This window comes from Nonomuraea sp. KM90 (genome assembly GCF_052246675.1).
GTDB lineage: Bacteria > Actinomycetota > Actinomycetes > Streptosporangiales > Streptosporangiaceae > Nonomuraea.
On sequence record NZ_JBQQCB010000032.1, the window covers coordinates 1 to 55,047 of the forward strand.

Annotated in this window: 54 protein-coding genes (1 of these 54 only partly in view); 26 read left to right on the plus strand and 28 right to left on the minus strand. The window is 72.3% G+C overall.

Annotated elements, in window-relative coordinates:
* Positions 1 to 1,287: hypothetical protein (locus ACTWPW_RS28240; protein ID WP_443170420.1), on the plus strand; the 1,287-nt coding region annotated here is incomplete at its 5' end.
* 4 nt (positions 1,288 to 1,291) lie between these two features.
* On the opposite strand, the gene ACTWPW_RS28245 is transcribed toward ACTWPW_RS28240, so the two are convergent.
* From ACTWPW_RS28245 to ACTWPW_RS28275, 7 genes are read right to left on the minus strand one after another with little or no spacing between them, the layout of a single operon-like run.
* Complete coding sequence (locus ACTWPW_RS28245) at positions 1,292 to 2,284, minus strand: Lrp/AsnC family transcriptional regulator (protein WP_364112148.1); 993 nt, start codon at positions 2,282 to 2,284, stop codon at positions 1,292 to 1,294.
* A gap of 19 nt (positions 2,285 to 2,303) precedes the next feature.
* Positions 2,304 to 3,155 (minus strand): alpha/beta fold hydrolase, encoded by an 852-nt coding sequence (locus tag ACTWPW_RS28250; protein ID WP_443170421.1) that lies wholly within the window; start codon positions 3,153 to 3,155, stop codon positions 2,304 to 2,306.
* A 12-nt stretch (positions 3,156 to 3,167) separates the two neighbouring features.
* Positions 3,168 to 4,337 (minus strand): M24 family metallopeptidase, encoded by a 1,170-nt coding sequence (locus ACTWPW_RS28255; protein WP_375116566.1) that lies wholly within the window; start codon positions 4,335 to 4,337, stop codon positions 3,168 to 3,170.
* Entirely contained in the window at positions 4,334 to 5,188 is an 855-nt protein-coding gene (locus ACTWPW_RS28260; protein WP_443170422.1) for an ABC transporter permease, read from the minus strand. The genes ACTWPW_RS28255 and ACTWPW_RS28260 overlap by 4 nt, the downstream gene beginning before the upstream one ends.
* Positions 5,185 to 6,138 (minus strand): ABC transporter permease, encoded by a 954-nt coding sequence (locus ACTWPW_RS28265; RefSeq protein ID WP_375116567.1) that lies wholly within the window; start codon positions 6,136 to 6,138, stop codon positions 5,185 to 5,187. Before ACTWPW_RS28265 ends, ACTWPW_RS28260 begins: the two co-directional genes overlap by 4 nt.
* Before the next feature lie 5 nt (positions 6,139 to 6,143).
* The gene (locus ACTWPW_RS28270; protein ID WP_443170423.1) at positions 6,144 to 7,724 is read right to left on the minus strand and encodes an ABC transporter substrate-binding protein; all 1,581 of its coding nucleotides are present in this window, start codon (positions 7,722 to 7,724) and stop codon (positions 6,144 to 6,146) included.
* Positions 7,724 to 8,932, minus strand: coding sequence for a dipeptidase (locus ACTWPW_RS28275; RefSeq protein ID WP_364112136.1), 1,209 nt, complete (start codon positions 8,930 to 8,932; stop codon positions 7,724 to 7,726). The genes ACTWPW_RS28270 and ACTWPW_RS28275 overlap by 1 nt, the downstream gene beginning before the upstream one ends.
* A 129-nt stretch (positions 8,933 to 9,061) precedes the next feature.
* On the opposite strand from ACTWPW_RS28275, the gene ACTWPW_RS28280 reads away from it, so the two are divergent.
* Together ACTWPW_RS28280 and ACTWPW_RS28285 are read left to right on the plus strand one after the other, a co-directional pair.
* Positions 9,062 to 10,063 (plus strand): ABC transporter ATP-binding protein, encoded by a 1,002-nt coding sequence (locus tag ACTWPW_RS28280; protein ID WP_375116569.1) that lies wholly within the window; start codon positions 9,062 to 9,064, stop codon positions 10,061 to 10,063.
* Complete coding sequence (locus ACTWPW_RS28285; RefSeq protein WP_443170424.1) at positions 10,047 to 11,072, plus strand: ABC transporter ATP-binding protein; 1,026 nt, start codon at positions 10,047 to 10,049, stop codon at positions 11,070 to 11,072. The genes ACTWPW_RS28280 and ACTWPW_RS28285 overlap by 17 nt, the downstream gene beginning before the upstream one ends.
* Before the next feature lie 72 nt (positions 11,073 to 11,144).
* Here ACTWPW_RS28285 and ACTWPW_RS28290 read toward each other — a convergent pair whose 3' ends face one another.
* Positions 11,145 to 12,038, minus strand: coding sequence for an ATP-binding protein (locus ACTWPW_RS28290; protein ID WP_375116571.1), 894 nt, complete (start codon positions 12,036 to 12,038; stop codon positions 11,145 to 11,147).
* A gap of 143 nt (positions 12,039 to 12,181) precedes the next feature.
* Here ACTWPW_RS28290 and ACTWPW_RS28295 point away from each other — a divergent pair, with 143 nt between their 5' ends.
* A complete protein-coding gene (locus tag ACTWPW_RS28295; protein ID WP_443170425.1) occupies positions 12,182 to 12,862 on the plus strand; it encodes a biliverdin-producing heme oxygenase in 681 nt (226 codons plus the stop codon).
* 42 nt (positions 12,863 to 12,904) lie between these two features.
* Here ACTWPW_RS28295 and ACTWPW_RS28300 read toward each other — a convergent pair whose 3' ends face one another.
* The gene (locus ACTWPW_RS28300; protein WP_375116573.1) at positions 12,905 to 13,117 is read right to left on the minus strand and encodes a hypothetical protein; all 213 of its coding nucleotides are present in this window, start codon (positions 13,115 to 13,117) and stop codon (positions 12,905 to 12,907) included.
* A gap of 166 nt (positions 13,118 to 13,283) precedes the next feature.
* Between ACTWPW_RS28300 and ACTWPW_RS28305 the strand changes: the two genes are divergently transcribed.
* Both ACTWPW_RS28305 and ACTWPW_RS28310 read left to right on the plus strand, forming a co-directional pair.
* Positions 13,284 to 13,880: a TetR/AcrR family transcriptional regulator gene (locus tag ACTWPW_RS28305; protein WP_375116574.1), complete on the plus strand. Its 597-nt coding sequence runs from the start codon at positions 13,284 to 13,286 to the stop codon at positions 13,878 to 13,880.
* Positions 13,881 to 13,925: 45 nt separating this feature from the next.
* Positions 13,926 to 15,356 (plus strand): MFS transporter, encoded by a 1,431-nt coding sequence (locus tag ACTWPW_RS28310; protein WP_375116575.1) that lies wholly within the window; start codon positions 13,926 to 13,928, stop codon positions 15,354 to 15,356.
* On the opposite strand, the gene ACTWPW_RS28315 is transcribed toward ACTWPW_RS28310, so the two are convergent.
* Positions 15,353 to 16,582 (minus strand): cytochrome P450, encoded by a 1,230-nt coding sequence (locus tag ACTWPW_RS28315; protein WP_443170426.1) that lies wholly within the window; start codon positions 16,580 to 16,582, stop codon positions 15,353 to 15,355. The genes ACTWPW_RS28310 and ACTWPW_RS28315 overlap by 4 nt on opposite strands.
* A 146-nt stretch (positions 16,583 to 16,728) precedes the next feature.
* Here ACTWPW_RS28315 and ACTWPW_RS28320 point away from each other — a divergent pair, with 146 nt between their 5' ends.
* A complete protein-coding gene (locus ACTWPW_RS28320; RefSeq protein ID WP_443170427.1) occupies positions 16,729 to 18,153 on the plus strand; it encodes an FG-GAP-like repeat-containing protein in 1,425 nt (474 codons plus the stop codon).
* Here ACTWPW_RS28320 and ACTWPW_RS28325 read toward each other — a convergent pair.
* From ACTWPW_RS28325 to ACTWPW_RS28350, 6 genes are read right to left on the minus strand one after another with little or no spacing between them, the layout of a single operon-like run.
* Positions 18,138 to 19,616, minus strand: coding sequence for a sensor histidine kinase (locus tag ACTWPW_RS28325; RefSeq protein ID WP_375109510.1), 1,479 nt, complete (start codon positions 19,614 to 19,616; stop codon positions 18,138 to 18,140). The genes ACTWPW_RS28320 and ACTWPW_RS28325 overlap by 16 nt on opposite strands.
* A complete protein-coding gene (locus ACTWPW_RS28330) occupies positions 19,613 to 20,305 on the minus strand; it encodes a response regulator transcription factor (RefSeq protein ID WP_364112106.1) in 693 nt (230 codons plus the stop codon). Before ACTWPW_RS28330 ends, ACTWPW_RS28325 begins: the two co-directional genes overlap by 4 nt.
* A complete protein-coding gene (locus tag ACTWPW_RS28335; RefSeq protein WP_443170428.1) occupies positions 20,302 to 20,856 on the minus strand; it encodes a hypothetical protein in 555 nt (184 codons plus the stop codon). The genes ACTWPW_RS28330 and ACTWPW_RS28335 overlap by 4 nt, the downstream gene beginning before the upstream one ends.
* A gap of 10 nt (positions 20,857 to 20,866) precedes the next feature.
* Entirely contained in the window at positions 20,867 to 22,132 is a 1,266-nt protein-coding gene (locus tag ACTWPW_RS28340) for an ABC transporter permease (RefSeq protein WP_443170429.1), read from the minus strand.
* Positions 22,129 to 22,935, minus strand: a complete 807-nt coding sequence (locus ACTWPW_RS28345; RefSeq protein ID WP_375109507.1) for an ABC transporter ATP-binding protein — start codon at positions 22,933 to 22,935, stop codon at positions 22,129 to 22,131. The genes ACTWPW_RS28340 and ACTWPW_RS28345 overlap by 4 nt, the downstream gene beginning before the upstream one ends.
* Positions 22,932 to 24,131, minus strand: a complete 1,200-nt coding sequence (locus ACTWPW_RS28350; RefSeq protein WP_375109506.1) for an efflux RND transporter periplasmic adaptor subunit — start codon at positions 24,129 to 24,131, stop codon at positions 22,932 to 22,934. The genes ACTWPW_RS28345 and ACTWPW_RS28350 overlap by 4 nt, the downstream gene beginning before the upstream one ends.
* 146 nt (positions 24,132 to 24,277) lie before the next feature.
* Between ACTWPW_RS28350 and ACTWPW_RS28355 the strand changes: the two genes are divergently transcribed.
* Positions 24,278 to 26,254 carry an efflux RND transporter periplasmic adaptor subunit gene (locus ACTWPW_RS28355; protein ID WP_443170430.1) on the plus strand — a complete coding sequence of 659 codons (1,977 nt, stop codon included), beginning with the start codon at positions 24,278 to 24,280 and terminating at the stop codon, positions 26,252 to 26,254.
* A gap of 403 nt (positions 26,255 to 26,657) precedes the next feature.
* Here ACTWPW_RS28355 and ACTWPW_RS28360 read toward each other — a convergent pair whose 3' ends face one another.
* The 3 genes from ACTWPW_RS28360 to ACTWPW_RS28370 form a co-directional block, all read right to left on the minus strand.
* The gene (locus ACTWPW_RS28360; RefSeq protein ID WP_443170431.1) at positions 26,658 to 28,214 is read right to left on the minus strand and encodes an alkaline phosphatase D family protein; all 1,557 of its coding nucleotides are present in this window, start codon (positions 28,212 to 28,214) and stop codon (positions 26,658 to 26,660) included.
* A gap of 99 nt (positions 28,215 to 28,313) precedes the next feature.
* Positions 28,314 to 28,907, minus strand: a complete 594-nt coding sequence (locus tag ACTWPW_RS28365) for an HAD family hydrolase (RefSeq protein WP_375109503.1) — start codon at positions 28,905 to 28,907, stop codon at positions 28,314 to 28,316.
* The gene (locus tag ACTWPW_RS28370; RefSeq protein ID WP_375109502.1) at positions 28,904 to 29,737 is read right to left on the minus strand and encodes a hypothetical protein; all 834 of its coding nucleotides are present in this window, start codon (positions 29,735 to 29,737) and stop codon (positions 28,904 to 28,906) included. Before ACTWPW_RS28370 ends, ACTWPW_RS28365 begins: the two co-directional genes overlap by 4 nt.
* A gap of 179 nt (positions 29,738 to 29,916) precedes the next feature.
* On the opposite strand from ACTWPW_RS28370, the gene arfB reads away from it, so the two are divergent.
* Together arfB and ACTWPW_RS28380 are read left to right on the plus strand one after the other, a co-directional pair.
* Positions 29,917 to 30,324: an alternative ribosome rescue aminoacyl-tRNA hydrolase ArfB gene (arfB, locus tag ACTWPW_RS28375; protein ID WP_375109535.1), complete on the plus strand. Its 408-nt coding sequence runs from the start codon at positions 29,917 to 29,919 to the stop codon at positions 30,322 to 30,324.
* A gap of 100 nt (positions 30,325 to 30,424) precedes the next feature.
* Positions 30,425 to 31,312 (plus strand): TIGR03620 family F420-dependent LLM class oxidoreductase, encoded by an 888-nt coding sequence (locus tag ACTWPW_RS28380; protein ID WP_443170432.1) that lies wholly within the window; start codon positions 30,425 to 30,427, stop codon positions 31,310 to 31,312.
* A 70-nt stretch (positions 31,313 to 31,382) separates the two neighbouring features.
* Here ACTWPW_RS28380 and ACTWPW_RS28385 read toward each other — a convergent pair whose 3' ends face one another.
* Positions 31,383 to 32,636: a hypothetical protein gene (locus tag ACTWPW_RS28385; protein ID WP_375109500.1), complete on the minus strand. Its 1,254-nt coding sequence runs from the start codon at positions 32,634 to 32,636 to the stop codon at positions 31,383 to 31,385.
* Between the two features lie 131 nt (positions 32,637 to 32,767).
* Here ACTWPW_RS28385 and ACTWPW_RS28390 point away from each other — a divergent pair, with 131 nt between their 5' ends.
* Positions 32,768 to 33,526: a S1 family peptidase gene (locus ACTWPW_RS28390; protein WP_375109499.1), complete on the plus strand. Its 759-nt coding sequence runs from the start codon at positions 32,768 to 32,770 to the stop codon at positions 33,524 to 33,526.
* 59 nt (positions 33,527 to 33,585) lie between these two features.
* On the opposite strand, the gene ACTWPW_RS28395 is transcribed toward ACTWPW_RS28390, so the two are convergent.
* On the minus strand, positions 33,586 to 34,065 hold the full coding sequence (locus ACTWPW_RS28395; RefSeq protein ID WP_375109498.1) for an NUDIX hydrolase: 480 nt from the start codon (positions 34,063 to 34,065) through the stop codon (positions 33,586 to 33,588).
* 77 nt (positions 34,066 to 34,142) lie between these two features.
* Between ACTWPW_RS28395 and ACTWPW_RS28400 the strand changes: the two genes are divergently transcribed.
* A complete protein-coding gene (locus ACTWPW_RS28400; RefSeq protein WP_375109497.1) occupies positions 34,143 to 35,072 on the plus strand; it encodes an acyl-ACP desaturase in 930 nt (309 codons plus the stop codon).
* 239 nt (positions 35,073 to 35,311) lie between these two features.
* Entirely contained in the window at positions 35,312 to 35,845 is a 534-nt protein-coding gene (locus tag ACTWPW_RS28405; protein ID WP_375109496.1) for an NADPH-dependent FMN reductase, read from the plus strand.
* 85 nt (positions 35,846 to 35,930) lie between these two features.
* Here the strand turns inward: ACTWPW_RS28405 and ACTWPW_RS28410 are convergent, their stop codons facing one another.
* From ACTWPW_RS28410 to ACTWPW_RS28420, 3 genes are all read right to left on the minus strand, one after another.
* Positions 35,931 to 36,356 carry a hypothetical protein gene (locus ACTWPW_RS28410; protein ID WP_375109495.1) on the minus strand — a complete coding sequence of 142 codons (426 nt, stop codon included), beginning with the start codon at positions 36,354 to 36,356 and terminating at the stop codon, positions 35,931 to 35,933.
* Positions 36,357 to 36,566: 210 nt separating this feature from the next.
* Positions 36,567 to 37,190: a hypothetical protein gene (locus ACTWPW_RS28415; RefSeq protein WP_443170433.1), complete on the minus strand. Its 624-nt coding sequence runs from the start codon at positions 37,188 to 37,190 to the stop codon at positions 36,567 to 36,569.
* Between the two features lie 43 nt (positions 37,191 to 37,233).
* Complete coding sequence (locus ACTWPW_RS28420) at positions 37,234 to 37,974, minus strand: HAD-IIA family hydrolase (RefSeq protein ID WP_443170458.1); 741 nt, start codon at positions 37,972 to 37,974, stop codon at positions 37,234 to 37,236.
* A 100-nt stretch (positions 37,975 to 38,074) separates the two neighbouring features.
* Between ACTWPW_RS28420 and ACTWPW_RS28425 the strand changes: the two genes are divergently transcribed.
* The 8 genes from ACTWPW_RS28425 to ACTWPW_RS28460 all read left to right on the plus strand — a co-directional run bounded on the left by ACTWPW_RS28425 (position 38,075) and on the right by ACTWPW_RS28460 (position 46,979).
* Entirely contained in the window at positions 38,075 to 39,262 is a 1,188-nt protein-coding gene (locus ACTWPW_RS28425; protein ID WP_375109493.1) for a M20 metallopeptidase family protein, read from the plus strand.
* A 2-nt stretch (positions 39,263 to 39,264) separates the two neighbouring features.
* Positions 39,265 to 40,230, plus strand: a complete 966-nt coding sequence (locus ACTWPW_RS28430; protein ID WP_443170434.1) for a zinc-dependent alcohol dehydrogenase family protein — start codon at positions 39,265 to 39,267, stop codon at positions 40,228 to 40,230.
* A 145-nt stretch (positions 40,231 to 40,375) separates the two neighbouring features.
* On the plus strand, positions 40,376 to 42,208 hold the full coding sequence (locus tag ACTWPW_RS28435) for an ABC transporter substrate-binding protein (RefSeq protein ID WP_375109491.1): 1,833 nt from the start codon (positions 40,376 to 40,378) through the stop codon (positions 42,206 to 42,208).
* 3 nt (positions 42,209 to 42,211) lie between these two features.
* Positions 42,212 to 43,219, plus strand: a complete 1,008-nt coding sequence (locus ACTWPW_RS28440) for an ABC transporter permease (RefSeq protein WP_375109490.1) — start codon at positions 42,212 to 42,214, stop codon at positions 43,217 to 43,219.
* Positions 43,216 to 44,121, plus strand: a complete 906-nt coding sequence (locus ACTWPW_RS28445) for an ABC transporter permease (protein ID WP_375109489.1) — start codon at positions 43,216 to 43,218, stop codon at positions 44,119 to 44,121. Before ACTWPW_RS28440 ends, ACTWPW_RS28445 begins: the two co-directional genes overlap by 4 nt.
* A gap of 4 nt (positions 44,122 to 44,125) precedes the next feature.
* Positions 44,126 to 45,112, plus strand: coding sequence for an ABC transporter ATP-binding protein (locus ACTWPW_RS28450; protein ID WP_443170435.1), 987 nt, complete (start codon positions 44,126 to 44,128; stop codon positions 45,110 to 45,112).
* Positions 45,109 to 46,119 carry an ABC transporter ATP-binding protein gene (locus ACTWPW_RS28455; protein WP_375109487.1) on the plus strand — a complete coding sequence of 337 codons (1,011 nt, stop codon included), beginning with the start codon at positions 45,109 to 45,111 and terminating at the stop codon, positions 46,117 to 46,119. Before ACTWPW_RS28450 ends, ACTWPW_RS28455 begins: the two co-directional genes overlap by 4 nt.
* Positions 46,119 to 46,979: a GNAT family N-acetyltransferase gene (locus tag ACTWPW_RS28460; RefSeq protein ID WP_443170436.1), complete on the plus strand. Its 861-nt coding sequence runs from the start codon at positions 46,119 to 46,121 to the stop codon at positions 46,977 to 46,979. Before ACTWPW_RS28455 ends, ACTWPW_RS28460 begins: the two co-directional genes overlap by 1 nt.
* Before the next feature lie 2 nt (positions 46,980 to 46,981).
* On the opposite strand, the gene ACTWPW_RS28465 is transcribed toward ACTWPW_RS28460, so the two are convergent.
* Complete coding sequence (locus tag ACTWPW_RS28465; protein WP_443170437.1) at positions 46,982 to 48,094, minus strand: exo-beta-N-acetylmuramidase NamZ family protein; 1,113 nt, start codon at positions 48,092 to 48,094, stop codon at positions 46,982 to 46,984.
* 57 nt (positions 48,095 to 48,151) lie between these two features.
* On the opposite strand from ACTWPW_RS28465, the gene murQ reads away from it, so the two are divergent.
* The 3 genes from murQ to ACTWPW_RS28480 are packed head-to-tail and all read left to right on the plus strand — an operon-like array spanning position 48,152 to position 50,545.
* Complete coding sequence (gene murQ / locus ACTWPW_RS28470) at positions 48,152 to 49,051, plus strand: N-acetylmuramic acid 6-phosphate etherase (protein ID WP_375109485.1); 900 nt, start codon at positions 48,152 to 48,154, stop codon at positions 49,049 to 49,051.
* A gap of 33 nt (positions 49,052 to 49,084) precedes the next feature.
* Positions 49,085 to 50,134: a serine hydrolase domain-containing protein gene (locus ACTWPW_RS28475; RefSeq protein WP_443170438.1), complete on the plus strand. Its 1,050-nt coding sequence runs from the start codon at positions 49,085 to 49,087 to the stop codon at positions 50,132 to 50,134.
* A gap of 30 nt (positions 50,135 to 50,164) precedes the next feature.
* On the plus strand, positions 50,165 to 50,545 hold the full coding sequence (locus tag ACTWPW_RS28480) for a VOC family protein (RefSeq protein ID WP_364112052.1): 381 nt from the start codon (positions 50,165 to 50,167) through the stop codon (positions 50,543 to 50,545).
* Positions 50,546 to 50,552: 7 nt separating this feature from the next.
* Here the strand turns inward: ACTWPW_RS28480 and ACTWPW_RS28485 are convergent, their stop codons facing one another.
* On the minus strand, positions 50,553 to 51,440 hold the full coding sequence (locus ACTWPW_RS28485) for a TIGR03619 family F420-dependent LLM class oxidoreductase (protein WP_375109483.1): 888 nt from the start codon (positions 51,438 to 51,440) through the stop codon (positions 50,553 to 50,555).
* Positions 51,441 to 51,458: 18 nt separating this feature from the next.
* Between ACTWPW_RS28485 and ACTWPW_RS28490 the strand changes: the two genes are divergently transcribed.
* Complete coding sequence (locus tag ACTWPW_RS28490; protein ID WP_375109482.1) at positions 51,459 to 52,313, plus strand: phosphotransferase; 855 nt, start codon at positions 51,459 to 51,461, stop codon at positions 52,311 to 52,313.
* A gap of 58 nt (positions 52,314 to 52,371) precedes the next feature.
* Entirely contained in the window at positions 52,372 to 52,626 is a 255-nt protein-coding gene (locus ACTWPW_RS28495) for a TFIIB-type zinc ribbon-containing protein (protein ID WP_364112046.1), read from the plus strand.
* 58 nt (positions 52,627 to 52,684) lie between these two features.
* Here ACTWPW_RS28495 and ACTWPW_RS28500 read toward each other — a convergent pair whose 3' ends face one another.
* Together ACTWPW_RS28500 and ACTWPW_RS28505 are read right to left on the minus strand one after the other, a co-directional pair.
* Positions 52,685 to 53,677 carry a hypothetical protein gene (locus ACTWPW_RS28500; RefSeq protein ID WP_443170439.1) on the minus strand — a complete coding sequence of 331 codons (993 nt, stop codon included), beginning with the start codon at positions 53,675 to 53,677 and terminating at the stop codon, positions 52,685 to 52,687.
* A gap of 37 nt (positions 53,678 to 53,714) precedes the next feature.
* Positions 53,715 to 55,047 carry the 3' portion of an ABC-F family ATP-binding cassette domain-containing protein gene (locus ACTWPW_RS28505; RefSeq protein WP_443170440.1) on the minus strand. 278 nt of this gene lie beyond the right edge of the window, so only the last 1,333 of its 1,611 coding nucleotides appear in the window; its start codon lies off the right edge, out of view — the gene reads right to left on this strand; the stop codon is at positions 53,715 to 53,717.

The window sequence follows — 55,047 nt, forward strand, 5'->3', positions numbered from 1 at the left end:
AACGTCTGGGGACGCGAGGTCACCGCGAACGGACCGCGCTTCTACGTCCGCGACCTGACCCGGACCTGGCCGCGCCCGGCCCGCCCGCCCGTCGCCCCCGCGCACCCGGAGCTGGACGTGGCCGGCGACTGGCGGGTCCTGGGCACCCCGCCCCCGGACGCCCCGCCGGACTGGCAGGGGCCCCGGTCCTGGCCGGAGTTCGGGCACACGTGGCGGCCGGAGGGCGAGATGTTGCCCGAGCACCTCCTGCCCGCCCCCGGACACGACGGGAGCGAGGGCGGAGGCGGACGGGGGCCCACGTTGCGGGAGCTGCTCGACGCGGCCGACCGCGCGCCCCTCAGCACGTACAAGGTGGTGCGCGCGGTGAGCGAGGTCGAGGCGGTCGGCTACTTCGACGGCCTCAACGCCTACGACCGGGCGTTCGTCTCGCTGGGGCCGTGCCACTGGACGGCGGGCCTGGCCGCCGGCCCCGCCCCGGGGGCCGCCGTCGGCGAGGCCGAGCTGCCGGGCCTCCTCGCCTACCTCAAGGCCACCGACCGCGTCGCGTTCGCGGAGGCCGTCGGGCGTTTCGGGATCGACGTCGCCCTCGCCTGGGGCGCGAACGGCGCGGCGCTGTTCGACGAGAACCAGCGCAAGTACACCTCCCGGCCCGCGGTCCCCCAGGAGGGCGGCGGCCGGCGCGCGCTGGCCACGGTCGAGGAGTACGACATGTTCCGCGGCTGGCACTGGTTCTACCGCTTCCAGATGGCCGCGCGTACCGTGGACGGCTTCCGCCGCGCGATGTGGCCCATGGCGCGGCTGCGGATCCGCGACATCGGCGAGACCCCCTGGGACGCGCCCGCCGGTCCGCCCACGTGGACGGTGCCGTCGCCGGACGGGCCCCGCCCGGCCCGCGTCAAGGAGGTGGTCACCTCCGAGCGCGGCATGGCGCTGGTCTACCGCTGGCACATCAGGGCCCCGGCCAACATGGTGTCGGGCGGCCGGGCGGGGCCCGTCCTGCGCGGCGTCCACGAGGCGGCCGTCAAGGAGGACCCGGCGGCGTTCGCCGGCACCCCGGACACGTGGGGCGACGCCGCCGAGCGGGCCCTCGTCGCGGAGCTTAGGAAGCAGGGCGGGGGGTCGATCGAGGAGGTGCACGAGTGGCCCAGCCTGGCGTCCAGGAGGCGCGGCTTCACGCTGCCGGTCGAGCTCCTGCCGGAGGCGTCCGACGGCGGTGACCGCCGGCTCGCCGTGGCCCGGGGCTCGTTCGAGCTGGACACGAGCGGCCTGCCGTTCCCGCCCCTGTGAGCGGTCAACCGGCCAGGGCCGCCGCGATCCGGTCCTCGGCCCAGGGCACCATGAGGAAGCCGCGCTTGACGGTCAGCACCTGCACGCCCGCCGTCCACGACTGGATCCCCGGGACGGAGGCCAGCGTGCGGGAGGTGAAATGGTGCAGGTCGGCCGTGGTCGGCACGATCACCTCGCAGATCAGCGACGCCTGCCCCAGCATGGAGGCGATCATCCGCACGCCGCGCTCGTTCGACAGCCGCTCGGCCACGCTGTCCTGCATGCTGGGCTCGACCGACAGCCAGAAAAGGATCTCCGCCTCGTAGCCGAGCGCGGCGGCCGGGATGAACGTGGTGATCGTGGCGCAGCCGCGCTCCAGCATGGCCTCCAGCCGCCGCCGGGCCGTGCTCTCGCTGATGCCCAGGCGGCGGCCGACGGACTGGAAGCTGGCCCGGCCGTCCTCGCGCATCGCCGCGAGCACCTCCCGGTCGACGTCGTCGAGGTGCCCGCGCTCGCACATGTGCGCGGGCCGCCGCAGCGCGAACGGCGCCGCCCGGTCCCCCAGCACCGGGACGCTCCAGTCGTAGCTGACCTTGTACGTGTGCAGCACCAGGTCGGCGTTGCTCTGCTGGGCCCCGGGCACGGAGTGGACGAAGTCGACCAGCATCGAGTACAGGTCGCGGTGCTTGGGCGCGACCAGCTCGAACACGATGTCGTACCCACCGGTGACGATGGTGACGTACCGGATGTCGGGGTTCCTGGCCAGCAGTCCCGCGACCCTGAGCTGGCTGCCGGGCGCGCAGGTCAGCCGCACCATGAACACGTGGACGGGCCCCTCGTGCTCCAGGTGCGGCAGCACCGCCACCCGGGCCAGGCCCGCGCCGATCAGGTGCTGGGCCCGGCGCGCCACCGTGGTGGTGGAGATGCCGAGCAGCTGGGCGATGTCGGTCCAGCTGGCCCGGCCGTTCACGTGGAGCGCGGCGAGGATCTTGCGGTCCAGTTCGTCGAGATCTTCCATCGGGGGCATCATCGCGCGATCAGGCCCGTACTCGCACCTCGCCCAGCGCGGTGGCGAGGAACTGGCGGACGGTGGCCTCCCACAGCTCGGCCTCCTCGACCTGCGGCGAGTGCCCCGACTTCTCGAAGATCCGCAGCTCGGCTCGGGGGATGAGGCGGGCGATCAGCTCGCTGCACTCGGGAGGCGTGATCCAGTCGTGCCGCCCGACGGTCACCAGGGTGGGGGCTTCGATGCCGGGCAGGAGGTGCTTGATGTCGTAGTTCGGCTGGTTCACGGCGAAGGCGTAGTTGTGCGTCTCGTAGTGGTAGGGGGTGGCGGCCACCCGCCGCTCCACCGCGGCCGGGTCGTAGTCGTGGTCGTAGAGGGGCAGGATCTCGCGCCAGCAGTCGCGCAGGTCGTCGTCGTCGCGCACGGTGCCGGACATGATCCGGTCGAGCTTGTCCCGGTCGATCCGCACCCGCGCGGAGGCCGCGGCGTTGCGCGTGGCCAGCTCCTGGTTGGCGTTGTCGGCCGAGGTGTCGCGCAGCACCACGGCGCTCACCCGGTCCGGGTGGCGGGCGGCGTACTCCATGGCGATGAAGCCTCCGTACGAGCCGCCGGCGATCACCACCCGCTCGGCGCCGAGCCACTCGCGCAGGCCCTCGACGTCGGCCACCCACTGCTCGTGCGTGAACGGGCCGGTCAGGCCGCTGGCCCCGGAGCCCCGGGCGTCGAAGACGACCACCTTGTACGCGTCGGCGAGCCGGCCGAAGCTGCTCCTGGGCTCGGCGAGCGAGCCGAGGCCCGGCGCGCCGTGGTGGGCGATGATCACGTTCTCGCCCTCGCCGAGGATCTCGACGTTGAGTGGGTTGTCGTTGATGTCGACGAGCAAAGCGGGTCCCTTTCAGATGATGACGTCGGTGAGCTCGCGCGGGTACGCCGTCAGCCGGCGCGGCCCCGACCCGGTGACCAGGACGGTGTCGGAGATGCGGTAGCCGGCGTGGCCCGGCACGTACACGCCGGGCTCGCTGGACAGGATCATGCCGGGGGCCAGCTCGGTCGCGTCGCCGTCCGACAGCCAGGGCGGCTCGTGGAAGCCGAGCCCGATGCCGTGGCCCTGCCGGTGGCGGATGTGCTCGGCGAGCCCGGCCTCCTCGATCACCTCCAGGCAGCGGCGGTTGGCCTCCTCGCAGGTGACGCCGGGGATCAGCGCCTCGGTGCCGACCTCCTGCGCCTCCCGGACCGCCTCGTAGTAGCGGGCCTGCCGCGAGCTGGGCTCGCCGATGACGAACGTGCGCTCGCTCTCCACGAACCTGCCGCCGACCGCGCAGCCCAGCGACAGCATGAACGTCTCCCCCGCCCGCAGCCGGTCGCCGCCGGGCAGGCGGTGCGGCTGGGCCGAGTTGGGCCCGCCGTAGACCAGGCCGCCGGTGAGCATGGGGACCACGACGACGTCCTCGTGCCCGGCGTACATGAGGCGGGAGCCGTACGAGATGACGTGCGCGGCCAGCTCCGTCTCGGCGGGCAGCTCGCCGCCCGCCTCGACGGCCGCCCTGACCAGCTCGACGCCGGCCTCGATCATCTGGTCGGCGATGCGGGCGGCCTCCTCGTGCAGCGCGATCTCCTCGGGCTGCTTGCGCAGCCGCACCCGGCCGACCGCGTCGCAGGCGCTCCAGCGGGTCGCGGGGAACGCCTCGGCCAGCGCCCGCGTACGGGCGACGCTGATGGAGGGCGCGTACCCGGCCGTGCCGGGGACGCGTACGTGCCCGGCGAGCACCGCGAACGGCGACCTGATCCCGGGGAACTCCGGGTAGGCCACGATCTCGGCCCGGGCCCGCTGGTCCTGGGCGTACTCCCGCTCCAGGTCGGGCACCAGCAGCACCGGGTCGCCGTCGAGCGGCAGCCAGCAGGCGACCGGCCGCTCGTTCGGGAAGTGGTGGAAGCCGGTGAGGTAGGCGACGTCGAGCGGGTCGTCGAGCAGCAGCGCCGACAGCCCCTCGGCGGCCATGAGAGCCCGGACCCGGTCGAGCGCGCCCGCGTAGAAGGTGTCGGGCAGCCTCTGGGAGAAGGTCATGTGTCGTTCCTGTGGTTGCGAGCGTCGTTGTAGGCCACGGACAGCAGGGTCGTGGACAGGACCAGCAGCAGGATGGCCAGCGACGGGAACAGCGTGGTCCACCAGGCGGAGGCGAGCGCGCCCGACTGCTGCGCCTTGTGCAGGATCGTGCCCCAGGACCAGCTGTTCGGATCGCCCAGGCCGAGGAAGGACAGCCCGGCCTCGGCCAGCACGGCGCGGGAGGTGGTGAGCACCACCGACACGCCGACGACGGGCACCACGCCGGGCAGCAGGTGCTTGCGCACGATCCACAACGACGAGCCGCCGACGACCTTGGCCGCCGACACGAACGGCATGGGCACGATCGACAGCGCCTGCGAGCGGACCACGCGGGCCGCCTTGGGCCAGCTGAACAGCGCGATGACCACGGCCAGCGTGCGCACGCTGGGCCCGGCCAGCGCCGCCACCAGGATCATCAGCGGCAGCACGGGCAGCGACAGCGACAGGTCCACCAGCACGCCGAGCGGCGTGTCCAGGCGCCGGAAGTAGGCGGCGCTGACGCCGATGAGCAGGCCGATCCCGATGGCCAGCACGGAGGCGCTGACGCCGACCGCCATGCTGACCCGGGCACCCCAGATGACCTGGGCGAAGACGTCCTGGCCGATGTCGTCGGTGCCGAACCAGTGCGCGGCCGAGGGCGGCTGCGAGGTGTCGGCGCCGTACCCCTCGGGGAAGGGCGCGATGAGCGGTGCGAAGATCGCGACCAGGGCCAGCAGGATCAGCAGGATCCCGCTGGCCACGCCGAGGGGGTTGCGGCGGAAGGAGGCCCAGGTCCGCCGGCGCGGCGTGAGCTCCACAGCGACTGCCGTCATGAGGTACGCACCCTGGGGTCGAGGATTCCGTAGGCCACGTCGGTGATCAGGTTGGCCACCACGACGGCGGCCGCGAGCAGCACGAACGCGCCCTGGAGGACAGGGAAGTCGAGCTGGCCCACCGCCTCGTAGATGGCGCGGCCGATGCCCGGGTAGGCGTAGATCGTCTCGGTCAGCACCGCGCCGCCCACCAGGGTGCCGAGCTGGAGCCCGGCGATCGTGGTGGTCGGCAGCAGCGCGTTGCGCAGGGCGTGCTTCCACACGACCGCCCCCGGGCGCACGCCCTTCGCCTTGGCCAGCGAGACGTAGTCCTCGCCGAGCGCGTCGATGAGCGTGGTCCGCATCGTCAGCACGTAGCCGCCGAGCTGGATGAGAACCAGCGACAGGCAGGGCAGCACCAGGTGGTGCAGCATGCTGAGCGTCGCGGCGAAGCCGGTGGCGTCGAGATCGACCGCGCCGCCGATGGGGAACCAGCCCAGCCAGACCCCCAGGACGTACATGAGGAAGATCCCGACGCTCGGCACGAACAGCGACTGCGCGGTGACGCCGGTGAGCTGGATGACGCGGTCCACCCACCCCTTGGCCCTGGTGGCGGCGAGCACGCCGAGCGGGATGCCCAGCACGATCGTCACCGCCATGGCCGACATCGTCAGGATCAGCGTCCACGGCAGCCGCTCCATGAGCACGGTCGTCACGGGGATCGACTGGCGGAACGACATGCCGAGGTTGCCGTGCAGGAGCTGGCCGAGGTAGTCGACGTACTGGGCGGCCAGGGGCTTGTCCAGGCCGAAGTCGGCCAGCAGCTTCTGGCGCAGCTCCTCGGTCATGTTCGGGTCGGCCACGGCCAGCACCGGGTCGCCGGGCAGCAGGCGGACCAGGAAGAACGTCACCGTGACCGCGAACCACAGGGTGAGCAGGCCGCGGGCCAGCCGGAGGCCGATGAACCGCATGGCGATCAGCCCGCCGGCTTCGCCGAGGCGAGGGAGAGCGGGTTCAGGACGGACAGCAGCTCGCTCGGCATCGGCTGGAACCCGGTCCACTTCGTGGAGTGCGCGATGTTGAACGTCTCCACGTACAGGACGTTGTCGTAGACCTGGTCATGGATGATCCGAGCGGCCTCCTGGATCGGCGCCTTGGCCTCCTCCATGGTGAGCGCCCGCTGTGCCCGGTCGATCAGCTCGTCCAGCTTGGGGTCGCTGACCTGGGCGTAGTTGATGAACCCGCCGGTCTTGAAGGCCAGCCCCAGGTTGGCGGGCGGGTTGTCCATGACCGCCCACGATCCGGCGTAGATGTCGAAGTCCCGCTTCAGGGTCTTGTCCAGGTACGTGTTGCGCTCCAGGCCCTGCAGCTTGATCGTGATCCCGGCCTTCTTCGCCGCGTCGCGGACCATGGGGGCCCAGCGGGCGATGTTCGGGTCGGCCTGGTCGTAGACCATGCTCAGGCTGAGGTTCGACGCCCCGGCCTCGGCCAGCAGCTTCTTGGACTGCTCGGGATCGAAGACGTACTCCTTCGACGCCGGGTCCGTCCAGGCGGGCAGCGACGGCGTCAGGACGCTGGAGTTGGAGGACTTGGCGAAGCCCTTGAGCGCGATGTTCCTGATGGCCTCGTAGTCCACGGCGTGTGCCAGGGCCTGGCGGACGCGTACGTCGTCCAGCGGCTTGCGCTTGGTGTTGTACTGCAGGTGCGCCCAGCCCAGCGACGGGATCTGCTGCAGCTTGACCTTCGGGTCGTTCTTCAGGTCGGTCGCGGTGGCGGGCGGCAGCACGTTGCCGATCAGGTCGATCTCGCCGTTGCGCAGCGCCAGGACCTCGGTGTTGACGTCGGGGAAGACCCGGAACACGATCTCCTTGACCGCCGGCGTGCCGGGGCCGAAGTCGTCCACCCGCTCCATGATGTAGCGCTGGCCGCGCTCGACCTTGGTCAGCTTGAACGGCCCGGCGCTGACCCAGTCCTTGTCGTTGGCGAACTTCTGCACGCTCGGCGCCTTCTCGAAGACGTGCTTGGGCACGACGGGCAGCCAGAAGCCCACGTTGTCGAGGAACGTCCCGTCGGGGCGGCTCAGCTTGAACCGCACCTCGGTCGGCGAGACGGCCTCGGCCTCGTCCAGCGCCGTGATGAGCCCGGCCACCACGCCGAACTTCTCCTTCTGCACGGCCGTGATCGAGAACACGACGTCGTCGGCGGTCACCGGCTTGCCGTCGGACCACTTCATGTCGTCGCGCAGCTTGACCGTGGCCGTCTTGCCGTCCTCGGCGTACGACCACTCGGTCGCCAGGTACGGGATGCGCTTGCCGGTCCCGTCCATCTGGGTCAGGTGGGGGTACATGAGGTTGGTGACCCACGAGTCCGTCCGGCTGTTGCCGACCAGGGGGTTGTAGTTGACCACGTCGGCGGTCGTGCCGATGGTCAGCCGGTCGGCCGAGGCCGGCGCCTGCGAGCCGTCCTGGGAGCCGGTCGAGCCGGACTGGCCGGGGACGCTGGGGGCGCAGGCCGTAAGCGCGACGGCCAGCGCGGTGAGGAGAGCCGCACGTCTCATCAGATCCAGACCTCTTCCAGTACGCGCATGACGTTGCCGCCCACGACCTTGGTGATCTCGTCGTCGGAGTACCCGTGGGTGACGAGCCAGGCGATGATGTTCCAGAAGCACTCGGCCGGGTTCTCCAGGCCGTCCACGTAGGGCACCTTCTCGTAGCCGACGCCGGCGTGCGCCTCGTTGAGCGACAGGTGCTCGGCGAACGTGTCGTGCAGCCCGACGTGGTCGCCGAACAGCGTGTCCGGGCCGAAGGCCACGTGGTCGATGCCGACCAGGTCCACGCAGTAGGTGAAGTGGTCCATCACCGACTCCAGGCTGTGCCTGGGGTGGTCGGGCGACAGGGTGGTGTGCGGGGCCGCCTCCAGGCCGATCACGCCGCCGCGCTCGGCCGCGGCCTTGATGACCGAGTCCGGCTTCATCCGGTTCGTGGGCCAGACCGAGCGGGCGCCCGCGTGGGTGATGAGGATCGGCCTGGTCGAGTGGCGGATGGTGTCGAGCGAGGTCTGGTCGCCGGAATGGGAGACGTCGATGGCGATGCCCAGCTTGTTCATGCGGCGCACGGCCTTCTCGCCGAACAGGGTCAGCCCGCCGTCGCCGCGCTCCTTCAGGCCGCTGCCCAGCGTGTTGGCCTCGCTGTAGGCGATGCCCATCTGGCGCACGCCGAAGCCGTACAGCATGTCGATCCGGTCGACCTCGTTCTCGATCATCGTGGCCGCCTCCAGGGCGAGCACGAGGCCGATGCGGCCGCTCGCGTGCGCCTGGTGCACGTCGGCCAGGCGCTCGACCTTGATCAGGAAGTCCTGGTGGGCGAGGTCCGACAGGCGCATGCCGATGTCGGCCACCACGTCGTTCCACTTCCAGCCGGCCTGGCTGGTGATGCAGCAGGTGCCGTCCATGAGGTTGTCGAAGACGACCGTCATGCCGGAGCGGGCCAGGCCCTCGTAGCCGGTGTGGTGGCGGGCGGTGCGGTTGTAGTCGACGGTCTCGCTGATGTCGTCGGGGAAGACGGACGGGTGGTCGTGCAGCGAGACGACCAGGCTGTCGGTGAGCAGGCGGCGTACGCGCCCGCTCTGCTCGGAGGTGAGCTCGGGCCCCGCGTACGCCGGGACCCGGCCGAGCTCCGGCGCCAGGTCGAACCGGCGGTAGTCGACACCTGCCTCCAGGTACTCGTAGGAACGGTAGCCCTTGTAGCTCTTCGCAGCTTCCAGCATCTGGTAACCCCTCTTGTTCAATTGCGGGAAGTTTGCCAGGATCGGGCGCGAAAGACAATATTGAAGTTGTTTTCCGGCAGCCAAGCCAATCTCTACGCCAGCTTTCGTCACAATCGAGGAGGGGGTGCGGTGAGCGAACCACCGGTCCTGGAGCTACGCGGCCTGCACGTCACGTTCACCGCCCACGGGCGCGAGATCCCGGCCGTGCGCGGGGTGGACCTGACCATCGAACGCGGCCAGACGCTCGCGCTGCTCGGCGAGTCCGGCTCGGGCAAATCCGTCACCGCCAAGGCCGTCATGGGCCTGCTCGACCAGCCGAACGTCCGGGTGAGCTGCGAGGCTGCCCGGCTCGGCGGGCGCGACCTGCTCGCGATGGGCGCCGAGGAGCGGCGGGCTCTGCGCGGCAGCGAGATGACGCTCGTCTTCCAGGACGCGCTGTCGGCCCTCAACCCGGTGCTCAGCATCGGCGACCAGATCGGCGAGCTGTACCGGGTGCACCTCGGCCTGTCGCGCAAGCAGGCCAGGGCGCGCTCGATCGAGATGCTGGGCCTGGTGGGCATCCCGGCCCCGGCCAAGCGGATCGACGACTACCCGCACCAGTTCTCCGGCGGGATGCGGCAGCGGATCCTGGTGGCCATGGCGGTGGCGCTCGAACCGGACCTGATCATCGCCGACGAGCCGACGACCGCGCTCGACGTGACCGTGCAGGCGCAGATCCTGGAGCTCATCGACCGGCTGCGGCGCGAGCTGGGCACCGCCGTGCTGCTGATCACGCACGATCTCGGGGTGGCGGCCGAGGTCAGCGACCGGGTGGCGGTGATGTACGCGGGGCGGATCGTGGAGAGCGGGGAGGTCGGCGAGCTGTACGACCTGCCCGCGCACCCGTACACCGCCGCCCTGCTGGCCGCCATCCCCGACCTGGACAGCCCGGCCTCGGAGCTGCGCGCCATCCCCGGCGCCCCGCCGAGCCCGGCCGAGACGCCGCCCGGGTGCTCGTTCGCGCCGCGCTGCGACCGGGCCAGCGAGGTGTGCGGCACCACCAGGCCACCGCTGACCGTCCTGCGCACCGGGATCGACCGGTACGCCGCCTGCCACCACTCGGAGGAGATGCTCGATGGCGCCCTCGCCTGACCACGAGCCGGTGTTGACAGCCTCGAACCTGCACAAGAGCTACCGTGGCGGCCTGCTCTCCCGGGGCGGGGCCGTACGCGCGGTGGCCGGCGTGGACCTGGAGCTGTACCCCGGGGAGACGCTCGGCATCGTCGGCGAGTCCGGCTGCGGCAAGTCCACCCTGGCCCGGATGCTCGTCGGCCTCGAACGCCCCGACGAGGGCGAGGTCGCCTTCCGCGGCCGCCCGTTCTTCGGCCGCGGCCTTTCCGGGGGCGGCGTGCCGCGCGACATCCGGCGCCGCGTCCAGATGGTCTTCCAGGACCCGCTCACCTCGCTCAACCCACGCATGACCGTGCACGACATCGTGGCCGAGCCGCTGCGCGTGCACCGGCTGGCCCGGGACGCGCGGGCCATGCGGGACCGGGTCGGGGAGCTGCTGGAGCTGGTGGGGCTGTCGCCGGACCGGATGCACCGGTTCCCGCACGAGTTCTCCGGCGGGCAGCGGCAGCGGGTCGGGATCGCCAGGGCCCTGGCCACGGAGCCCGACGTGATCGTGTGCGACGAGCCGGTGTCGGCGCTGGACATGTCGGTGCAGGCGCAGGTGGTGAACCTTTTCGCGGAGCTGCAGCGGACGCTCGGGGTGGCGCTGGTGTTCATCGCGCACGACCTGGCCGTGGTCCGGCACGTCTCGCACCGGGTGGGGGTGATGTACCTGGGGCGGGTGGCGGAGATGGGGCCGGCGGCCGGGGTTTACGGGGCGCCGGCGCATCCGTACACGATGGCGCTGCTGTCGGCCGCGCCGGTGCCGAAGCCGCGGCTGCGGGGGCGCTCGCGCATCATGCTGGCCGGCGACCCGCCGAGCCCGGTGGCGCCGCCGCCCGGGTGCCGCTTCCACACGCGCTGCTGGAAGGCCACCGACCGGTGCTCCGAGGTGGAGCCGGCGCTGGAGGCGGTCGGCGACCACTACGCCGCCTGCCACTACGCGGAGCGCCCGCCCGAGCGCACGCCGTCGCCTGAACACACCGCCTGAGCGCACCGCCTGAGCCCACGACCTGAGCCCACGACCTGAGCGCCCGCCCGAGCGCATGACCTGGGTGGCCGCTCAGGCGTCGTCCCGGCCCGGCCGTACCGTCACCACGCACACGTCGTCACCCCCGCCGTCCGCCTCGCGCATCAGCGCGGCGGCGATCACCGCCGGGGTGCGGGTGAACAGGCCGGGCAGGGCCGCGGGGTCCCAGCGGCCGGCCAGCCCGCCGGTGTGCAGGACCACGGTGGCATGGGCGGGCAGCGCGTACCCCCGCGCGCCGTCCCCGGGCGTCAGCCCCCGCCGCCGCCCGCCGTGCACGACCCAGCCGGAGACGTCGCCGACCCCGGCGAAGGACACGCGGCCCGGTTCGACGCGGGCGACCGCGATCCCCCCGGCACCGGCCGTCGCGGCGCGCAGCCGCGCCACGACCGCCTGCGGCTCCTGCCCGCCCACCTCGGGAAGCAGGCGCGCGGCCGCGTCGCAGACCAGCACGGTCGTGACCGGGCCGGCCCGGTGGACGGCGAACCCGTCGCCGCCCGCCCGCGTGACGCCGCTGACCCGCAGCGGCGGGCGGGCCGTGCGGCCGGCGGTGAAGTACATCGCCAGCACGGTGCCCTTGCCGGGCAGGGAGTGCACGTCGTAGCCGGAGGCGCTGCGGGAGATGGCGCCCAGGCCGATGCCCAGCGTCCCGGAGGTGGAGTAGCCGTCGCGCAGCGCGCGGGCCACGTCCGCCATGCCCGGCCCGCGGTCCAGGGCGATGAGTTCCACCGTGGCGGGCGCCTCGGGATGCGGCCGCACCAGCGCGGCCCCCTCCCTGGCGTGCTTGACCAGGTTGGACACGGCCTCGCTGACGGCCACCGCCAGCCGGCTGACGAGCAGCTGGTCGAAGCCGGCCGCCTCGGCCAGGGCGACGGCCTTCCTGCGCACCGCGCCGACCGCGCCGGCCTCCTCCGCACGCACCCAGCCCATACGCATACCGTACGGCCGACGCCGGGCGAGCTCGAGAGCTCTTGGCTTCTCCGTTCCTGGGTACGTGAGAGGGAAGGCAAGCTTTGATGACATGGTGTCGTCATCAGCTTGACGCCGGACGCCGACGTTTGTGACACTTCGTCATGAAACGCCAGCACGAGCAAAGGTGGGCCGTGACCACGTCGTTCTCCGAGACCCTGAGGAATGCCACCTGGGCCGACCACGAGTCGGCCGAGTCCGAGGGATATCTCTCAGCGCTGATGGCCGGGCGGTTGAGCGAGCACGAATACGGCGAGATGGTCGCCCAGCACTACTTCGCGTACACCGCCCTCGACGGCGTGTCACGAGAGCTGAGCGACCACCCGGTGGCCGGCCGGTTCGTGTTCCCGGAGCTCTACCGGGAGCCGGCGCTGGAGCGCGACCTCGCCACGGTCTACGGCCCCGGCTGGCGCGACCGGATCGCGCCGTCCAAGTCCACCCGCACCCTGATGGCCCGCATCCACCAGGTGGCCGACTGGCCGGGCGGCTACGTGGCCCACCACTACACCCGCTACCTCGGCGACCTGTCGGGCGGCCAGTTCATCCGCATGGAGCTGCAGAAGATCTACGGTTACGCCAAGGGCGGGGGCGTCGACTTCTACATCTTCGACGAGCTGGGCAGCCTGCCGCGCTTCAAGAACGAATACCGCTCGCGCCTCGACGTGCTCGGCCTGGAGCTGGACGAGCGCGAGCAGCAGCGGATGATCGGCGAGGTCCGGCTGGCCTACCAGCTCAACGCGGAGGTCCTGGCCGAGCTGAGGCACGTGGTCAAGGCCGCCGCCTGACCGTCGCCCGGGGGCGAGAAGCCGGACGGCCGGCCGTGCGACCTACCGGTACGGGTCGCGCAGAGGAACGGTCCGCTCGGCGAAGCCCTCCTTGAGCCGCGCCATCCTGGGCCCCGCCTGGTAATAGCGGCCCTTCGTCTCCCCGTACGGCTGCAACCAGCCCTTGGCGGCGAGATCGCGCAGGTCGCGGGCGGCCTGGCCCTGACTGAGCTCCTCGTCGGCCTGATACCGGCTGCGCCGCAGCCGCCGGTTCACGAACGCCTCGTAGAGCGCGGAGACGCACCGCGTGTGAACCGCACCCGGTCGAGGGTTGCACCGTGCGGGCTCCACTTACGCCAGCCCACGGCGCCGAGGACGTCGTAGTACGGCTCTCATCCGAGTTACGCGGAACGCCGCGCCGAGTCCGGCCTACGATGGGCGTATGCCCCGCATCTCGGCCGCCACCATCGGCGAGCACCGCGCCCAGACGCGCGACCGGATCCTCCAGGCCGTCTCGCGCCTGTCGCGGGTGCAGGGCATCGACGCCATCTCCATGACCGACGTGGCCGGCGAGGCCGGGATCACCCGCACGGTGCTCTACAACTACTTCCCCGACAAGGCGGCGCTGCTGCTGGCCTTCACCGAGCGCGTGACCCAATACTTCATCGACAGCTACGAGCGGGAGCTGCCCGCCGGGGCCTCCCCCGCCGACCGGCTGCGGGTGTTCGTGCGACTGCAGCTCACGGGGCTGCTCGCCCACCCCCATCCGGGCGCCGCCGACCTCAGCGCGGCGCTGGGGCCCGACGCCTACCAGCGGCTGGCCGAGCACGTCGCGCCCATGCAGCGGATCCTGGTGGAGATCCTGGAGAGCGGCATCGACGCCGGCGACTTCCGGGTGCTCGACGTGGCGGCCACGGCGCGGATGGTCCTCGCCGTCATCGGGGCCGAGCGGGTGCCGCTGATCAGTGGCGACGTGACGGTGGAGCGCGCCGGGGAGCTGGTGTCGGAGTTCGTGCTGCGGGCCTTGGGCAACGCGTAGATACCCGGGGGACGTACCACTGATGGCGGGTGGGAGGATCGTTCCATGACATACCACCCGGAAGAGCTCCACGATCATGTCGAGCTCAAGTCGGCACGCGGCCGCTGGATCCTGCTGGCGACCGTGCTCGGCTCCGGGCTGGCGCTGCTCGACAGCACCGTGGTGAACGTGGCGCTGCCGTTCCTCGGGCGGGAGCTCGACGCCCGCATGGACGGCCTGCAGTGGACGATCAACGCCTACACGCTCACCCTGGCCGGGCTGATCCTGCTGGGCGGCTCCCTCGGCGACCGCTACGGCCGCCGCAGACTCTTCCTCATCGGGACCGTCTGGTTCGCGGTGGCCTCGGCGCTGTGCGGGCTGTCGCCGAACATCGAGTTCCTCATCGCGGCGCGCGCCCTGCAGGGGATCGGCGGCGCGCTGCTCACGCCGGGCTCGCTGGCCATCATCCAGGCGTCGTTCGTGCGCCACGACCGCCCCAGGGCCGTCGGGATGTGGTCGGGGCTCGGCGGCGTGGCCAGCGCCATCGGCCCGCTGCTGGGCGGGTGGCTGGTGCAGACGGCGGGGTGGCGGTGGGCGTTCCTGATCAACCTGCCGTTCGCGGCGCTCATCGTGTTCGTCACACTGCGGCACGTGCCGGAGAGCAAGGACGAGCGGGCAGCCGGGCGGTTCGACGTGCTCGGGTCGGTGCTGGCGGCGCTGGCGCTGGCGGGCATCACCTACGGCCTGATCGAGAAGGGCGCCCCGGCGCCGCTGCTGGCCGGGGTGGCGCTGGGGGTCGCGTTCGTGGTGGTCCAGATCCGCAGGTCACCCGACGCGCTGGTGCCGGTGGGGATGTTCCGCGACCACGTGTTCACGGCGGTGAACGTGGTGACGCTGATCATGTACGCGGCCATGGGCGTGGTGTTCTTCCTGCTGGTGGTGCAGCTCCAGGTGGTGTCGGGGTTCTCCCCCATCGCCGCCGGGCTGTCGATGTTGCCGACGACGATCCTGATGATGCTGCTGTCGGCCCGGGCCGGCGACGTGGCCAAGCGGGTGGGCCCGCGCTGGCCCATGACGATCGGGATCCTGGTGGCGGCCGGCGGGTTCCTGCTCATGAGCATGATCGGGTTCGGCTCGTCCTACCTGCTCCTGGTGCTGCCGGCGGTGTTCGTCTTCGGGCTCGGCCTGTCGGCGGCCGTCGCGCCGCTGACCGCGACCGTGCTGGCCACCGCCGACGAGCGCTACGCCGGCACGGCCAGCGGGGTGAACAACGCGGTGGCGCGCACCGGCAGCCTGCTGGCCGTGGCCGCCGTGCCGCCGCTGGTCGGGCTGGTGGGCGACGCGTTCGAGAACCCGCCGGTGTTCGACGCCGGGTTCCGGATGGCCATGCTGATCAGCGCCGGGATGATGGTGGTGGCGGCGCTGATCACGTTCTTCACGATCAGGACGAACGTCCTGGCCGTCGACGACGATGACGACCGGGAGAGCGGCGGCTAGAACGTGAACGCCTGGCTGCGGACGCTGTTGTCGAAGTTCGACAGGAGCAGCTCGGGCTCGCCGACCGAGCGGATGCCGGGCAGCCGGGTCAGCAGCTCGCGGAACATCGTGCGCATCTCCTGCCTGGCCAGGTTGGCGCCCAGGCAGAAGTGCGGCCCGGGGCCGCCGAAGCCGACGTGCGGCTTGGTGTCGCGGGTGATGTCGAACGTGTCGGCGTCGGGGAAGACCGACTCGTCACGGTTGGCGGAGCCGTAGAACAGCACGACCTTGTCGCCCTGCTTCAGCTCCAGGCCGCGCAGCGAGTAGTCCTCGGTGACCGTGCGCCGGAACTGCATGATGGGCGACACGTAGCGGACCATCTCCTCGATCGCGCCGTTGATGTGCGCGTCGAAGTCGCTCATCAGCAGCTCGCGCTGCACCGGGTTCTCGGTGAGCAGCCGGATGCCGTGGGCCATCGTGTTGCGGGCCGTCTCGTTGCCGGCCACCAGCAGCAGGGAGAAGAACGAGCCGAGCTCCTTGTCGGTCAGCTTCTCGCCGTCGGGGTTGGCGTTGACCAGCAGGGAGACCAGGTCGCCCTTGGGGTCGGCGACGCGCTCGTGGCCGAGCTTGATCACCATGCGCTGCAGGGCGAGCAGGGCCAGCATGTTCTGGCCGGCCATCTGGACGCTGCGGGCCAGGCTGGGGCGCACGCCGGTGTAGGCGGTGGAGATGTCGACGTGCTGGTGGACCTTCTCCCGCAGCTCCTGCGGGATGTCGAGCATGTCGCAGATGACGTGGATGGGCAGCCGGGCGGCCACCTGGGTGACGAAGTCGCGCGGCCCCGCCTCGACGACGTCGTCCACGATGCGCGCGCACGCGGCCTCGATGTCGCTCTGCAGGCCGGCCAGCATCTTCGGGCTGAACGAGCGGGTGACGATCCGGCGCAGGCGGGCGTGGCGCGGGTCGTCCATGTTGACCATCGACTCGCCGAACACCTGCTTCACCCAGCCGGGCGGCTCCGGGTTGGTGACGGCCGGCTCGCTGGAGAAGATCTTGGCGTTGCGGCTGGCCTCGACCACGTCCGCGTGTCGTACGAGGGCGTAGAAGCCCTTGCCCGAGCGGAGGAAGGGCACCTTCTTCTCAGGGAAGAACACCGGAAGCTCCAATTGCCGGAGCCGGGCGAACGCCTCATTCCGCTCTTTGAGGGGTTTGCGCCAGAAATCCAGATCCGCGAGGTCGATGTCCACCCATCTATCCTGGCACGTTCCGCCGCGTTCAGCGGCCGCCCGGAGCCCCTGTCCCGCCGAGGGCGAGAGTGATGTGCATCCCGCCCTCCTGGCCCGTTCTCGCGCCGTTCAGACCCGGTTCGACCTGCCTGGTCATTACTTCCGGTATGAAGGTTCTGCTGGCCGCCTGCCTGGTTCTCCCCCTCGCTTCCGGAACGACACCCGCCATCGGCCCCACCACCGGCTCCACCACCGGCTCCACCACCGGCCCAACCACCGGCCGGGCGTGCGGCGGGCACCCCCTCGACTTCGACGCCGACGGCCGTCCCGACCTCGCCGTGGCCGCCCCCTACGACGCCTCCAGGGCCGGTTCCGTGACCGTCATGTACGGCTCCGGCAGGAAGGCCCGGCTCACCCAGGACGGCGCCGAGCCCGGCGACTCGTTCGGCTCGGCGCTCGCCGTCGGCGACTTCAACGGGGACCGGTGCGCCGACCTGGCCGTGGGGGTGTCGGAGGAGTTCGCCGGGAAGCGGGTGCCGGGGGGCGACGGGAACGGGGTCGTGCAGATCTTCGACGGGTCACCGGAAGGGCTGGTCGCCGGGAAGGAGCTGGCGCTGGCCAAGCCGTCCAGCGACCGGTTCGGGGCCTCGCTGGCGGCGGGGGACCTCGACGGGGACGGCCGGGACGAGCTGGCGGTCGGGGCGCCGAGCCACCGGTCGGGCGGTGCGGTGACCGTGTACTGGATGAAGGGCCGCAAGCCGTACCAGATCACGCAGAAGACGCCGTGGGTGCGCCAGGCGGCGAGCGTCACCGACCAGTGGGGCGCCTCGCTGGCGACCGGCGACTTCGACGGGGACGGGCGCGACGAGCTGGCCGTGGGGGCGCCCGCCGACAGCGTGAAGGTGGACGGGCAGGGCTCGGTGACCGTCATCGACGTGCGCGGGAAGCGGGCCCGGCTGCTCACGCAGAGCACTCCGGGGATCCAGGGCGCCTCGGAGAAGTGGGACAACTTCGGGGCCTCGCTGGCCACCGGGGACTTCAACGGCGACGGCCGGTCCGACCTGGCCATCGGCGTGCCCGGCGAGGGGATCAGCAAGAACCAGCGGGCCATGGACTACGGCGACGGCACCGTGGACGTGCTCTACGGCTCGCGGGCCGGCCTGCGCACCGACAGGACCGAGGCCTGGTCGCAGAACTCGCTGGACGGCAGGCCGCGCTACTACGACCGGTTCGGGGCCTCGCTGGCCGCCGGGGACTTCAACGGCGACGGCAACGACGAGCTGGCCGTCGGCGTGCCCGGCGAGAAGGCCGTCCAGGTGCTCCAGGGCCGCTCGTCGGGCGGGCTGACCCGGGTGGGGAACCTGCTGGTGAAGGGGAAGGGCCAGGACTTCGGGGCCTCGGTGACCGCACTGCCGGGCTGGGAGCGCTACCGGTCGCTGGCCAAGCGGCCCCCGGTGTACGGGCTCGTCGTGGCGGCGCCGGATCAGGGACTCGTCATGTACGCGCCCGGCCGGCGGGAGTCCCGCCTCAAGCTGGGCAAGGTCCGCCAGCTCAGCAAGGGCACCGGCCTGTACGGCTACACCTTCGGCTGACCCCCGTCCCCGACGGGCAGGATCACCCGGAACAGGGCGCCCTTGCCGGGCTCGCTCTCCGCCAGGACGATGCCGCCGTGCGCCTCCACCAGCGTGGCCGCGATCGACAGCCCCAGCCCGGACCCGCCCGTGCTGCGCGCCGGATCGGCCCGGTAGAACCGCTCGAACACCCGCTCGGCCACGTCCGCCGGGAATCCGGGCCCCTCGTCGGCCACCTCCACGACGGCCTGGTCGCCGTCGATACCCACCCGCACCTGGAACGGGGTGCCGGCCGGGGTGTGGGTGAGCGCGTTGGTCACGAGGTTGTTGAGCACCTGGCCCAGCCGGGTCTCGTCGCCGGTCACGATCACGTCGCCGTCCCCGCCGAACAGCCGCACCAGCTCGATCCTCCGGTCGGGCGCCAGCGTCTGGGCGTCGATCACCACCGTGGCCGCCAGGCTGAGCAGGTCCACGGGCCGCATCGCCAGCTCGCGCCGCTGGTCGAGCCGGGCCAGCAGCAGCATGTCCTCCACCAGCAGCCCCATCCGGGCGGCCTGCCCCTCGATGCGGCTCAGCAGGCGTACGGCCTCGGCCAGGTCTTTCTCCTCCCCCAGCCGGTACAGCTCCGCGAACCCCCTGATCGAGGTCAGCGGCGTGCGCAGCTCGTGCGAGGCGTCGGCCATGAACCTGCGCATCAGCTCCTCCGACCGCCGGGCGGCCGTGGCGGACTCGCGGGCGGACTCGGCCGCCGCCTCCCGCTCGCGCACCGCCACCTCGATCCGGGCGAGCATGGTGTTGAGCGAGCGGCCCAGCTTGCCGACCTCGGTGGTACCGGCCCAGAGGGGCACGCGGCGCGACAGGTCGCCGTCGGCGATGTCGTTCGCGGTGTGCGCGATCTGGCGCAGCGGGCGCAGGCTCCGGCGTACGAGCCAGTAGCAGGCGAACCCGAGCACCACCAGCGTGCCCCCGCCGCCGACCGCGACGATCAGGCCGAGCTGGGAGACCGTGCCGTCCACGTCACCCAGGCTGATGGCCATCACCCGGCTCTCGCCCAGCCGCCCCGGCACCGCGACGACCCGCCAGCTCGGGCCGCCCGCGCCGCGCGAGTCCACCGTGAAGGGGCGCCCCCTGAGCTCGATGACGTCGGCCAGGGTCAGCCGGGGCAGGTCGGGGCGGTGCTCCTCGGTCGACTCGCTGATGGTCCTGACCAGCGCGCCGCCCGAGTCCAGGATCACGCCGTGGAACAGGCCGAAGAAGCGCTGCGGCCGCGCGTCGGGGCGCGGGTCCGGCGGCGGGGGCGCGTCGCGCCACGGCATGGTGGCCGCGCGCAGCTGCTGGTCGACGCGCTCGACGAGATAGCCGCGCAGCAACCGCACGGCGAACAGGCCGGTCAGCGTGATGGCGAGAGTGACCAGCAGGAGGGTGGCCGAGACCAGCCGCAGCCAGAGCGGCGCCCTGGACAGCTGTTTCCTGAGCTCTCTCATATGCGGGGCGGGCGCAGGATGTAGCCCACCCCGCGCAGCGTGTGCAGGTATTTGCGCTCGCCGGTGTCCACCTTGCGGCGCAGGTAGGAGACGTACGACTCGACGAGCCCGACGTCGGTGCGCCAGTCGCCGTTCCAGACGTGGTCGAGGATCTGCGTCTTCGACAGCACCCGGCCCACGTTGAGCATGAAGTACCGCAGCAGCCGGAACTCCGTCGGCGACAGCCGTACGGGGACGCCGTCGCGCCAGACCTCGTGGCTCTCCTCGTCCAGCTCCAGGTCGGCCACCTGCAGCCGGTTCGGCGGGGGCGCGCCGCGCCGGGTCCTGCGCAGCACGGCCCGGATCCGGGCGATGACCTCCTCCAGGCTGAACGGCTTGGTCACGTAGTCCTCGCCGAGTCCCAGCCCGGCGAGCCGGTCCTCCGGCGTGTCCTTGGCGGTCACGAACAGCACCGGGACCCGGCGGCCGCGGGACCGCAGCCTTCCCGCGACCGCCAGGCCGTCGAGGTCGGGCAGCATCACGTCGAGCATCACCAGGTCCGGCGTGCTCTCCTCGGCCACCCGCAGGGCCTCCTTGCCGTCGGCCGCGGTCAGCACCTCGAACCCGGCCATGCGCAGGCTGGCCGAGAACAGCTCCCTGATGTTGGGTTCGTCGTCGACCACCAGCAGCCTGGCCTCGGGTTCGCTCATCGCGGGCCGCCTCCCTGGAATCCCTGGCCGCCCTGGGTGATCGAGGCGGCGGTGACCGCGCCGTCGGCGCCCGGCCGGCCGCGCACCACGATCGTGCTGCCGGCCTCGAGGTCGGCGATCTTGCCCGCCTTGGAGATCTGCACGGAGGTCTGGTCGGTGACGTTGACCGTGACGGTTACGCCGTCGGTGGTCTTGACGTAGACCTTGCCGCCCTCGACCTTCTCGACCGTGCCGACGGTTCCGCCGCCCATCCGCTGCCCGCCGCCAGGCTGCTGTCCACCGCCGGGCTGCTGTCCACCCCCGGGCAGTTGTCCACCGCCGGGCAACTGGCCGTACCCGCCGCCCAGGGCGCGCTGCGCGCCCGCGGCGGCCTGCGGGGGCGCGTCGCCGGCGCCGAACATGCTCTGCGCCTGCATGCCGAGGAGGATCCCGGCCACCAGCACGACCCCGGCGCCCAGCGCCAGCGTGACCTTCGAGGTGCCCTTGACGGGCTGGACGGCGAGCTCCTCCCGCAGGTCGTCGGGGAACGGCGAGGAGTCCAGCTTGTCCATGTCCTTCTCCTTACTCGTGGCGCAAGGCCTGGATCGGCCTGAGCTTGGCCGCCCTGTTGGCGGGATAACTGCCGAAGAACAGCCCGATCCCCAGCGAGACGCCCAGCGCCAGCACGACCGACGACGGCACGAGGACCGGCTCGATGCCGGCGACGGTGAACCTGGTCCCCACGAACGCCACCAGCACCCCGGACAGCCCCCCGACCAGGCTCAGCAACGTGGCCTCCATCAGGAACTGGCCCAGGATCGCTCCCCTGGGCGCGCCGATGGCCTTGCGGATGCCGATCTCGCGGGTGCGCTCGGTGACCGTCACCAGCATGATGTTCGTGATGCCGATGCCGCCCACCAGCAGCGAGATCGCGGCGACGGCGCCCAGCAGCACGGTGAAGGTGCCGGTGGCCGCACTGACGGTCTCCTGCAACGTGGCCTGGTTGAGTATGCGGTAGTCGGGGTTGTTGTTCGTGATGCCGTGTCGTTGGTTGAGGATAGCCGTGACCTCGGCCTGGGCCGCCGTGGTGGCCTCGGCCCCGGTCGCCTGCACGACGATCTGGCCGAGCGAGCCGAACCCGCTCAGGCTCTGCTGCACGGCCGGCAGCGGCGCGACGGCCACGTCGTCGGCGTCCTGCATGCCGGTGGACCCGGCCTCCTTCAGCACGCCGACCACCGTGAACGGCACCCCGGACACGCTGATCTGCTTGCCGATCGGATCGACGGTGCCGAACAGCTCCTCCACCACGGTCCGGCCGAGCACCACGACCTTCCTGGCGGCCAGCACGTCGTCGTTGAAGAAGTACGTGCCCTGGGCGACGGGCTTGTTGACGGCCTCGAAATAGCTCGGGTACGTGCCGACGAACTGCGAGATCGCGTGGCTGGCGGCGCCGTACGCGGCCGTGGCGGAGGAGGCGTTCACGACCGGCGAGACGCTCTTGACCGACGGCGCGAGCGTCCGGTCGGTCAGCGCCTTGGCGTCGGCCAGGCTGAGGTCCCTGGCCTGGGTACGCGGCCCGGTGTTGCCGCCACCGCCGCCACCACCGCCGCCGACCGGCACGCGCATGCCGCCGCCGCCGGCGCCCGAGAAGGACGGCGAGATCGTGAGCGTGTTGGCGCCGAGCCGCTGGATGTTCTGCTGGATGCTCTGCGAGGAGCCCTCGCCGACGGCCACCAGCATGATGACCGCGGCCACGCCGATGAGGATGCCGAGCGTGGTCAGCGCGCTGCGCATCTTGTTGGCCAGCAGGCCGCGCAGGGCGAAGCGGAGGATCTCGATCTGGTTCACCGGGTGGCCGCGCCGTCTCTCTCGGGGTCCTTCTCGGGGTCCTTCTCGGGGTCCTTCTCGGGCGTGCGCGGCGGCGGGCCGTCCACCGGCGCCTGGCGGCGGTCCTCGACGATCTCGCCGTCCACCAGCCTGATCACCCGCTTGGCATGCGCGGCCACGTCGTCCTCGTGCGTGATCAGCACGATCGTGCGGCCGGACGCGCTGAGCCGGTCCATGATCTCCAGGACGTCGCCGGTGGAGGCGGTGTCGAGGTTGCCGGTCGGCTCGTCGGCCAGCAGCAGGGCGGGCGCGGTGACCAGCGCCCGAGCCACGGCCACGCGCTGCTGCTGGCCGCCGGAGAGCTGGTTCGGCTCGTGGTGCACCCGGTCGGTCAGCCCGACCTGCTCCAGCGCGGCCAGCGCCCGCTCGCGCCGCTCGGCTAGGCCGACGCCGCCGTACACGAGCGGCAGTTCGACGTTGGCCAGCGCGCTCATGCGCGGGATCAGGTTGAACGACTGGAAGACGAAGCCGACCCTGCGGTTGCGCAGGATGGCGAGCTGGTGCTCGTTCAGCCGGCCCACGTCGGCGCCGTCGATGAGGTACGTGCCGGAGGTCGGGACGTCGAGGCAGCCCAGGATGTTCATGAGCGTGGACTTGCCGGAGCCGGAGGCGCCCATGATGGCCACGTAGTCCCCCCGCTCGACGTCCAGGCTGATGCCGCGCAGGGCGCGTACCTTGGCGTCGCCCTCGCCGTACTCCTTGACGAGGTCCCGCACGCGCAGGACGGGCACGGGCCGCACGGCCCGCGGTTCCGCGGTCGTCATCGCGCGCCCCCGCCCGGCATGCCGCCCCCGGGGAACCCGCCCCCGCCGAACTGCCGCTGGCCGCCGCCGTTGCCCGTGGTGCCGGTCGTGGTGGTGGACGGGGGCACGATCTGGTCGCCCTCGGCCACGCCCGACCTGATCTCCGTGAGCGTGGTGCCCTGCACGCCGACCTCGATCGGGGTCCTGGTCGGGCGGCCGTCCTTGAGCACGGTGACCGTGGTCTGGCCGCCGCTGGTGGAGACCGCCGTGGAGGGGACGGTGACGACGTTCTCGGCCTGGCCCACCACGACCTCGACGGTGGCGGTCTGGCCCAGCCTGACCTCGCTCGGGACCTTCGTGAAGGTGACCGTGACCGGGTACTGCACGACGTTGTTGCTGGTGGAGGCGACCGGCTCGATCTGGGTGACCTCACCCGTGGCCGTCACGCCCGGCAGCGCGTCGAACGTGACCGTGGCCTCCTGGCCCTGCTCGAGCTTGCCGACGTCGGACTCGGTGAAGGTGCCGACGAGCTGGAGCCTGGTGGTGTCGGCGAGCTCGACGAAGCCGCCGGAGCCGGAGCTCGCGGTGGAGCCCGTGCCGCCCGTCGACCCCGTGCCCCCAGTCGACCCCGTGCCCCCTGTCGATCCCGTGCCCCCTGTGGAGCCCGTGGTCCCGGTGGAGCCCTGCCCGCCGCTGGACCCCGAACCCGAGGCGGGTCCGCCGACCGAGCCGTTCACGGCCGTGATCGTGCCCTTGAACGGCGCCTTCAGCACGGTGGCCGCGACCGTGCGCTGCGCCTCGCGGTAGGCGTTGCGGGCCTTGATGTAGGCGGCGTAGAGCTGGGCCGTGTCCGTGCCGTCGTCGAGGGCGCTCTCGTACGTGGCCTTGGCCGCCGACAGGCTCTCCTGGGCGGCGTCGTCGTCCAGCCGGGCAAGGAGATCGCCCTTGGCGACCTTGTCCCCGGCCTTGACGTAGATCTTCTCCACGGTCCCGCTCGTCCCGAACGACAGCGCCCTGGACCGGGAGCTCTCGACCGCGCCCGAGGCGGACACCGCGGCGGTCACGGAGCCGCGGCCCGCGGTCACCGTGCGCACGGCGGTCTCTCCCGCGGCCTGTCCCGTGCCGAGCTGCGCGTAGGCGAGCCCGGCGCCGCCCAGCAGGAGCACCGTGAGCGTCCCGTTGGTTATCAGCGCTCTGCGCCTGATCGACACCTTCACGAGCGGTGACCCTTGCACACCAGGCTGCGCCGCAGCCGCGAGCAAGCTGAACGTTCGCTGACAACCCGGCCGGCCGGGCGGGCACTCAGGTAACTCTGAGGGTCCTCGCAGCCTGCCGCGATCCTGCTCGGCCAGGATGGGCCGCCATGAGACCGACTTTCGCGCTGGGCGGGCTCGCCCTGGCCGTGCTCGTGGCCGGGTCCGGCCTGGCACTGGCGCTGCGCGACGACGCCCCGCCCACCGTCCAGGTACGGCTGGCCGCCGCCCAGCGCGGGCAGGTCACGGCCTCGGTCAGCGCGGCGGGCAACACCGTGGACGGCTCGCGCAGGGACCTGGCCTTCGGCTCCTCCGGGACGCTGACGAAGGTGTACGTGAAGGTCGGGGCCAAGGTGAAGCGGGGCCAGGTCCTGGCCAAAATCGACGGGCGGGCGGCGCGGGAGGCGTACGCGGCGGCCAAGGCCGACCTGGCGGCCGCCGAGGAGGCGCTGGAGGAGGCGTCCTCGGGTTCGACGGCTTCGGCGGACACCGGGGGTGGGAACCCCTCGTCGTGCGTACCGGGCGGCGCGACGCCCGGCGCCTCGACCCCGGCGACCGGCACCACCCCGGCCCCATCCGGCCGGGCCACCCCCGCTCCCTCCAGCAGTCCGACCGGCCAGTCCCCCGCTCCCTCCAGGGGACCGACCGCCGCGACACCGGCCCCGTCAGGGAAGGCGACCGGCGGCGTCGTCCCCGGCACCACGACCGCTACAGGCGCCATGGCCGCTTCAGGCACCACGACCGCTTCAGGCGCCACGGCGGCTCCAGGCGGCACGACCGCGCCCGGCGTCGCGGTGACCGGCGTCCCGGCCGGCTCCGGGACCGGCGCTTCCGCGCGCACGGGCACCGGTGCTCCGGCCGCTCGGGCGACGGGCGGTGCGGACGGCGGCGGCGCCTTCGGCCCGGCCGGCCCTGCTGACGGGAAGCCGGACACGAGCCCGACACCCGGCCCCACCCCGCACCCGACCACCACGCCGACGCCCGGCCCCACCGACCCCCAGCCGCAGCCCCAGACCACGGTGACGGTCACCGCGACCGCCACGGTGACGGCCACCGTGACGGCCACCGTGACGGCCACCGTGACGGCCAGGGTCACCACGACCGTCACCGCGACCCCGACGGGCGGAACGGGCGGAACCGGCGGGAACGAGCAGTCCGGCGGCCACCCCTCCGCCCCCACCTCCCCGTATCCCACCGGCACACCATCCACCACCGGCAAACCCTCGACCACCGCCAAACCGTCCGCCACCGGCAAGCCGTCCGGCACCGCGAAACCGTCGGCGAGCGGCAGGCCCACGGGCGGTGGCAAGCCCTCGACCGGGCCCAGCACCGGCGGCGACCGCACCTCCCAGGGTTCCTGCGCCCGGAGCGGAAGCACCGGCACCGGGCAACCGGCAGGGACGGGGCAACCGGCAGGGACGGGGGCCAAGGGCGGGGTCAGCGAGGAGCAGGCCGCCGCGAACGTGGACCGCGCCGAGGCCGCCGTCGAGGAGGCCGCCGACGCCGTACGGGCCACCCGGATCGTGGCCCCGGCGGCGGGCACGGTCCTGTCGGTCGGCGGCGGGACCGGTGACACGGCGGGCACCGGCACGTTCATCAGCCTCGGCGACCTGAACGAGCTGCAGGTCCAGGCCATGGTCACCGAGTCCGACGTGAACCGGCTCAAGCTCGGCCAGAAGGCGCAGATCACCCTGGTCACCCGGAGCGGCGAGCGGTACGAGGGCACGGTGACGGCGATCGCGCCGACCGCGACGGTGGACGGCCGGCTCGTCCGCTATTCGGTCTCCCTCGCCTTCGACGAGCCGCCCGCCGGGCTGATGCTCGGCCAGACCGCCTCGGTGACGGTCACCACGGACGAGGCCAGGGACGCGCTGTACGTGCCCGCCGCGGCGGTGCGCAGCCGGTCGGACGGCACCCAGGTGGTCACCGTACGCTCCGGCGGCCGGGACTCGGCGAAGGTGGTGCGGACCGGGGTGCGCGGCGACCAGTACGTGGAGGTCACCTCGGGCCTGGGCGAGAGCGACCAGGTGGTCATGTCGGGCGGCACGTCGGGCGAGTTCCCGGACGGGGCCTGGCCCGGCGCATGAGCTGACCGGTCCGGACGGAAACCACCCGCCCGCCCGGGCCGGTCACTCCCGGCCGGACTCCGGCGAACCTGCCACTCCGGAGTCCGGCCGGGTCTTCCCGTCGCGAGTGGAATGGCCGGGCGGGATGGCCCGGCGGGATGGCGGGTGAAATGGCCGCTGACCGGTTGAGCGGATCCTCAGCCGGCTCCCAGCCAACGTTCAGCGAACAGCCGCCCGCCGCGGAGCCGCCCGCCCAGCCCGCGCCAGGCCCCACCGACGCCGGGACGGCCGCCCAGCACGCGCCGAGCCCGACGCCCGGACGGCTGTGCCCGCGCCGGCCCCGGGCGCGGACGGCTGTGCCCACGCCGGACCCAGGCGCCCGGACGGTCATGCCGCGCCGGGCCCCGGGCGTCCGGACGGTCGTTCAGCCGGCGCGGGGGGCCGCGGCCCGGCCGGCGGCCGCCGCCCCCGTGACGGCCGGGATCGTGAGGCTGTGGGCGGTCCTGGCGCGGGCGCCCTTGCGGGAGATGTAGTCCAGCGTCCGGAAGTCCACCGCCAGCTCGTCCCGGGTCAGCCGCGCCACCAGGTAGCCGCGCCGCTGGTCGATGTAGGAGATGTGCGGGTTCTCCTGCAGCGCCTCGGAGATCCACGTCCGGTCGCGGTACCCGTCGCCGTCGCTCGCGATCGACGAGGCCACCAGTTCCCTGGCCACCACCGGGGAGTCCGGGTCGTCGAAGTCGGTCTTGAGCTCGGCCAGGTGGTGCATGTGCGCGTCGCCGGTCAGCACCACGGGGTTCGGCGTACGGGCCAGGGAGCCGAGCAGGCGCGTGCGCTCGGCCGCGTAGCCGTCCCACGAGTCCAGGTTCACCTCGCGCCCCGGTCCGACCTTGTAGTCGCGGTGCGCCATCATGATCTGCTGCCCGAGCAGGTTCCAGCGGGTGGTGGAGCCGTTCAGGCCGCTCTCCAGCCAGCGCCACTGGTCGGCCCCGAGCAGCGTGCGCTTGTCCGCCAGCCGGTCGTCGCACCCGGCCCGCACCCCGTCCAGGCACGCCTGGTCGTCGCGGAACTGCCGCGTGTCCAGCAGGTGGAAGCGGGCCAGCGTGCCCCAGGAGACGCGCCGGTTCACCCGGAGCACCGCACCCTGGAGGCTGGCGCGGCGCAGCGGCATGTTCTCGTAGTACGCCCTGAACGCCTCGGCCCGCCGCCGCTCGAACCCCGCCGCCCCGGTGCTGGAGACGGGCCCGGCCCAGTTGTTCTCCACCTCGTGGTCGTCGAAGGCCACCAGCCACGGCGCCACCGCGTGCGCGGCCTGCAGGTCGGGGTCGCTCTTGTACTGGGCGTGCCGCAGGCGGTAGTCGGCGAGGGTCTGGCACTTGCCGGGCGTGTGGGTGCGTACGCGGCCGGCCAGCGCGGTGTAGCCGCTGGGGCCGTACTCGTACATGTAGTCACCGAGGAACACCACCAGGTCCGGCTCCTGCTCGGCCAGGCGGCGGTAGGCGGTGTAGTAGCCGTGCTCGTAGTGCGCGCACGCGGCGACCGCGAAGTTGAGCGGCGTCTCCCCCGTCGGCGTCGTCCTGGTCCGGCCGGCCGGTGACAGGCGGCCCTGGCTCCTGAACCGGTAGAAGTAGTCGCGCCCCGGCTCCAGGCCCTTCAGCTCGACGTGCACGCTGTGGGCGTCGCGCGCCCGGGCGGTGGCGGTGCCGGACTTGACGACCTTGGCGAAGCGCTCGTCCGTGGCGACCTGCCAGTCCACCTCCACGTCCCGGGAGGGCATGCCGCCGCGGCCGTCGCCGCCGAGCGGTTCGACGGCCAGCCTGGTCCACAGGACGAAGCCGTCGGCGGAGGGGTCGCCGGAGGCCACGCCCAGCGTGAAGGGGTCGGATCTGAGGGTTCTGGACGGGGAGGCGGCCGCCGCCGGGGCGGCGGGCTGCGGGAGGAGGAGGCCGGCTGTCGCCGCTGTCAGGAAGGCTCTGCGGTCCACGTTCACAGGTATGTCCACCTGCGCTGACTCAGCCGTGACAGTGGAGTCAAGCGCGGGTGAACAACATCGGTCGTCCTGCGACTTCGGGCCCCCTGCGGATCAGCGGGCGGCCGCCCCCGGCAGTTCCGCGCGGAGCGTGACCGCGTCGGTGAAGCGTACGCCGGTCATGCCCGCGCGCCGGGCGCCCTCCACGTTCTCCTGGCGGTCGTCGATGAAGACGATCTCGGACGGGTCGGTGCCGAGCGCGCGCGCCATCTCGTCGTAGATCTCCCTGTCGGGTTTGACCAGCCCCATCCTGCCGCTGTAGAAGCGGTGCCCGATCGCGGCGATCCAGGGGAGCTCGTCGAGGCCGTCGCCGACGCAGACGGGCGCGTTGGACAGCAGCGCCACGTGGCGGCCGCCCTCGATCAGCTCACCGAGCAGCGCGACCGTGTCCTCGTTGGGGTGGGCCCAGCTCGCGACGTCCATGGCGACCAGCCGCGCGACCTCGGAGTGGGTGACGGCCCGGCCCAGCACCGCCGACCAGTACGTGAACGGCGTAAGACCGCCCCCGTCGAACTCCAGCCGGTGCTCCCAGTAGCCCCGCTTGAACTCCTCGGGCTCGGCGCCCACGGCCAGCGCCATGGCGTCGGCGTCGGACTCGGGCTGGGGCAGGGAGAGGACACCGCCGTAGTCGAAAACAATCCACGTCATGCCAGGAATGGTCGCAGATGCGGGTCGAGCGCCGGGCAGCCCAGGTATTTCTCGACGGTGTGGAAGTCGATCCAGTCGATGTTGACCAGCTCTTCGACGTCGACCCCGGTGAAGCTGGCGGCCAGGGCGGGCGGGATGGCGGCGATGTCGTCCTTGTCGGCGATGTTCACCCAGCGTCCGACGCCGCGGGGCCGCTCGCCGCGGCCGTTGACGGGGGCGGGCAGGAGGCGCTCGAAGACGACGTTGCGCATGCCCAGGGGGCTGCCGAGGGTGATCAGCAGGTCGACCTGGAGGTCGGGGTTCGCCCACAGGGCCTCGTACGCGACCACGCTGCCCAGCGAGTGGGCGATGACGACCTGCGGCCGGTGCCTCCTGATTACCTCCGCCACGGCCTGCCGGGACTTCTCGCGCCTGGCCTGGTCGGTGAGGTAGGCGGCCACCTCGGGCGCGAAGAGCTTGGCGAACGCCGCCGAGCGGCTGTCGAGCCGGTTCAGCAGCCAGCCGGTGAACGACTTGAGCGCTCCCGTGACGTGCTCGCCCACGCCCAGGTTCCGGGCCCAGCCGATGAGGACCTGCTGAGCCTGGAGCTCCAGGGCGGCGGAGGCCTTCGTCCGTCCTGTGCCGGGCCCGTCGTCGTCCTCCCCGTCGTGCAGGAGGTGGGAGAAGTAGGCGATCTCGGCGAAGTAGGCCCGCGCCTCGCCCCCGAGCGACGCGTGCAGGTAGCGGTCCCATTTGCGCCGCATGGCCTCCGCCGCCCCGGCCGCGGACCGGCCGGCCTGGAGGTAGTAGTTGTACTTGCCGATCCCGTGCACGCCGACGATGACGGCCACCGCGCCTCCCCAACCCCGTGATCCTCTCGCGCGATATTGGCATACGCCGCTTGCAACCGGCCGTCAAGCGGCAGGATCGGCCGTCCGGTGCGGGGAAAATGCCATTGCGGGCGGTACGGGGCAGCCGGATACGGTAACAGGTGTAAAGGAACGCACGTTTGAGAACGGGAGCCCCGCGCATGCCCGGCCCGCTGGTCGTCAACGACTCGGTCGTCATCCCCGACGCCGAGCTCGTCTGGCGTTTCTCCCGTTCGTCCGGCCCGGGCGGCCAGGGCGTCAACACCACGGACAGCCGCGTGGAGCTGACCTTCGACGTCGCCGCGAGCACCGCGCTGCCGCCCCCGCTCAAGGAGCGCGCCCTGGAGCGCCTCGGCTCCGAGACGATCACGATCGCCGCCTCCGAATACCGCTCCCAGCTGCGCAACCGGGAGGCCGCCCGGCACCGCCTGGCGCAGCGCCTGCGCGAGGCCATGGCCCCGCCGCCGAAGCACCGCCGCAAGACCAAGCCCAGCCGCGGCGCCGTCGAGCGCCGCATCGCCACCAAGAAGCAGCGCTCCGACCTCAAGCGCCTGCGCCGCAATCCCTAGTCCGGCCGGACGGCCCGCCGACCCGTCCGGCCGGGCATTCATATCGACATTATGCGATATATTGATGCGACTTCTGGGCCTGACGTGTAAGGGGAACCCGATGGGTGGCATTGACGGCATGGATCTCGGGACGTTCGGGATCTACACCTTCGACTTCGAGCACCGGCCGGCCACGCGGATGCGCGAGTCCGTCCAGGAGCTGGAGGAGCTGGGCTGGCGGGCGTTCTGGATGCCCGAGCTCCTCGGCCGCGAGGCGCTCACGCACGCCGGCTTTCTCCTGTCCTGCACCGAGCGCATCAACGTCGTCAACGGCATCGCGCAGATCTGGTCGCGGGGGGCCCGGTGGACGTACGGCGCCGCGCTCCTGCTGGCCGACGCCTACCCCGGCCGGCACGTGCTCGGGCTGGGATTCGGCGGGGAGCGGCGGCCGGGGACCAGGCCCCTGGCGGCCATGACCGCCTACCTGGACGAGCTCGACTCGGTCGAGACGGTGAACCCCGCCCCAAGGGCGCCGATGCGCCGCATCCTGGCCGCGTACGGGCCCAGGATGCTCGAGCTGGCCCGCGACCGCGCCGCCGGCGCCCAGACCTACCACGTCAACGTGGCGCACACCGCGCAGGCGCGGGAGATCCTGGGGCCGGACGCGTTCCTGGGCGTCGAGCACGCGGTGCTGTTCGAGGCCGACCCCGGCAGGGCGCGGGCGGCGGCGCGCGAGCACCTGGCGCCCTACCTGGGGAGCCCGTACAACGTGGCGAAGTTCCGCCGGCTGGGCTACTCGGAGGAGGAGATCGCGGGCGGCGGCGCCGACCGGCTGGTCGACGACTTCGTGTTCTGGGGCGACCCGGAGACCATCGTCGGGAAGCTGCGCACCCACGTCGCCGCCGGCGCCGACCACGTCGCGGTGCAGGTGATCGGAATCGAGCCGGGCCGCTCCGCGATGCCCTACTGGCGCCTGCTCGCCGACGCCCTCCTCCCCCGCCCCGCCTGACCACCCCACCCGAGCACGCCACCTGAGCACGCCGCCCGACCGCGCCCGAGCGCTGCCTGACCGCGCCGCCTCAGGCGCCGAGCAGGAGCCGGCGCACCGCCTCCTCGCCTTCCGCGGCGACGGCCGCGGCCCGCCCCAGGGACCCGTCGACGGTCTCGGCGAAGGCCGCGGGGCCGCCGACGGCGGCGACGGTCTCGGCGGGCAGGAACTTGATCAGCAGGGCGGAGGTGCCCGGCGGCATGCCGGCGAAGTGCACGGTGAGCAGGCCGTGGTCGCGCAGCAGCACCATCGCGAGCAGGGCGGTGGCGTCGATGGCCGCCAGGTCCGGCGTGCCGGGACCGCCCCGGCGGGCGAGCTCGGCGGCGACGGCCTCGCCGGGCAGGCGGGTGATGAACGGCGTCTCCTGCACCAGATCGGCTCCGAGCCGGGCCCGCAGCGCCTCCCCGACCAGGCGGGTCGAGGCGATCAGGTCGCGGACGCGTTCCGGCCGGTACGCCTCCAGGGTCCGGACGACGGCCGGGTAGAGCACCGGACGGCATTCGCTGCCCAGCTCGAAGGTCCTGGCCCGGACGCGGGCGACCAGGTCCGCCCGGCCGCCGAGCAGGCCCACCCGGGGCCCGCCGACCCCGTACTTGTCCAGGCCGGTCGCGCCGAGGTCGGCGCCGAACTCCAGCGTGCGGGGCTGGCCGAGCACGGCGGGCCCGACGCGGGCGCCACCGGCGTCGTCGACCACGACCGTCGCGCCGCGCTCGTGCGCCAGGGCGACCACGCGCCGCAGATCCTCCTCGGCGAGCGCCTCGTAGCTGACGGCGAGCCGGGTCAGCGCCACCACCGAGACGTCGGGGTGCTGGGCCAGCGCCCGCTCGAAGGCGTCCACCCCGATGGTGTCCACGAAGAGGCCGCCCGCGTCCCGCACGCCCCGCACGACCGCGGGATGGCTGTACGTGGCCGAGACGCCCACCACGGTCGACCCTGGGCGCACCGCCACCTGGAAGGCCGCGAACAGGGCGGCCGTCAACCGGTTGGCGACCGCGATGTCGTGCGTGCCCGCGTCGCCGCCCAGATGGGCCAGCCCGAGCTCCCGGACGCGCTCGGAGTACAGCGCGCCGGCCCATTCGTCGTCCAGGAGCCACCGGTCCACCTCGGGGAGCGGCAGCCCGCGCTCCAGCCCGCTCACGTTGTGCAGGGGGAGGCCGGCCGACTCCCGGTGGCGGATGTGCTCCCAGGCCACGGCCAGTTTGCGCAGGTGGGCCTCCGTGCCGGAGAGGACGGCCCCGGGCGCGTACGGCAGTCCGCCGGTGTGGGGCTTCGCGTCGGTCGTCATGATGCCTCCGATTTCGCCAGATTGGACGGGTCGGTAGATCTTTTGCCGAGAATTACCCCTTTTGACCTGGGAGAACATAACCTTTTCCAATGCGTTTTGTCGCCTTTGTCGTGATTATCGCCGGATGGGCGGTGGCTGCTACCACCCCCGCGTCCGCCATCACCAACGGCTCCGCCGATGCGAACGCACACCCCGAGGTAGGCGCGCTCATCGACGAGCGTCCCAACCCGGACGGCACCTGGAGCTACTGCACCGGCACGCTGATCTCGCCCACGGTCTTCCTCACCGCCGCCCACTGCGGGGAGCCGGGCCAGAAGCGCGCCCACGTGTCCTTCGACGCCAGCTACGAACCGGGAGACACGCTCTACACCGGACGCTACGTACCGGACCCGCGCTACAAGGACTCCTCGGAGCTGCACGACATGGCCGTCGTGGTCTTCGACACGCCCGTCAAGGGCATCGCGCCCGCGCAGCTGCCCGAGCCCGGCCTGCTCGACCGGATGGAGGCCGCCGGCAAGATGAAGGCGACGCGGTTCACCTCGGTCGGGTACGGCTCGGTCTCCTCGACCAGGAACTCGACCAAGAAGAGCGCGCACCAGTACAGCTACCGCTACACCGACACCCGTCACCAGGCGCCGATCTCCTTCGACGACCTGTCAGGCAAGTGGCTGGACCTGATGCCGAAGGCCAAGGACGACGGCAGCACCTGCTTCGGCGACTCCGGCGGCCCGAACTTCCTGGGCGGCCCCACCTCGCACCTCCTGGTCGCCACGTCGGTCAGCGGCGCCGACGACGCCTGCAAGCAGGTCAACTACGACTACCGCCTGGACACGCCGACGGCCCGCCGCTTCCTGGGCAAGTACGTCACGCTGCCGGCGGCCACCCGCTGACGGCCACGCCCACCGCTCCCACCGGCCCCGCTCCTCGCACGGTCCGCCCCCCGAGGCGGTCACGCGAGGCGCGGGGCCGGCTCCGTCGCGGGCGGGTCATGGCGGATGAGCTGGGGCAGGGCGGTGATGTTGGCCGACAGGAAGCCCGCCACCGCCTCCGGGACGAGGTTCCTGGAGGAGATCTCCGACCGCTCCAGCGGGACGCGCTCCACCTCGTACAGCCCCCGCGCCGGGTCCTCGAACTCCGGCCCGTGGCGCAGCTCCGGGTCCATCGACACCAGCCGGCAGCCGAAGACGTGCTGTGTCTTGATCTCGCCCCGCCATGGGTACGACACGGTCGCCAGCGGCGTCACCGCGAAGACCGTCGCACCGAGCTCCTCGAGCAGCTCCCGGTGCAGGGTGTCCTCCAGCGTGCCGTCCTCCGGCTCCACGTGCCCGCCCGGCACGCTCCAGTAGAGCTCGCGCCCCGGCACCGTACGCCGGAACAGGACCAGCCGTTCGTCGTGATCGAGAAGGACACCGCGGACACTGGGTCGCATACATCCACCCTATTTGACCGGTATGTCCTTCGGGTAGCCTAACCTACGGTACCGTAACCTGAAGGAGAAGATCTTTTATGGCGATGACTCAGACGGAGCTGCTGCACGAGCTCGAGCCCGTGGTCGCCGGGGAGCTCGACCGCCACGAGAAGATGGCGAAGGAGTGGTTCCCGCACGAGTACGTCCCGTGGAGCGAGGGCCGCGACTTCGACGGCATCTACGGGGGCGAGGCTTGGCAGGAGAGCGACTCCAAGATCCCCGAAGCGGCCCGGGTGTCGCTCATCGTCAATCTCCTCACCGAGGACAACCTGCCCAGCTATCACCACGAGATCGCCACGACCTTCGGCCGCGACGGCGCCTGGGGCACGTGGGTGCACCGGTGGACCGCCGAGGAGGACCGGCACGGCACCGCCATCCGCGACTACCTCACCGTCACCCGGGCCGTGGACCCGGTGGCGCTCGAGCGGGCCCGCATGGCCCACATGGAGAGCGGCTTCGCCACCGAGTACAACACGATGCTGCAGCAGCTCGCGTACGTCTCCTTCCAGGAGCTGGCCACCCGCATCGCGCACCGCAACACCGGCAGGGCCTCCGGCGACGAGGGCTGCGAGCGGCTGCTGGCCAGGATCGCCGCGGACGAGAACCTGCACATGCTCTTCTACCGCAACCTGCTCAAGGCGGCCTTCGAGCTCGACCCCAACCAGACCATGCGCGCGGTGACCGACGTGGTGACCACCTTCCAGATGCCCGGCCAGGGGATGGACGGGTTCGCCCGCAAGGCCCTGATCATCGCGAACGAGGGCATCTACGACCTCCGCCTCCACCTGGACGACGTGCTCATGCCGGTGCTGCGGCAGTGGTCGGTGTTCGACAAGACCGGGCTGGACTCCGAGGGCGAGAAGGCGCGCGAGGAGCTGTCGGAGTTCCTGGCCAGGACGGACGCCACGGCCGCCCGCTTCGTCGAGCGCCGCGAGGAGCGCCGCGCCCGCGCCGCCGCGCGCGGCTGACGCGCCTCCCGACGGTGACGCGCCGCCCGGCGACCCGCCGGGCGGCACCTCGCCGAGCAGGTCGGCCCGGACCGGATCGGCGCGCCGCCCGCCCGGCGGCCGGTGCCGCCGGTAGGCGGCTCCACCAGTACGTCTCCCCGTCCGGCAAAGACTGTGCGCCTCTTGACCCGGAGATGGTCTTGGACATCCGCGGCATCGGGCAGGTTCCCGGTAACACCGGAACCCCTTGGGAGCAGAGGGTGAAAATCATCGGGATCGCCGCCAGTCTGCACGCGGGGTCATTCATCACCAGATTGCTGGACGCGGCGGGCGGCGAGCTGCCGAGGGGTGTCGGCTTCGAGGTGTGGCGGGGGCTGGGCGAGATCCCGCCGTACCGGACCGGGCCCGTTCCGGCGCCGGCGCGCGAGCTGCTCACGCTGGTCGCGGGCGGTGACGCCGTCCTGCTGACCGCCCCCGAGCACAGCCTGCTGCCGCTGGAGCTGACGTACGCGCTGGACTGGATGTCGGCGCGGGAGGGGCTGTCGGGCAAGCACGTGGCGGTGATGAGCGCCAGCGCGCGGGCCTGCGGGGCCATGTGGGCGCAGGCGGAGCTGTACAAGCAGCTGCTGGGGGCGGGCGCGGTCGTGATGGGGGCCGAGCTGGTGATCTCACCCGCCTGCCCGCACTTCGCCGAGGACGGTCATCTGGCGGCTCCGGACCTGCGCGAGCAGGTGCGGGGCGTGATCCGGCAGCTCTGCCCGGCCGAGGTCATGGAGCCGGCGCTCTCCCTCTGAGACGCCTCAGGCCACCCTGACGCTCCTCACACAGGGGGGACCCACCCTCGACCCTGGCGCGCCTCACAGGCCCTCTCTGACGGGCTCAGGGCTCCGCGGGGGTTCGCTGCAGCAGGCGGTCGAGCTTGATGCCCAGGTCCGTGACCTCGGACCGGAGGAAGTTGAACTCGTGCTCGATCTCCGAGCGGATGGCCCCGAACTCGACGGCGATCTCCGCCCGCACGTCGATCTCGCCGCCCGTCCCGGCCGCGGCGGCCACGGGCCGGCCCGTCACCTCCCTGCGGACGCCCGCGATCTCGGTGCCGACCGCCGCGAACTCCTCCCCCATCTCGGTCCTGGCACGGCCGAGCTCCGCCTTCAGGAAGGCGATCTCCGCCTGCAGCTTCCTGGAGCGGTCGATGATCTCGCGCAGGAGGTCGTCCTGCCGGTCCAGCTCGGTGCCTCGCTCAGCGGTCGTCTCGAGATCCTCGACGCGGAGTTTCAGGTCGAGGATCTCCGCACGTACGTCCACGCACCCTGCCCTTTCCCACCGCCAAGTCTTCCGTCCTCAACATCGTCGCAGCCGGTTCGCGACCTTGGCCATCGGGAGGAGGAACGGGGGTGCGATTCTTTCCACCGGCTGCTCCGCGCCGCCCGCCGGATTCGGCATATGCCCACCGTGGAAAGGGGTCGGGTGCGGGCATCGCCGCTCTCTGACGGGAAACGGGCGGGGGACAATCTTCTACCGGCGGTCTTCGATCTCCCACAGGTGATCGATCACGTGCCAGGCGATGCGCCGCAGCGCGTAGCGGGGCGGCCACTTGGTGGTCGCCGGCGGCTCCCAGGGGCGCGACAGCACCTCCGCCAGCTCCGCCCGCATCGCATCACGGTCCCCAGGAGCCTTGTACGGCCTGTGCCGCACTCCGACCATCCTGGCGAAGGCCCGCTCGGCGTCCGTCACGTGGTCCACGATCTTCGTACGGTCCCGCCCGCCGCCCCGCGGCCCCTTGCGCAGTTCCTCCGGCGCGACCCCGGCGGTCTCGTCGAACAGCTCCCACGCCGCCCGCAGCAGGGCCACCGAGCGCTCGGCCTCGGCCCCGGACAGGGGCTCCAGGTCCAGGTCGGGCACCTCGTACGGCACCCCGAAGTCCGTCGTCTGGCTCCCCCGCACCCGGGTCACCACCTCGGGCTCCCCCGGCGCGAACTCCAGCCCGGCCCGCTCGGCGATCACCCGGTAGCGGGGCGCGTAGTCGACGAGCCGGTCGATGGCCGCCTCCTCGCCCTTGTCGATCCGGCACCAGCCGGGCCAGTCGAGCGAGCAGGCGAACACCTTCTTCGGTCCGATTTCCAGGTAAACACGGGTCATGGCAGCTCAGCCTGCCACGCGTACCTGTCAGGGGCCGTCAGGTTCAGATGAGGTCGATGAGGTCGGCCACCGACTCGACGACCAGTGACGGGCGGTAGGGGAAGCGGTCGATCTCGTGGCGCTGGGTGACGCCGGTGAGGACGAGGATCGTGTGGAGCCCGGCCTCCATGCCCGAGACGATGTCGGTGTCCATGCGGTCGCCGATCATGGCCGTGGTCTCGCTGTGGGCCTCGATCTCGTTGAGCGCGCTGCGCATCATGCGGGGGTTGGGCTTGCCGACGAAGTACGGCTCCACCCCGGTGGCCTTGGTGATGAGGGCGGCCACGGCGCCGCAGGCCGGCAGGGAGCCCTCGGTGGAGGGGCCGATGGGGTCGGGGTTGGTGGCGATGAAGCGGGCCCCGCCCTCGATGAGGCGGATGGCGCGGGTGATCTGGGTGAAGCTGTAGGTGCGGGTCTCGCCGAGCACGACATAGTCGGGGTCGAGGTCGGTCAGGATGTAACCGACCTCGTGCAGCGCCGTGGTCAGGCCGGCCTCGCCGATCACGTACGCGGAGCCGCCCGAGCGCTGGTCGTCGAGGAACTGGGCGGTGGCCAGCGCGGAGGTCCAGATGGACTCGGCCGGTACGTCGAGGCCCGCGCCGGCCAGGCGTACCGAGAGATCGCGCTGGGTGTAGATCGAGTTGTTGGTCAGGACCCGGAACTTCTTGCCCGACTCGCTGAGCCGCTTGATGAATTCGTCCGCTCCGGGGACGGGTCGCCCCTCGTGGACGAGTACGCCGTCCATGTCGGACAACCAGGAGTCGATCCGCTTACGCTGAGTCACGCGCCCATCGTACCGAGCGCGCCTTATCGACTTCCTGCCCGGCACGTGAACAATGTTCCTCATGTCGTTCACTGAATCCGCGCAGGACATGCGGGACGAGATCGTCCAGCTCAGGCACTCTTTGCACACCACCCCGGAGCTCGGCCTGCACCTGCCGCGCACCCAGGAGAAGGTCCTGGCGGCCCTGGAGGGGCTGCCGTTGGAGATCAAGACCGGCACGGCGCTCAGCTCGGTGACCGCCGTGCTGAGGGGCGGCCGGCCGGGGCCCGCGGTGCTGCTGAGAGGCGACATGGACGCCCTGCCCGTGACCGAGCGGAACGACCTGCCCTACGTCTCCCAGCTGCCCGGTCAGATGCACGCCTGCGGGCACGACCTGCACACCGCGATGCTGGCGGGGGCGGCGCACCTGCTGAGCGCGCGGCGCGAGGAGCTGGCCGGTGACGTGATCTTCATGTTCCAGCCCGGCGAGGAGGGCCACGAGGGCGCCAAGCACATGATCGGCGAGGGGGTGCTGGAGGCGGCGGGGACGCGGCCGGTGGCGGCGTACGGGATGCACGTCGTCTCCGCGATGTTGCCGCCGGGGCTGTTCGCGTCGCGGCCGGGGCCGATCATGGCGGCGGCGGACACGTTCTGCGTGACGGTGAAGGGGCGCGGCGGGCACGGTTCGAGCCCGCACCGGGCGCTGGACCCGATCGCGGCGGGGTGCGAGATGGTGACGGCGCTGCAGACGATGGTGACCAGGACGTTCGACGTGTTCGACCCGGTCGTGGTGACGGTGGGCAGCTTCCACGGCGGCTCGGCGGACAACGTGATCCCGGACGACGCCAGGTTCGAGGCGACGGTGCGGACCTTCAGCAAGGAGAACCGCACGCTGGTCAAGCGGCGGCTGGTGGAGGTCGTGCAGGGGATCGCGGCGGCGCACGGGCTGCAGGTGGAGGCGTCGTTCGGGATGGGTTACCCGGTGACCGTCAACGACGGGAGCGAGGCCGACTTCGTGGGCCGGACTGCCGACGAGCTGTTCGGGCCGGGGCGCTACTTCGTCTCGCCGCAGCCGGTGATGGGCTCGGAGGACTTCTCGTACGTGCTGGAGTCGGTGCCGGGGGCGTTCGTGTTCCTGGGGGCGTGCCCGCCGGACCGGGACCCGGCGACGGCGCCCTACAACCACTCCCCCGAGGCGCTCTTCGACGACTCGGTGCTGCCGGACGGGGCCGCGCTCTACGCCTCGCTGGCCCACGCCCGGCTGTCCTGACGATGCGTGCCTGGGTGGTGGACCGGCCGGGGCCGATGGCGTCCCGGCCGCTGGCGCTGGTCGAGCGGGAGGTGCCCGAGCCGGGGCCCGGCGAGGTCCTGGTGCGGGTCGAGGCGTGCGGGGTGTGCCGTACGGACCTGCACCTGGCGGAGGGCGACCTGCGGCCGCGGCGGCCCCGCACCACCCCCGGGCACCAGGCCGTGGGCCGGGTCGAGGGCACCGGCGAGCGGGTGGGCGTGGCGTGGCTGCGCTCCACCTGCGGCAGGTGCCGCTACTGCGTGCGGGGGATGGAGAACCTGTGCCCCCGCTCGACGTACACGGGATGGGACGCCGACGGCGGGTTCGCCGAATATCTCGTCGCGCCCGCCGGCTACGTCTACCCCCTGCCGGACGAGCCGCCCGCCGAGCGGCTGGCGCCGCTGCTGTGCGCCGGGATCATCGGCTACCGGGCGCTGGCGCGGTGCGACCTGCCGCCCGGCGGGCGGCTGGGGATCTACGGATTCGGGGCCTCGGCCCACCTGACCGCGCAGGCGGCCATCGCCCAGGGGGCCACCGTGCACGCGGTCAGCAGGTCCGCCGAGTCGCGGCGGCTGGCCCTGGAGCTGGGGGCCGCCTCGGCCGGGGACAGGCCACCGGAACCGCTGGACTCGGCCATCCTGTTCGCGCCGGTGGGTACCCTGGTACCGCCCGCGCTGGAGGCGCTCGACCGGGGCGGGACGCTGGCCGTGGCGGGGATCCACCTGACCGACATCCCGGTGCTCGACTACGACCGGCACCTGTTCCAGGAGCGCACGCTGCGCAGCGTGACCGCCAACACCAGGGCCGACGGGCGGGCGTATCTGGAGCTGGCCCTGGCGCATCCGCCGCGCGTGAGCACGACGGCCTACCCGTTCGAGGAGGCCGACCGGGCGCTGGCCGATCTGGCCGCCGACCGGGTCAGCGGGGCCGCCGTCCTGGTGCTGAGCTGACGAAATACTTGATGACGCTTAGCTCCACTTCGTACACTCATGAAGGAAAGTTACATTAGCCTCACAACCACTGGAGATTATTGACGCTGATCTGGCGCGATCGTAATGTCCGGTCAATCCCTAGAGACATCCCCCGGAGCGGCAAATGAAGCGACTGGCAGCGGTAGTGGCGTTGCTGGGCCTGGCCACCGCGACAGCGGCGTGCAGTGGTGGTTCCACCAACAAGTCCGGCTCGGGCGGCGGCGGTGGTGGCGGGCTCTTCACCACGATCGACGTGACCCGGCCGGGCCTCGAATCGACGGCGCCGGCCAACCCGTTCAACCCCAAGGGCAACTCCTTCGTGGGCTACAACGCCATGAGGATCGGCTGGGTCAAGAACCACCTGACCGACCCGAACCAGGCCCTGCCCGGCATCGCGGCGAGCTGGGAGATCGCGCCCGACAACTCCTCCATCACGCTGAAGCTGCAGCCGAACGCCAAGTGGTCCGACGGCAAGCCGGTCACCGCCGACGACGTCAAGATGTCCATCGGCATCGCCTACACGCAGGGCAGCACGGCCTTCTCGATCACGCCCGGCGCGGCGGGCGCGGCGGCCGACGTCACGGTCGTCGACCCGCAGACCCTGAAGATCACCCAGGACATGGCCAACCCCAGCCCGAAGTTCGCGCGCGGCGTGCTCGACACGACGGTGCTGCCCGCGCACGTGTGGGGCAGCGTGCTGCCCGCCGACTTCTGGGACAAGCTCAAGGCCGCCCGCGGCGACGGCCCCGACGCCGAGAAGGCGCGCGAGGAGATCCCCGCGCTCGGTGAGAAGGTCCTCGCCTTCGCCCCGCCGAAGGACGTCTCCGCCGGCCCGTTCGTGCTGGAGCGGGTCAACCCGTCCGAGGCGCTGCTGGTCAAGAACAAGTACTTCTACAACGCCGCGAACGTCGCGCCCGCGCAGGTGAAGTTCCTCAACTACACCGGCAACGAGCAGATCTGGAACTATCTCACCCAGGGCAAGCTCGACCACGCCGGCTTCACGGCCACCCCGACCGACGTGATGAACCGGATCAAGCAGGCTCCGGGCAGCGAGGTCATCAAGGGCTACTCGCCGGTGGCCGTGGGCATGGGCTTCAACCAGTCCAAGAAGCCCTACGACAACGTCCACGTGCGCCGCGGCCTGGCCTACCTCATCGACCGCGACCAGGTCACCAAGGTCGCCTCGCCCGAGGGCGGCACGCCGGCCGCCACGACCAGCGGCATCCACCAGAAGGCCGCGCAGGCGTGGATCCCGGAGACGGTGCCGCAGCTGGAGCCGTACAAGCCCGACGTGGCCAAGGCCGAGGCGGAGTTCAAGGAGGCCGGCCTGACCAAGAAGGACGGCAAGTGGACGCTGGCCGACGGCACGGCGTGGAAGGTCTCCATGCACGCGCCCTCCGGCTTCTCCGACTGGCTGTCGGCCCAGGAGAACATCAAGAGCCAGCTCACCAAGGCCGGCGTCGACGCCGAGGTCGTCACGACCGCCGACTACCCGCTGTATCTGCAGGAGCTGTCGGCCGGCAAGTACGACGTGGGCTTCTGGCTGATGGCGCTCGGCCCCGCGCCGTACGACATCTTCCAGCGCGTCTACGGCGCCTCCAACGGCTGGACCAACGTCGGCAACAAGGTCTCGCACGCCGCGCCCGGCAAGAGCGGCAACTGGATGGGCGGCGGCGAGGAGATCGAGGTCGACGGCCAGAAGGTCAACCCCGGTGAGCTGACCGCCAAGCTGAACTCGGTCGGCGCCGAGGAGGCCAAGCCGATCATGGCCCAGCTCGCCAAGGCCACCAACCAGGACCTGCCGGTCATCCAGCTCTGGGACTACGTCAACGTCCAGTTCGTCAACAACAGCCGCTTCACCGGCTGGCCGCACGAGGACGAGGTCCTGCGCGGCGGCGGCAGCGTCGTGATGTCCGGTGTGTGGATCCAGCAAGGTCTGATCAAGGCAAAGCAGTAGCCTATGACGCTCATCGCACGGCGACTCGCGGGCCACCTGGCCCGCGGGCTCGTCATGATCCTCGTAGTGGCGACGATCACGTTCTTCATCGTCAACAACATCCCCGGCGACCCCATGGCCGCCCGGTACGAGAAGCTCATCGAAGGGGGCATGTCGCCGGAGGCGGCCTCGCAGGCCGTGAAGGTGCTCTACGGCTTCCAGCCGGACGGCTCGATGTGGCAGCAGTACAGCGAGTTCATCACCGGCCTGCTCCACCTCGACCTCGGCGTCTCCGTCACCAGGCCGGGCACGCCCGTCCTCGACGTGCTGACCGAGGCGGCCAAGTGGACCGTTCTACCGGTCCTGGCGGGCACGCTGCTCAGCTTCCTCGTCGGCGTCATCCTCGGCGTGTTCGCGGCCATCAAGCGCACCGGCAAGCTGGGCGACGCCCTGGCCATCTCCGGCTCGCTGCTGCACGGCATCCCGCAGTACGTGCTGGCGATGCTGCTCGTGGTGATCTTCGCGACGCTCATCCCGATCCTGCCCGCCGACGGGTCGGTGGACATCCTGTACGAGCCGGGCTTCAACGCCGGCTACATCGGCTCGCTCGTCGAGCACGCCGTCCTGCCGGTCGTCACGTACGCCCTGTCGGCCTACGGCGGCTGGATCCTGGCGATGAAGTCCAGCGTGGTCACCGTGCTCGGCGACGACTTCATCCTGGCCGCCGAGCTGCGCGGCGTGAAGCGCTCGATCGTCTTCCGCTACATCGCGCGCAACGCGATCCTGCCGCTGTTCACGCTGCTGGCCCTGTCGCTGGGCCTGCTGCTGGGCGGCGCGGTCTTCATCGAGAAGATCTTCAACTACCCGGGGCTCGGCTGGCTGCTCATCGGCAGCGTCCAGGACCGTGACTACGCGCTGATGAGCGGGGCCTTCCTGCTCATCACGGTCGCCACCATCATCGCCAACATCGTGGCCGACCTGTTCTACACGGTGATCGACCCGCGAGTCCGCAGCGGAGAGGAGGCGTCGTGAGCGCCACGCTCATCCCCGAGACGGGCTCGGCCGCCTCGACCATGCGCCGCAACTTCTGGCACGGCGTGTGGCGGGTGATGAAGCGCAAGCCCAGCCGGATAGCCGGAGTGATCATCCTGGTGGGCTTCCTCCTCATGGCGGTCGTCGGGCCGATGCTGCTGCCCGCGAACCTGCCGGACAACCCCAACGCCATCATCCAGCCGCCGAGCTGGGAGCACTGGTTCGGCACCGACCCGCAGGGGCGCGACGTGGTCGCGCTGGTCATCAAGGGCTCGCGCTACGTGCTGCTGACGGCCGCGGTGACCGCGCTCATCACGGTCGTCGTCGGCACCGCGGTCGGCCTGTTCTCCGGGTTCAAGCGGGGCCGCTGGGACACCGTGCTCATGCGGCTGACCGACATGAAGCTCACCATCCCCGGCCTGCCCCTGCTGCTGGTGCTGGCGACGGTGTGGCAGTTCGGCAGCCCGATCCAGATGGGCCTGGTGCTGGGCATGCTCGGCTGGGGCGGCGTGGCGCGCGCCGTCCGGTCCCAGACGCTGTCCCTGCGCGAGCGCGGCTTCATCGAGGCGGCGCGCGGGCTGGGGCTGTCCACGACGCACATCATCGGCAGGGAGCTGCTGCCCAGCATGGCGCCCTACATCGCGATGAACATGCTCATCGCGGTCACCGGCGCGGTCTACGCGCAGGTGGGCCTGTTCTTCCTGGGGGTGCTGCCGTACGAGTCGGACAACTGGGGTGTCATGCTCAACCTGGCCGTCTTCCAGGCGGGCGCCATGATCACGCCGTACGCGCTCGGCTACCTGCTGGCGCCGCTGCTGGCGATCCTGCTGCTCACCCTGGGCATCGTGCTCGTGGTGGACGCCATGGACGAGATCTTCAACCCCCGGCTGCGCGAGGAGTAGCACGTTGGCTGAACAAGCGCCGGGAGTGCGCATCGGCGGCCTGACGGTCGTCTACAAGACCCCCGCGGGCGAGCTGCCCGCCGTCCGGGACATCAGCCTGACGCTGGAGCCCGGGTCGATCACCGGCATCGTCGGCGAGTCCGGCTCCGGCAAGTCCACGCTGGCCCTGTCCCTGCTCAACGCGGTCCAGCCGCCCGGCAGGATCTCGGCGGGCAGCGTCGAGATCGACGGGCTCGGCGACGTGGTGGACCTGGCGGGCGAGCGGCTGCGCAAGGCCCGCGGCCGGCACATCGGCTACGTCTTCCAGGCCGCCCAGAACTCCCTCAACCCGCTCAAGACGGTCGGCAAGCAGCTCCTGGACCTGGGCCGCTCGCACGGCGTGGAGGACCTGCGCGGCCTGGTGCGCGAGGCCAAGGAGCTGCTGGGCCGGATGGGCCTGGACGGCGCCCGGGTGCTGGACTCGCACCAGCACGAGCTGTCCGGCGGCATGCGCCAGCGGGTCGGCATCATGCTGGCGCTGGTGCTCAACGCCCACCTGGTGGTGCTGGACGAGCCCACGACCGCGCTCGACATGATCACCCAGGCGAACATCCTGAAGATCATCCGCGAGGTGCACGACGAGCGCGGCCTGACGACGCTGGTCATCACGCACGACATCGGCGTGGTGGCCGAGGTGGCCGACCGGCTGGCGGTCATGTACGGCGGCCGCCTGGTCGAGCAGGGCCCCACCCGGGAGGTGCTGGGCGCGCCCCGGCACCCGTACACCAGGGGCCTGATCAGGGCCATCCCGCGGCTCGTGGGCGACATCGACGAGGCCCAGGCCCTGCCGGGACGCCCGCCGACGCTGTCGACCGTGCCGAAGGAGGGCTGCGTTTTCAGGGAGCGCTGCCCGCTGCGCATGGACGTGTGCGACTCGGTGGACCCCGAGGCCGTCTCCCATGGGACGAGGACCGTGGCCTGCCACGCCGTGACCGTGAAGGAGCACGCATGATCACCGGAACCGGCGTCGTCAAGACGTTCAAGCAGCGGGGCAAGATGCTGGGGGCCCGCGATGTGCGCGCGCTGCGGGGCGTGGACTTCGCGATCCCCAAGGGCGGCGCGGCCTCGTTCATCGGCGAGTCCGGGTGCGGGAAGACCACGCTGGGGCGGATCATCGCGGGGCTGGAGACGTACGACGAGGGCGAGATCGCGATCGACGGCGTGGCCATGTCCGGGCTCAAGCTCAAGCAGCGCCAGCCGCACTTCCGCAAGATCCAGATGATCCACCAGGACCCGTACTCGGCCCTGAACCCGACCAGGACCATCCACCAGACCCTGCACGCGCCGCTGAGCCTGCGGGCCAGGCAGACCGGGCGGTCGCGGTCGTGGATGGAGGAGCGGGCGGCCGAGGTGCTGTCGCTGGTGGGGCTGGACCCCGGGTCGGTGCTGGCGCGCTACCCGCACCAGCTGTCCGGCGGCATGCGCCAGCGGGTGGTCATCGCCCGCGCGCTCACCGTGGACCCGGAGATGCTGGTCGCCGACGAGGCCGTGTCGATGATCGACGTCTCGCTCCGGCTGGGCATCCTGGCGCTGCTGAAGGACCTGCGCGAGCGGCTCGGCGTGAGCGTGCTGTTCATCACGCACGACGTGGCCACGGCCCGCTACATCGGCGGCGACGGCGAGCTGTACGTCATCTACCGCGGCCAGGTCGTCGAGCGCGGCCCGGTGGACACGATCATCGCCGACCCCGTGCACCCGTACACGCAGTCGCTGCTGTCGGCCATCCCCGTGCTGCACGGGCTGGAGCAGCCGGGCGAGCAGCCCGTCGTGCCGCTGGAGTCGCTGGACGAGAGCCGCTCCGACGAGGGCTGCCTGTTCGCCCGGCGCTGCCCGTTCCGGGGCGAGCGGTGCGCGGAGGAGCGGCCGCTGCTGCAGCTCACCGAGGGCGTGCCGCAGGAGCACGCGTGCTTCTACCCGCAGCGCCGAAGTGTGATCGCGCGACCGATGAGCGAGGTGTGATGTCCCACGCCGTACGCGCGGCCGACCCGGTCGAGGCGGCGCTGGTCGCCGAGGCCGCGCTGACGCTGGACGCCGGGGAGGCCGCCGCCCTGGTCGGGCACCTGTCGCGGCCGCCGGCCGACCGGCGCTGGACGGCGCTGGCCACGGACGGGGGCGTGGTGATGGCCTCGATGTCCGCCCAGGACCCGGAGGTGGGGCACGTCGACCTGCTCGCCGTGCACCCCTCGGCCCAGGGGGCGGGGCGCGGCCGGGCGCTGGTGCGCGCGGCCGAGGAGTGGCTGGCCGGGCAGGGCGCGCGGCAGGCCCGCTTCGCCGGGAACCCGCCGTGCTACGCCTGGCCGGGCATCGACGTGCGCTACACCGCCGCCGCCTGCCTGGCCGAGAGCCTCGGCTACGAGCGCTACCACGTGGCCTGGAACATGACGGCCGACCTCGTGGACGCGGACCTGTCCGTCGAGGAGGACGTGGCGCGGCTGGAGAGGTCGGGCGTCGCCGTGCGGGCGGCGGCGGGCGGGGACCGCGAGCGGGTGGCGGCGTTCGTCGAGGAGCACTGGAACGACCGGTGGGCCTGGGAGGCGGTCAACGCGGCCGGGCTGCACTACGCCGAGCGCGACGGGCGGATCCTCGGCTTCGCCGCCTGGGGGTCGCGGCCGGCCTGGTTCGGGCCCATGGGCACCGCGCCGGACGCCCGCGGGCTGGGCCTGGGCCGGGTGCTGCTGCGCAGGTGCCTGGCGGACCAGCGGGCCGCCGGGCAGGCCGGCGCCCAGATCGGGTGGGTGGGGCCGTTGCGGTTCTACTCGCGCGCCGTGGGCGCGCGAGCGGAACGCGTCTTCTGGCTCTACCGGCGCGATCTGGCGTGATGTCACGTATAGAGCAGTCGTCCCTCGGGGCGTCCCGGCGGCGGGCACAGGTCGCGGGGGTCCTCACCGGCCTCCAGGCGGCCGGTGAGCGCGCCGGAGCCCCACAGATGGTCCAGGAACAGGTCGGGGCCCCACCAGCGCAGGTCGTCCGGGTAGAGGTCGCGGGCCACGTGCAGGATGGACAGGCCCGTCAGCACCGGCCGGAAGGCGCCCGGGTCGTGCACGTGGAGCTGGACGCCGCGTACGGGGGTGCCGGCGTGCTTGTGGAACGTCGGCGTGAACCAGGCCTCCCTGAACCGCACCCCCGGCAGGCCCAGGGCGGCCAGCGCCGGGGCGAACCTCGCGTCGGCGTACGGGGCCCCGATCAGCTCGAACGGCCTGGTCGTGCCGCGCCCCTCGGAGAAGTTGGTGCCCTCCAGCAGCCCGGTGCCCGGATAGACCAGGGCGGTGTCCGGGGTCGGCATGTTGACCGACGGCATCACCCAGGGCAGCCCGGTCTCGGCGTACGTCATGTCGCGCCGCCAGCCCACCATCCGGACCACGGTCAGGTCCACGTCGAACCCGAACAGCCCGGCCAGCTCCCCCGCCGTCCTGCCGTGCCGGAGCGGCACCGGGTGGCGGCCCACGAAGCTCGCGTACGCCGGGTCGGGCAGGGGGCCCTCCTCCACGGTCCCGCCGAGCGGGTTGGGGCGGTCGAGGACCACGAAGCGCAGGCCGAGCCGGGCGGCCGAGGCCATCAGGTCGTACATGGTCCAGACGTAGGTGTAGAAGCGGGCGCCCACGTCGGCGATGTCGAAGACCAGCGTGTCCACCCCGGAGGCGGCCACCACGCGGTCGAGGGGCTCCCCGGAGAGATCGTGCGTGTCGTGGACCGGCAGCCCCGTCCGCTCGTCCACGGTGTCGGCCTCGCTGCCGGCCGCCTGGGCGGTGCCGCGCATGCCGTGCTCGGGACCGAACAACGCCGTCAGACCCAGCCCGGCGGCCACGAGGGCGTCTGTCGTGGGGGTCAGGTCGGGCAGCACCCCGGTGGGGTTCGTGATGAGGCCGAGGCGGGTCCCCCCGGCGAGAGCGGGATCCGCGGCCAGCCGTTCGGCTCCGGTTCGCACATGTGCCATGAACCCATTGTCTGAAAGATATTTACAAGAGAGAAGTAAAGGGTGGAAATTAGCGACATGATTGAGCCGCTACCCGAGCTGTCCACCGAGCAGAGCGACCCGCGCTACAGCCAGATCGACCGGCTGCCGACGGAGCAGATCGCCCGATTGATGAACCAGGCCGACGCCGCCGTGCCCGCCGCCGTCGCGGTGGTCATCCCGGCGATCTCGGCGGCCATCGACGCGATCGCGGCCCGGATGTCGGAGGGCGGCCGGCTCCTGTACGTGGGCGCCGGCACGTCGGGGCGGCTGGCCGTGCTCGACGCCAGCGAGTGCCCGCCCACGTTCGGCACCGACCCCTCGCTGGTGCAGGGCGTCATCGCCGGCGGGCCGGACGCGCTCACCCGGTCGGTCGAGGGGGCGGAGGACGACGCCGAGGCCGGCGCCGCCGCGTTGCGGGACCTGGAGGTGGGACCGCTCGACTCGGTGGTGGGCGTGTCCGCCAGCGGACGGGCCCCTTTCGTGCTGGGCGCGCTGGCGGAGGCGGCCGGCCGCGGCGCGCTCACCGTCGGCCTGTCGTGCAATGACGGCGCGCCGCTGTCGGCCGCCGCCGAGCACGCCATCGAAGTGGTCGTGGGGCCCGAGGTGGTGACCGGCTCGACCCGGCTCAAGGCCGGCACGGCCCAGAAGCTCGTGCTGAACATGATCTCCACGATCTCCATGGTCAAGCTCGGCCGTACGTACGGGAACGAGATGATCGAGATGTCGGCCATGAACAGCAAGCTCGCCGGGCGGGCCCTGCGCATGGTCAGGGACATCACCGGGGCCGACCAGGAGGCGGCCGGCGCGGCGCTGGACGCGGCGGGCGGCCGGACGAAGGTCGCGGTGCTGATGCTCCGGCACGGCCTCGACGCGGACGCGGCCCGCGCGCTGCTGGAGTCGCACGGCGAGCGCCTCAGCGACGCCCTGAGCAGCTGACACCTGACGGCCGACACAACGGGGGGTAGGGGGATGTCCGACCGGCTGGCGGCGATCCTGGCGGAGGCGGTGCCGCGGGTGTGCCCGGCGGCGGTCTCGCTGATCGCCGTGGACGGCTCCGTGGTGGCCGCGGCGGCGGCCGGGGAGCTCGTACGGTACGCCGACGCGCGGGGCGGCCTGGCCGCGGAGCGCCCGCCCGCGTGCCGAGACTCGATCTTCGACCTGGCCTCGGTCAGCAAGCTCTTCACCACGGTCGTGCTGCTCTCGCTGGCCGAGGAGGGCCTGCTGGACCTCGACGAGCCGGTGGCCGCCCGGCTCCCCGGGACCGACCCGCGGATCACCCCGCGCCGCCTGCTCACCCACACGGCGGGCCTGCCCCCGACCCGCCGCGTGGACCTGGAACTGCCCGGCGCGGACGCCGGCGCGCGGATGGCCGCCATGGTGCGCACGCCGATCACCCACCCGGTCGGCGGGCCGTACCTCTACAGCGACGTCGGCATGGTCATGGCCGGCCGGGTGGCCGAGCTGGCCGGCGGCGCGGCGCTGGACGCGCTGGTCCGCGCCCGGGTCACGGACGTGCTCGGGCTGCCCGACACGGGCTACCGGCCGGACGGCCGGCGGGCCAGGATCGCCGCCACCGAATGGAAGCCCGAGCGGCCGGGGCCCGGCTGCGTGCGGGGCGAGGTGCACGACGAGACCGCGTACGCGCTGGGCGGCGTGGCCGGGCACGCGGGGCTGTTCGCCACGGCCGGGGACCTGCTGGCCTTCGGCGAGGCGCTGCGGCTCGGCGGCGGGCCGCTGCTGCGGCCGGAGAGCGTGGCCGAGATGACGCGCGACCAGGGCGCCGAGGGGGCGCCGTTCCGGCACGGGCTCGGCGTGCGGATCGGCGACCCGGCCGCCGTGGGCCCGCTGGCGGGCGCGTACGGCCACTCGGGGTTCACCGGCACCTCGCTCGTCGTCGATCCGGCCCGCCGCCTGACGGTGGTGCTGCTGACCAACGCCGTGCACCCCGTGCGGGGCCGCGACGGCATCCGCGAGCTGCGCCACGCGGTGGCGGCGCACGCGGCCGGCCTCGCCCGCTGAAAGGCCGGCGTCTTGACGTAGCCTGCGGGTATGTCCGTCCATCTGAACCACACGATCGTGCCGGCCAGAGACAGGGACGCGACGGCCGCCTTCCTCGTCGAGGTCCTCGGGCTGGAGCCGGCCCCGGAATACGGCCCGTTCCGGGTCGTCTCGCTCGGCAACGACGTCTCGCTCGACGTCGTGCAGGCGGGCGACGAGGTGCCGTCCCAGCACTACGCCTTCCTGGTCAGCGAGGCGGAGTTCGACCAGATCTGGGGCCGGATCAAGGAACGCGGCCTGACGTTCTGGGCCGACCCCTACCATCAGCGGGCCGGCCAGATCAACACCAACGACGGCGGTCGCGGCCTCTACTGGTCCGACCCCAACGGCCACAACCTGGAGATCATCACGGTGCCGTACGGCGGCGGTTAGGGGGCGGTCAGGGGGCCAGCGCCTCCAGCGCCTCCTCGGCCCGGCGCATCGCCTCCTTGGCGTCGGCCGCGGGGATCTCGCGGTCGAAGTTCAGGTCGTGGAAGACGTCCGTCACGCCCTGGGCGGCCAGCTCGGCCACGTCGCGCCGGATCTTGTCGTACGTGCCGGTCAGCGGGCGCTCCTCGTCGGCCGCCCGGACCTGCGTGGCGCCCCGGATCACGAACCGGAACGCGCCCGCGTCGCGCCCCGACGCCGCCAGCTCCGCCCTGATCAGCCGCACCCGCTCGCCGATGCCGGTCAGGTCCTCCCGGCTGGAGCTGACCCACCCGTCGGCCAGCCGGGCGGCGCGGCGCAGCGCGACGTCCGCCGTGCCGCCGAGCAGGATCCGCGGCGGCCCCGGCACGGGCTTGGGGTCGACGTGCGCGGGCGGCACCCGGTAGAAGCCGCCCTCGTGCTCCACCACGTCGTCGGCCCACGCCTTGCGCAGCACCTCCAGGAACTCCTCCCCCCGGCGCCCGCGGCCGGCCATGTCCACGCCGGAGGCCTCGAACTCCTCCGGCAGCCAGCCCAGGCCGATGCCCGCGGTCAGGCGGCCGCCGGAGAGCGTCTGCAGCGTGGCGAGCTGCTTGGCCAGCAGGAGCGGCTGCACGTACGCGTTGATCACCGCGACGCCCAGCCCGATGCGGCTGGTCACGGCCGACACGTGGGCCAGCGTGATCAGCGGGTCCTGCACGGCGCGGTAGGTGGGCCCCATGGGGTGCCCGACCGGGTACAGCAGCCGCTGGAACGTCCAGAGCTCGGAGTAGCCGAGCGCCTCCGCCCGGGTGGCGATGCGGCGCATGTTCTCCGGGGTGGCCCAGGGCCCTGACTGGGGTACGGCGAAACCTACTCTCATGCCCCCTAGTCTGTACGAGTGGGTCTCGAGGCGGAGCTGGCGGGGATCGCCGCGGCATATGGCGGTGCGGGAGCGCCCGTTCTGCACCCGACACGGACGGACGTCGTGGTGTTACGCATGGGAGAGGTCGTGGTCAAGGCCCACTCCGCGCGCGACGACGCCGAGTCGCTGCGGCCGAGGCTGCGGGCCGCCGCGTCGGCCGCGGTGAGCGGCGTGATGCTGGCCCCGCTGGAGCCCGAGGTGCTGTCGGCGGCCGGGCGCGCGGTGACGGTGTGGCCGGCGGGCCGCCCCGTGGCGCAGGACGACCCCGACTCCGCGCCGTGGGAGGAGGGCGCCAGGCTGCTGGCCAGGCTGCACGCCATCTCCCTCCCGCTGCTACCGGCCCTCCCGCCGGCCGGAGGGCCTGCCAGGGCCGCCCGCGCGGTGGGCCGCATGCCCGGCGACGGCCCCGTGGAGCAGCTCGTCAGGCGGGCGTTCAAGGAGCTGCCCGAGCCGCCGCCGCAGCCCGCGCTGCTCACGCACGGCGACTGGCACCTGGGCCAGCTCGTCCACCGCGACCGCTGGCTGCTCATCGACGTGGACGACCTCGGCGTCGGCGACCCGGCGTGGGACCTGGCCAGACCGGCCGCCTGGTACGCCGCCGGGCTGCTCGACCCGGCCGTCTGGGAGCGGTTCCTGGGGGCGTACCTGGCCTCCGGCGGGCCCGCGCTGGGCCCGGGCGACGACCCCTGGCGCCGGCTCGACCTGCCCGCACGGGCGCTCACCGTCCAGCTCGCCGCCGTGGCGGTGGTCAACGCCGCGCGCGAGGACCGGGAACTGGATGAGGTCGAACATTCGTTGGTCGAATCGTGCAACAGAATCGTCCGAGCGTGACGAGGTTGCGCGCGGTAGGTTTCACCCTGAGACCTCGAAGCCAAGGAGAGCGACTTAGATGCATTGCCCTAAGTGCCGCGGGAACATGCGGACCTATGAGCGCAACGGCGTCCACATCGAGCAGTGCGACAACTGCCGCGGGATCTTCCTCGACTACGGCGAGCTGGAGACGCTGACCCGGATGGAGACGCAGTACCACGCGGCTCCCCCGCCCCCCGCCCCCGGTCCGGCCTGGGGCGCTCCCCACCACGGCGGCCACCACGGTCACCACCGCGGCCAGCGCAGCTGGGTGGGCATGCTGTTCTCGACCTGATCCGACGGGCCGCGCGCCCACGGGGTGCGCGGCCCTCGCCTCGGTCCGGGCCCCGGCGTCAGCCGCCGGGGAAGTCGTCCGGGTCCACGGGCGCGGTGCGGGCGTTGCCGCCGGAGATGGCGTGCAGCGTGATGCGCCAGTCGTGCCAGAGGATCTGCGTGGCGGTGAACGTCGTCTTGAACTTCACCGTCTTCTCGAAGCGCTCGAAGCTGCACTCCCGGGTGAACGCCTTGGTCTTGCCGTCCCAGTCCACGCCGTGGGTGAAGTAGATCTTGTAGCTGCCGTCGCGGACGCCCCTGATCTTGAACTTCGCCTTCTTGCGCACGTACACGCTGAACTGCTTGCTGCCGCCCTTCATGACGGTGACCACCGAGTCGAGGCTGCCGCCGTTGTCGATCTCCAGGGAGCTGCGGCCGTTGAACGCGCTGCCCCTGCGGATGAACGAGCCGTTGCGCAGCCGCCTGGTCTGCTTGTCCCCCGCCTTCACGGCCACGACGTCGGCCGGGTAGTCGCCGGCGCTCTGCAGGGCCCGGCCCGCCTCGTCCAGCGCGCTCAGCTTGTCGTTGACGTCGGTGAGCACGGCCGAGGAGGTGCACAGGTCGCGCGCGCCGACCTTGCCGGCCGTGGAGCCCAGCTCGGTGGCGAACTCGCGCAGGCTGGTCACGTACGCCTCGTGCTGGGCGCGTACGGCCTCGGGCGGGGCGAGCGCGGACAGCGCGTCGGCGGCGCCGCTCAGCGTCTGCTCGGCCTTGTCCACCCGCTGGTCCAGCGCCTTGACCCCGCGCGCACCGGCCAGCGCGCTGATCGCGTCGGCCATCGGCTTGCGGCGGCTTTCGAGCTCGCTCTTGTACGCCTCCGGCGTCAGCGCGGCCGGGCTCTGCCCGCCGGGCGCGGTGCCGTTGCCGGTGGCGGGCACGGCGCCGTTCCCGCCCGCGACGCCCGACACCTTCGGCTCGCCACCGGCCGGCGACGGCGAGCCCGAGGAGCAGGCGCCGAGGGTGGTGAGGGTCGCCAGGGCGAGAACGCAGGAGATCAACCGGGGTTTAGCCACCTGCCACACTATTGTCCGGTTGATCCCCAACCGTCAATTACGATTCGGCCAGTCCCTCGTCCCGATCCTGTCGCAGCCACCGGGTGATCCCCAGCGTCTCCAGGAACGGCACGTCGTGGCTGGCCACGACGAGCGCCCCCCGGTACGCGGACAGCGCCTGCGCGAGCTGGCGGACGCTGGCCATGTCCAGGTTGTTGGTCGGCTCGTCGAGCAGGAGCAGCTGCGGCGGGGGCTCCGCCGACAGCAGCGCGGCGAGTGTCGCCCGGAAACGCTCGCCTCCCGACAGCGTGCCGGCCGCCTGGTTGACCCGCTCGCCCCGGAACAGGAAGCGCGCCAGGCGGGCGCGTACGTCGTTCACCGAGGCGGAGGGCGCCACCGCACGCACGTTGTCCACCACGCTCAGCCCGTCGTCCAGCAGGTCCAGCCGCTGCGGCAGGTAGCGGACGGGCACGTGGGCGCCGTGCTCGACGATGCGCTTGAGCAGCGTGGTCTTGCCCGAGCCGTTGGGGCCGAGCAGCGCGATCCGCTCGGGCCCGCGCACGACCAGCGTCTCCAGCACGGCCACCCGCGACTCCTCCGCCTCGCCGGGCTCGTCCCGCTCCCGGCGGGGCGGGTCCAGCGGAAGGGTCAGCACCGTGCGGCCCGCGGGCACCTCCGTGCCCGGGAGCTCGATACGGATCTCCGCGTCGTCCCGCACGGCCTGCTCGGCCTCGGTCAGCCGCTCGCGGGCCTCCTCCAGCTTCTCCAGGTGCAGGGTGCGCTGTCTGCCCGCGGTGACCTGGGCCTTGCGTTTGAGCCCGTTCGCGACGATCTTCGGCACCTTCTTGTTCTCGTACGCCTTCCTGCCGGTGCGCAGGCCCCGGTCGATCCTGGTCCTGGCCTCGACGAGCTCGCGCTGCTGGCGGCGCACCTCGCCCCCGGCGGTGCGCACCGTGCGCTCGGCGGCCTCCTGCTCGGCGGCGACCTGCTCCTCGTAGGCGGTGAGGTTGCCGCCGTACATGCGCACGGTGCCCTCGCGCAGCTCGGCGATCTGGTCGACCAGGTCGAGCAGCGTCCGGTCGTGGCTGACGACCAGCAGCACCCCCTGCCAGGCGCCGACGGCGGCGTAGAGGCGCCGGCGCGCGTCCAGGTCGAGGTTGTTGGTGGGCTCGTCGAGCAGCAGCACGTCCGGCCGTTTCAGCAGTTGCGCGGCCAGCGCGACCATGATGGTCTCGCCGCCGGACAGCGTGCCGACCGTGCGGTCGAGCCCGACGTGGCCGAGCCCGAGCCGGTCGAGCTCCGCGTGGGCACGCTCCTCGACGTCCCAGTCGTCGCCTACGGCGGCGAAGTGCTCCTCGGCCACGTCGCCGGCCTCGATGGCGTGCAGCGCC

Bases quoted from the DNA above. Each gene is read 5' to 3' on its own strand.
- ACTWPW_RS28245 (WP_364112148.1), bottom strand. From the start codon at position 2,284: ATGGAAGATCTCGACGAACTGGACCGCAAGATCCTCGCCGCGCTCCAC.
- ACTWPW_RS28255 (WP_375116566.1), bottom strand. From the start codon at position 4,337: ATGACCTTCTCCCAGAGGCTGCCCGACACCTTCTACGCGGGCGCGCTC.
- ACTWPW_RS28260 (WP_443170422.1), bottom strand. From the start codon at position 5,188: ATGACGGCAGTCGCTGTGGAGCTCACGCCGCGCCGGCGGACCTGGGCC.
- ACTWPW_RS28265 (WP_375116567.1), bottom strand. From the start codon at position 6,138: ATGCGGTTCATCGGCCTCCGGCTGGCCCGCGGCCTGCTCACCCTGTGG.
- ACTWPW_RS28270 (WP_443170423.1), bottom strand. From the start codon at position 7,724: ATGAGACGTGCGGCTCTCCTCACCGCGCTGGCCGTCGCGCTTACGGCC.
- ACTWPW_RS28275 (WP_364112136.1), bottom strand. From the start codon at position 8,932: ATGCTGGAAGCTGCGAAGAGCTACAAGGGCTACCGTTCCTACGAGTAC.
- ACTWPW_RS28285 (WP_443170424.1), top strand. From the start codon at position 10,047: ATGGCGCCCTCGCCTGACCACGAGCCGGTGTTGACAGCCTCGAACCTG.
- ACTWPW_RS28290 (WP_375116571.1), bottom strand. From the start codon at position 12,038: ATGGGCTGGGTGCGTGCGGAGGAGGCCGGCGCGGTCGGCGCGGTGCGC.
- ACTWPW_RS28295 (WP_443170425.1), top strand. From the start codon at position 12,182: ATGAAACGCCAGCACGAGCAAAGGTGGGCCGTGACCACGTCGTTCTCC.
- ACTWPW_RS28305 (WP_375116574.1), top strand. From the start codon at position 13,284: ATGCCCCGCATCTCGGCCGCCACCATCGGCGAGCACCGCGCCCAGACG.
- ACTWPW_RS28310 (WP_375116575.1), top strand. From the start codon at position 13,926: ATGACATACCACCCGGAAGAGCTCCACGATCATGTCGAGCTCAAGTCG.
- ACTWPW_RS28320 (WP_443170427.1), top strand. From the start codon at position 16,729: ATGAAGGTTCTGCTGGCCGCCTGCCTGGTTCTCCCCCTCGCTTCCGGA.
- ACTWPW_RS28325 (WP_375109510.1), bottom strand. From the start codon at position 19,616: ATGAGAGAGCTCAGGAAACAGCTGTCCAGGGCGCCGCTCTGGCTGCGG.
- ACTWPW_RS28330 (WP_364112106.1), bottom strand. From the start codon at position 20,305: ATGAGCGAACCCGAGGCCAGGCTGCTGGTGGTCGACGACGAACCCAAC.
- ACTWPW_RS28335 (WP_443170428.1), bottom strand. From the start codon at position 20,856: ATGGACAAGCTGGACTCCTCGCCGTTCCCCGACGACCTGCGGGAGGAG.
- ACTWPW_RS28345 (WP_375109507.1), bottom strand. From the start codon at position 22,935: ATGACGACCGCGGAACCGCGGGCCGTGCGGCCCGTGCCCGTCCTGCGC.
- ACTWPW_RS28355 (WP_443170430.1), top strand. From the start codon at position 24,278: ATGAGACCGACTTTCGCGCTGGGCGGGCTCGCCCTGGCCGTGCTCGTG.
- ACTWPW_RS28365 (WP_375109503.1), bottom strand. From the start codon at position 28,907: ATGACGTGGATTGTTTTCGACTACGGCGGTGTCCTCTCCCTGCCCCAG.
- arfB (WP_375109535.1), top strand. From the start codon at position 29,917: ATGCCCGGCCCGCTGGTCGTCAACGACTCGGTCGTCATCCCCGACGCC.
- ACTWPW_RS28380 (WP_443170432.1), top strand. From the start codon at position 30,425: ATGGGTGGCATTGACGGCATGGATCTCGGGACGTTCGGGATCTACACC.
- ACTWPW_RS28385 (WP_375109500.1), bottom strand. From the start codon at position 32,636: ATGACGACCGACGCGAAGCCCCACACCGGCGGACTGCCGTACGCGCCC.
- ACTWPW_RS28395 (WP_375109498.1), bottom strand. From the start codon at position 34,065: ATGCGACCCAGTGTCCGCGGTGTCCTTCTCGATCACGACGAACGGCTG.
- ACTWPW_RS28400 (WP_375109497.1), top strand. From the start codon at position 34,143: ATGGCGATGACTCAGACGGAGCTGCTGCACGAGCTCGAGCCCGTGGTC.
- ACTWPW_RS28415 (WP_443170433.1), bottom strand. From the start codon at position 37,190: ATGACCCGTGTTTACCTGGAAATCGGACCGAAGAAGGTGTTCGCCTGC.
- ACTWPW_RS28420 (WP_443170458.1), bottom strand. From the start codon at position 37,974: ATGGACGGCGTACTCGTCCACGAGGGGCGACCCGTCCCCGGAGCGGAC.
- ACTWPW_RS28425 (WP_375109493.1), top strand. From the start codon at position 38,075: ATGTCGTTCACTGAATCCGCGCAGGACATGCGGGACGAGATCGTCCAG.
- ACTWPW_RS28430 (WP_443170434.1), top strand. From the start codon at position 39,265: ATGCGTGCCTGGGTGGTGGACCGGCCGGGGCCGATGGCGTCCCGGCCG.
- ACTWPW_RS28435 (WP_375109491.1), top strand. From the start codon at position 40,376: ATGAAGCGACTGGCAGCGGTAGTGGCGTTGCTGGGCCTGGCCACCGCG.
- ACTWPW_RS28440 (WP_375109490.1), top strand. From the start codon at position 42,212: ATGACGCTCATCGCACGGCGACTCGCGGGCCACCTGGCCCGCGGGCTC.
- ACTWPW_RS28455 (WP_375109487.1), top strand. From the start codon at position 45,109: ATGATCACCGGAACCGGCGTCGTCAAGACGTTCAAGCAGCGGGGCAAG.
- ACTWPW_RS28460 (WP_443170436.1), top strand. From the start codon at position 46,119: ATGTCCCACGCCGTACGCGCGGCCGACCCGGTCGAGGCGGCGCTGGTC.
- ACTWPW_RS28465 (WP_443170437.1), bottom strand. From the start codon at position 48,094: ATGGCACATGTGCGAACCGGAGCCGAACGGCTGGCCGCGGATCCCGCT.
- murQ (WP_375109485.1), top strand. From the start codon at position 48,152: ATGATTGAGCCGCTACCCGAGCTGTCCACCGAGCAGAGCGACCCGCGC.
- ACTWPW_RS28475 (WP_443170438.1), top strand. From the start codon at position 49,085: ATGTCCGACCGGCTGGCGGCGATCCTGGCGGAGGCGGTGCCGCGGGTG.
- ACTWPW_RS28480 (WP_364112052.1), top strand. From the start codon at position 50,165: ATGTCCGTCCATCTGAACCACACGATCGTGCCGGCCAGAGACAGGGAC.
- ACTWPW_RS28485 (WP_375109483.1), bottom strand. From the start codon at position 51,440: ATGAGAGTAGGTTTCGCCGTACCCCAGTCAGGGCCCTGGGCCACCCCG.
- ACTWPW_RS28495 (WP_364112046.1), top strand. From the start codon at position 52,372: ATGCATTGCCCTAAGTGCCGCGGGAACATGCGGACCTATGAGCGCAAC.